Raw genomic sequence first — 57,671 nt, 5'->3', positions numbered from 1 at the left:
CACGCTCTATGACGGCAACACCCGGCTGATCCACTTGGCCTGTTCGGGGGCTCCCGGCAGCGGCGCGGAAGCCACGGTCCGCCTTCCTCGGCTTCAGGCCAAAGACACCGCAGCATGCTCCAGAGCTATGTCTGCCGCCTTCGCCCCATCGTCGCTGGTCATGTGGAAAGGACAAGCAGGCTACGCACCCCATAATCCCGTCGGGCAGGATTCGACAGTCGACGGCGAGACATTCGCCAAACCTCACCCTTGATTCTCAGCAACGTTAAAAAAAATTCACATAATGTTCGTGAGCGTAGTCTCCTGTCAGGTGGTACATTAGCCCCAATATCTGGCGTCTTAGTCGTAGAAAGGACTGTGATCCATCTTCCATTAGCATCCATACCAGCGGATTTACAGCAAATGACGAGAAGAGATCTCATGCGGATTGATGGGGATAGAAGGGCTAGCGGCTTGCTGCATCCCGTCCGGGTTGATGCCAACCAATGTTGACACTGGTAAATCGCGTAAGGACGGCAGCGCATCTTGATCGCCTTCGAATCCTGGGCCTTTGCGCGCATGCGGATCTAACCGTCGGCGAGCTGGCCGATATTACCAGTCTGCCTCGCGAGCAGGTTCGACGCCACGTCCGGCGGCTGGTCAGAGCCAACTTTCTTTGCTGCAACGAACAACGTCCGCAGTCTTCGTACCATATGCAAGCAGGAGGCAAGGATGGCGGGCTGGCTCAATTGGTGGTCGATCTCCTGCCCCACGATGATGGTCATCATAAAAGAGACCTACAACGCCTGGAAGCAATACAAGACGCGCGGTTGAAGGGACCGCCTGCTTGATCGTGAAATAGATCAGTCCAAATGGAGCGCGACTACCATGGATAACTCCGCCGGCGGCGCCATCGCGCAGCCCGACACTTACGGGCGGCCTCACTTAGCCGCCGTCGACTCCCGCGTTCGCGAACTGCTTCTAAGACAGGAGCGCCAGGAGCGGACAACTCTCAAACTGATCGCCTCCGAGAACTTTGCCTCCTCGGCGGTGTTGGAAGCGACCGGGTCGATTTTCACCAACAAGTATGCCGAGGGATACCCCGGTGCGCGCTACTACGCCGGAAACGAGATCGTCGATGAGCTTGAGACCCTCGCGATCGAGCGCCTGAAAGCGCTATTTGGCAGTGAACACGCCAACGTCCAGCCTTATTCAGGCTCGCCAGCCAACCAGGCTGTCTATCGCGCGCTTTTGAGCCCCCGTGACAAAGTGATGGGCTTGCCTTTACCCGAAGGCGGCCATCTGACTCACGGTTGGTCCGTCAATTTTTCCGGCAGCGATTATCAGCGCGTCCCGTACAGGCTGCACGAAAAGACACAGCAAATTGACTATGACCACTTGCGCGAGACCGCCAAGCGGGAACGCCCGAAGCTAATTTGGGTCGGCGGAACTGCTTATCCGCGTATTTTTGACTACGCGGCAATGGCCGAAATTGCTTCGGAGGTGAACTCGTATCTGGTGGCTGACATCGCCCACATCAGCGGCCTGGTTGTCGCAGGAGTGCATCCGAACCCCGTGCCCCATTGCGATGTGGTCACCAGCACCTCTCACAAGTCGATCCGCGGTCCCCGGGGTGGCTTCATTTTATCAAGGAATGAAGACCGTTATCAGCCCCTCCATCATCCGAAGAGCAAACACAATCTGGCCAAACGTATAGACCGCGCCGTGTTCCCTCTTCTGCAAGGCGGACCGCATATGAATACTATCGCCGCGCTTGCCGTCGCTTTGCAGGAAGCAGCGAACTCGTCCTTTCGTGTCTACGGTCAGCAGATCGTCCACAACGCCAAGGCTCTGGCCCAGGCGCTTCTGGAGCGAGGTTATGAACTCGTCACCGGGGGCACTGACAATCACATGCTGATCCTTGATCTTCGGGACCGGCCGCTGTCAGGCAAAGCCTATGCGGAGCGCTTATCGCGTGCAGGCATCATTGCGAATTTCAATATGGTCCCGGGCGACCGGCGGCATCCGGCGCTGACAAGCGGCATCCGCTTAGGGACGCCAGCGGTGACGTCCATGGGCATGCGCGAAACGGAGATGGTGCAGATCGCCGCTTTCATCGACTCGGTCTGCCGCCAGCCCGATGACCAGGAAGTTCATGCGAGCGTACGAAGAGACGTTGCCGACTTCTGCACTGCGTTCGATGTTCCCGGCATCCCCGACAGATAAGCCACCCCAATCCAGAAACTCCTCACTAACTCCAGCACTTGAAGCGAGGGCATTTTTATGACCAGGCAGTTCGTGTTCTCTTCCGAATCCGTCGGCGCGGGACACCCCGATAAGATGGCAGACAACATCTCCGATGCCATTCTCGATGCGGTCCTGCGCACCGATCCGAAGGCGCGCGTCGCCTGTGAAGTGTTGGTGAAGACGGGGATGGTCGTTGTGGCTGGCGAGATCACCAGCCATGCCCACATCGATTACAGCCAAGTCGCCCGCGATACGATACTCGATATTGGCTACGACGATGATGCGATTGGCTTTGATGGTCGACGTTGCGCCGTCGTTCTGGCCCTCACCGAGCAGTCGCCCGACATAAGCCAGGGCGTTGATGAAGGACGAGGGCAGGATCTCGGGCAGGGGGCAGGGGATCAGGGCATCATGTTTGGATTCGCATGCAACGAGACGGATACATTGATGCCCCTGCCGATCCAACTCGCTCACCATTTGACGAAAAGACAGGCCGAGGTCCGGAAAGCGGGACAGCTTGGCTGGCTGCGTCCGGACGTGAAATCTCAAGTGTCCGTACGCTACGAAGGGCTCCGCCCGGTGGCGCTGGATACCATAGTCCTGTCGACGCAGCATGACGAAGCGGTCTCACAAGCCACGGTCCGCGAAGGCGTCATTGAGGAGATCATAAAACCGGTCCTGCCGGCCCACCTGGATACTTCGGGGATCAGATTTCTGGTCAACCCAACAGGGCGGTTCGTGGTCGGTGGGCCTGCCGGCGACTGCGGCCTCACAGGACGGAAGATCATCGTCGATTCCTACGGTGGGACCGGGCGTCACGGCGGCGGTGCCTTTTCGGGCAAGGACCCATCCAAGGTTGACCGCTCGGCGGCCTATGCCGCCCGGTATGTCGCGAAGAACATCGTTGCCAGCGGCCTTGCGGAGGTCTGCGAGGTTCAGCTTGCCTACGCGATCGGCGTGGCCAGTCCGGTTTCTGTCATGGTCAATACTTTCGGAACCGCAAGGATCGAGGAAAAAAGGATCGAGCGCCTTGTTCTCGAGGTTTTCAATCTCCGACCGAAAGGCATCATCAAGATGCTTGATCTCTTACGCCCGATATACCGCAAGACGGCGACATACGGACACTTCGGGCGTGAAGAGCCTGAGTTCACCTGGGAGAAGACGGACAAAGCTGACGATTTGCTGCGTGAAGCAGGACCGGCAGCTGCGTGAGGGCGGCTGGATCAAGCGCATGCGGCAACCCATTTCAACTCGCGAGACCACGCCCGGCCGGCATGGCAAGAAGCCGGCTCGGGTTTTTGGCGGAGATTTTGATGCGGATTATGACGTGCTCTGCATCGGTAATGCCATTGTCGACATCATCGCCCAGTGCGACGAGGCATTCCTCGAGACCAACGGCATCATCAAGGGAGCGATGAACCTCATCGACACAAGGCGCGCCGAGCTGCTCTACAGCCGCATGGGTCCGGCGATCGAGGCCTCCGGCGGCAGCGCCGGCAACACGGCGGCCGGCGTCGCCAGCTTTGGCGGCCGCGCCGCCTTCTTCGGCAAGGTCTCCAACGATGCGCTGGGCGAAATCTACGCCCACGACATCCATGCGCAAGGCGTCGCCTTCGACACCACGCCGCTCAAGGGTGAACCGCCGACGGCGCGCTCGATGATCTTCGTCACGCCCGACGGCGAGCGCTCGATGAACACCTATCTCGGCGCCTGCGTCGAGCTCGGGCCTGAGGATGTCGAGGCGGACAAGGCCTCTGGCGCCAAGGTCACCTATTTCGAAGGCTATCTGTGGGATCCGCCGCGCGCCAAGGAAGCAATCCGCCAGACGGCGATGCTGGCGCACGCGGCAGGCCGCGAAGTGTCGATGACCCTGTCGGATTCGTTCTGCGTCGACCGCTACCGCGACGAGTTCCTCGAGCTGATGCGTTCGGGTACCGTCGACATCGTCTTTGCCAACAGCCACGAGATCAAATCGCTTTACCAGACGGCGTCGTTCGACGAAGCGCTGGCGCAGATTCGCAAGGATTGCCGCATCGCCGCCGTGACCCGATCGGAAAAAGGCTCGGTGATCGTGCGCGGCGACGAGACCGTGGTGATCAAGGCGACCGCCATCAAGGAGCTGATCGACACGACGGGCGCCGGCGATCTCTATGCCGCCGGCTTCCTGCATGGCTACACGCAAGGCCGTGACTTGCAGACCTGCGGCGACCTTGGCTCACTGGCAGCCGGATTGGTGATCCAGCAGATCGGCCCCAGGCCCCGTCAGAATTTGCGCCGCGAGGCCGAGCAGGCGGGGCTGACCATTCCGGACGTTCAAACGAGTTAGTGGCCTACCTTCCCGTTGTGCAGGCTATCTCGCCAGAAGCGCAATCACGGAATAGGGAAATCCTGATGTCGAACATGATGAAGGCGCTTGTGAAGGCCAAGGCCGAACCGGGCATCTGGATGGAAGAGGTGCCGGTGCCGGAAATCGGCCCCAACGACGTGCTGATCAAGATCAAGAAGACGGCGATCTGCGGCACCGACGTGCACATCTACAATTGGGACCAGTGGGCGCAGAAGACGGTGCCGGTGCCGATGGTGACGGGCCATGAATTCGTCGGCACCGTTGCCGATTTCGGCGCAGCGGTCACCGAATACAAGGTCGGCCAGCGTGTATCGGGCGAAGGCCACATCGTCTGCGGCCATTGCCGCAACTGTCGCGCCGGGCGAGGGCATCTGTGCCGCAACACACTCGGCGTCGGCGTCAACCGTCCGGGCGCGTTCGGCGAGTATCTGGCGATCCCGCAGCACAATGTCGTGCCGATCCCCGACGATGTGCCCGATGAGATTGCCGCGATCTTCGATCCCTTGGGCAATGCCGTCCACACCGCATTGTCCTTCGATCTGGTCGGCGAGGACGTGCTGGTGACTGGCGCCGGGCCGATCGGCATCATGGGCGCGCTCGTCGCCCAATGCGTCGGTGCGCGCAAAGTGGTCATCACTGACATCAACCCGGTGCGGCTGGCACTGGCGAAAAAGCTCGGCGTCCAGCATGTCGTCGACGCCTCGAAGGAAAAGCTGCGCGACGTCATGCCGGCGCTCGGCATGACCGAGGGGTTTGACGTCGGCCTCGAAATGTCGGGCGCAGCCCCCGCCTTCCGCGACATGATCGATACCATGAACAATGGCGGCAAGATCGCCATTCTGGGCATTGCGCCGACCGGCTTCGAGATCGACTGGAACAAGGTCATCTTCAAGATGCTGCATCTCAAGGGCATCTACGGCCGCGAGATGTTCGAGACCTGGTACAAGATGATCGCGCTGGTGCAGGGTCCTCTCGACGTGTCGGGCCTGATCACACACCGCATCGGGGTCGATGACTACCTCGACGGTTTCGAGGCGATGAAGAGCGGCAATTCGGGGAAGGTGGTGATGGATTGGTAGGGATTGCCTTGGCCGCTCTTCAGGAAAAGCTGACGGGACAGCACCCCTCTGGTCCGCCGGACATCTTCCAACGAGGGGAACATGGCTGGGTGGAGAGCTATGGCTCCGCTAGGTGCGCCCCCTAATCATGATACGGCGACGTATCGCGGCCCATCCGATAACGGTCGATGGTGGCAATTCGCCTCAGCCGATGACGGAAATCCGGTGAACGGATGCTCACAGGCCCCCACGCGATCGTCTATTTCCTAAGATCTGCGATTGAGGTCGAGGTGTTGCCGCCGTTTCAGCGGGTAAGATGCGTTAGACGACTTCCGGTACCTTTCCGGTCAGCGAATTAACGAAGGCAACGAGCCGCATTGGACAGGTCGTGCCATTCCGGTTCGGGGGAAGTATGGCGCGGCTCAGCATGGCGACACGGTCGGAACTGAAGCGGCGATCGTGGAGCGTTATCGCGGCGTTGACAAGCGGCGCATTCTGAATGAGTTCGGGGCGGTAATCGGCTATTATCGCAAGCGCGCGCGATCCGTCTTATGAACCGTCGTGAGCAGAGGCCGTCTGCGAGCAAGAGCCGCAGCCGCTGTTACGGCAGCGATGTCCGCGAGGCGCTCATCGTGTTGTGGGAGGCTTCGGAGCGGCTGAGGTCCGCATCGTCGCTCGCGGCGGCCAGCGCCGCCGGGCAGGAATGAGTTCGGCAGTTCGCCGCTCGGTGCAAGCCCGCACCTCGGCGATTGGAAAGATCCGCCGCCCGGCTTTGTTGAGCGCATTCGGGCACGTCTTGGTCGGGGAGCTTCGTGCAGACGATGGTGCTGACCGAAATTGCCACCGGCTGGACCGAATGCATTCCGGTCCGCACGCGCAACAGCGGCAATGTGATCATGGCGATCAAGCAGGCCCGCTCGCGGTTTCCCTGACCCTGTGCTGCTGTTTGCCGGCATCCGCCCGCACAGGAAGAGCTTGGAAAGCGGTCGATCGTCGTGGCCTGAATGCGGAAATCGAGGAGCCGTTGGTCGTCGATCTCCAGCCTGAACGCGGTCGTTTCCTGGTGCCGCAAATCGGCTGTTGCATACACATCCCTGTCAGACGTCAGTTTTCCTCGCCCATTTTGGTGTCGAGATGCGAAGTGCTCTTTTGGACCAGCAAGGCTTTTTGGAAATCTGAGAGCGGCTTTCCGCGGGGCGCTCCATTTTTGAGCATCAAGCTACCACAGCCAATGACGCGCAGGTTCCACCAGACTCGCCAGCCTTGAAGGACAGCGAAATAGCAGAGCACGACAGACACAACAATCCATCAGGAAGCCGCAGTCGTTGAAGATGCGGCGCTGCATCCATACCGTGGATGCATTCGATCCAAATAATCGATTTGTTCAATCAGTTTCTCGAAAGCTAACCCTACCCTCTGTGGGAATCGGGCTCTGGGCCGCGACGCTGCCTTGCGAGCGCAGGGGCTGCACGTAGGAGAGATGATGCAACGAGAAATCGCACGCGGGTTGCTGGCGTCGTGGGTTCGCCGACCGGCGTATTTGAGCCCGTCAGTTGGTCCTCACCCGCGCCTATTGCCACCGAGCGACTTGCATGTCCCTCCAACTCGGACCTGTTCCGAGAGATGCGACGAGTTGTGCGCCGTGTGCTCCGATCAGATGGCCGCCGGTGACGCGTCTCTCTTCGATAGGAGATGAAATGCGAACGCTGCTCGTGGATCATCATGCGGATCTTGCGCGCGCCATGCGACTTGCGCTCGGGGATGGCGGCTTCGTCGTTGATGTCGTTGGTACTCTGGAACTGGCCTCGAGTGCATTTTCTTGCGCCAGCTATGAAATTCTCCTGCTGGAATTGGCTCTGCCAGATGGCGATGGCTTGGGTTGGCTGAGGCAGTTGAGGACCCACGGGCATTCAGTTCCTGCCGTCATTATGAGCAGCCTTAACGATCTCGATAAGCGAATTGCGATCTTCAACGGTGGTGCGGACGACTTTCTGCTCAAACCCGTCTCTACCGATGAGCTTATCGCCAGAATGAGAGCCATTCTGCGCCGGGCGTCACAGATGACCGACCTGAGGCTCGTATTTGGCAATCTCAACTTCGATCCGGTCGCCCGGCAGGTTTTCGTTGCTGGGCACCCAATGATGATCGCACGTCGCGAACTCTGTATTCTAGAGCATCTGCTTAACCGGGCAGGCCGCATCGTGCCCCGTGCGCAGTTGGAAGATCACCTCTATTCGTTCAACGACGACGTGTCTGCCAACGCGCTTGAAGTCGGAATCTATCGTTTACGTGGACATCTGACCAGATCAGGTGCAACGCCACGGATCAAGACCATCCGTGGCATTGGCTACATTCTAGAATTGACTGACGCGTCATCCGCATAGTTTGTCGAATCGAAAGAAGATCTATTTTGCTGATCCTTCAACATCCTTGCCCTGCGCTCAATTGGCGGGCGATCGCCATCAAGGTTCCGAGACCTGCAGTGCCCCGTTACCTGGGCCATCTCCTCTGCGCGCTTATTGTGACTTTCCCACTTGGTGTCGCGGCGCAAAACAAGCAGGACAAAGGCGCGCCGCGTGCGGCTTCGAATAGCATCAATGCCACGCTGACCCTTTCCTCTTCGCTCGGGGAGACCGTTCATCTGCCCGCGCCAGCCACGACCATCTTTGTTGCTGACCCGACGATCGCGGATTTTCAGGCACCATCGAGCAAAACAATCTTCGTCTTTGGCAAGAAATCGGGGCGGACCAGCCTATTCGCCTTGGACGGCAACGGCGAGCCTCTCGCCGAATTGCGTATCGTTGTCACGCAACCGATCGGGGATTTACGCGCCATGTTGCGGGAGCAGGTCGGCGACTATCCCATCCGCGTCAACTATACGCCGCGCGGCGCAATCCTTAGCGGGACGGCGCCCGACGCAGAGGTCGCCGACACCGCAAAAAGAGTCACTGAGCAATATCTGGGCGACGGAGCGCAAGTCGTCAACAACATCAAGGTCGCTGGATCCCTGCAAGTTAACCTCAGCGTGCGCGTAGCCGAAGTCTCACGCAGCGCCATGAAGTCACTTGGCGTCAACCTGTCCGCCTTCGGTCAAATCGGCAATTTCAAAGTGGGCGTTCTAAGCGGAAGCGGTGCAAGCGCTGGATCTGGTTCAACCCAGGGTGGCGGTACAGCAGAAATCGGATTCGACAACGGTGTCGTCAACGTCAGCGCGGTTCTCGACGCGCTCGCCAAGGAGCATATAGCTTCCGTCCTGGCTGAGCCGAACCTCACCGCTATGTCGGGTGAAAAAGCCAGCTTTCTAGCTGGCGGCGAATTTCCCATTCCTGTCCTGCAGGAAAACAGGCAGGTATCGGTTGAATTCCGTCACTTCGGCGTCAGTCTGGAATTTGTGCCGACAGTTCTCAGCAACAATCAAATCAACATTCACGTAACGCCCGAAGTCAGTGAACTGTCGACGCAAGGTGCCGTGCAAATCAACGGAATTTCCGTGCCGGCAGTTTCCACGCGCCGAGCCGATACGGTCGTCGAACTCGCCAGTGGGCAGAGCTTCGCAATCGGCGGTCTAATCAGGCGGAACGTCAACAATGATGTCAGGGCCTTTCCCTGGCTCGGAGAAATGCCGATCCTGGGACCGCTTTTTCGCTCGTCCTCGTTTCAAAAAGAGGAGTCAGAACTGGTCATTCTAGTTACGCCTTACATTGTAAGACCAGGCTCCAACCCAAACCAGATGAGCGCACCTACGGAGCGGGCGGCACCGGCTTTGAACGGAGGGGGCGCTCCGACGAATTCCGTGGCAAGTCCCCCGCGAGACCGCGCTGCTATCCGTGCGGGCGCGCCAAGCGCCCAGGGCGGTCTCGGCTTCATCATCGAATAGTGTCGTCCAATGATGTTGCGTTTTATAGTCCTCTTTGTCGCTCTGGCACCAAGCGTAAGTGGCTGCACAAGCACTACGCCAGTTGATGTCGAACCATCGGCATCAATGCTTGTCCGAGAGGAGACCACCCTCCTGACGTTGCAAAGCCTGCGCGCTTCCGAACGGCAGCGTTTGCGTGATTTCCTAAACAAGGCCAGTCGCGGCCGATTCGATGCCCTCCACCTCCTCATCAGCGGTTCGCCCCAGCTCAGCGCAGGGGTAGCCCATCAGGCCAGGCAGTTGGCAATCGAAGCAGACAACATTCAATTGCTCGATCAACACGACGCCGGCTCAGTGCGAATTGAGGCGATTGTCTATCACGCCCGTCCGCCGGTCTGTCCCTCATATGGTGCCTTACCCAATGAAGAATCCTTCAAACAGCCGCTTGGTTGTTCGACAGGATTTAACCTGGCCGTGATGGTCAACGATCCGCGCGATCTGCTCGACAATCAGGCCGTCAAGTCCGGCGATGGCGATCGTGCTTCTGTACCAGTTGCCACTTACAGAACGTTCGGGACGGATAAAGGTGGCTGATACCGGCCCTTATCTTGGCAGCACTCCTACCGGAGATTGAAAGCTTCCAATCTCGTCCTGATCTAAAATCAAAGGAACCGCTGGATGCAATATAGGCGCGATATCGCGGGCCTTAGGGCTGTTGCTGTACTTCCGGTCGTACTCTTTCATTTCGGAATTTCGGCGATCCCGGGTGGCTTTAGCGGGGTTGATATCTTCTTCGTCATCTCCGGCTACCTTATCAGCGGAAGCCTCTTGGATGACCTTGAACGCGGCCAATTTTCGATCGTCAACTTCTACTGGCGCCGTGCCCGGCGCATTCTGCCGGCTCTCGTCTTTGTGATGCTTCTCACCTGCATTGCCGCATTGTTCATTCTTCTGCCATCGGATCTGCGCGAATTCGGTCTTAGCATCATAGCTGCCTCGACCTTCTGGTCGAACGTTTTTTTCTGGAAAACGTCAAGTTACTTCTCGATCGATGCCGCGCTTCGACCACTGTTGCACACCTGGTCGCTTTCCGTAGAGGAGCAGTACTACATCTTCGCCCCAATCCTGATGTTCCTAATCTATCGCTACATCGGGAAGCGCTGGCTGACGACACTTCTTCCGATAATTCTCTGCAGCTTCGTAATGGCGGTGATGGCGACATCGCTGGCGCCCACCGCCGGATTCTATCTGCTGCCGACCCGAATCTGGGAACTCATGTTGGGCGCCCTGCTCATGCTCAAACGCCCCCCGCCGTTGGGCAACAGATTCCTGATGGAGTCGGTGGGGTTGGCCGGATTTGGCCTTCTCGCCATCGGGTTCTTCGCGCTTTCGGAGAGCGACCCGTTCCCAGGCTACAACGCCTTGTATCCATGCATCGGAACGGCCCTTCTGATCTATGTTGGCCAAAATTCCCCCTCGACGGTCGCCAGCCGCATGCTCGAAGTCCGGCCGCTGGTCTGGATTGGGCTCATCTCGTATTCTTTGTATCTTGTTCACTGGCCGCTCAATGCGTTCGCGCATTATCTTTCGTTCCAAAAACTCGATCCTTTGATGACCGGTGCGATGTTGGTAGCAAGCCTCGCATTGGCTGCATTCTCCTGGAAGTTTGTAGAGCAGCCGTTTCGACAGAAGAGGGCCTTCACCGCCCCGGGGCCTATCTTTGCCTTTTCAGCGCTCGCGATCGTTGTTCTTTGTGCCGGCGGAGCGGCGGGGGCGCTCGGCAACGGCTTTCCGCAACGGTTTCCGGACTATGTCCAGCGGCGCATTTCCGTCGGGGACTGGAGGAATGGCATCTGTTTCAACGAGGGCACCAGCCGGATCGAAAGCTGGAATATGGAGGATTGCACGCGCACTCGCGGTTTTCCAACAACGGTTTTTTTGTGGGGCGACTCCTTCGCCGCGCACTATGTTTCCGGCCTGGGTGCTAACATAAATCGGTTGCAGGCGAACATCGTGGAATATACGTACGCCGGCTGCCCGCCGATACTCTCTTACTACTCTTACGCTCGTCTTGATTGTGTCCGGTTCAATCGCAAGGCCTTGGACATCATCTTGGAAGCGGACATCAAGACGGTTATCCTCAGCGGTAAATGGAGTGACTATGAGGTCAGAGGCTTCGACGGTCTTCAGCAAACAATCGATACGCTTCGTGCCCTGGGCGTGCGCGTGTTTGTCATCGGCCAGTCTCCGCAGTTCCCAACTGACGTCCGGAAAATTGCGTTCTTCGCCAAGCGCCAAAATCTGGACGATACGTCCTGGCCGATGGCGATGGACCCCGGCATCAACGAACGTGTGCGCTCATTTACCAAAGGCGCCACATTCATCGATCCGCTGAAATTCCTGTGCAGCGCAGGACGCTGCCCCTATTCCGACAGAGGAGAGTTTATGTATTTCGACTATGGTCATTTCTCTTCAGCCGGCGCCACACTGGCAATCTCGAAATACTGGCCGGCTTTTGGCAAAGACAATGCTCTTCCTAAGACGAAGTAGCGGGTCAGACGGCTGACAAGCACCAGTGCGGGTCCCTGTGATTGCTCCTGCTTCGGCAGCAGCCGCGACGATGGAGCTGTTCAGGTTTAAGGCCACCCGATAGCGACCTAGGATGGGTGCTGCCACGCGGATCGGACTAAGCGTGCATTATCACGTAAATGTTGAGAGAATGAATGGCGCCGCGAAGGGCAATTCCAGCCATCCACAGCGACAGGCGTGTCGCGGTCCCGACATAGCAGTGGCACTTACCTGACACGGCCTCACACTGCCCTCTAAACGGCCCCGAATTTGAACTGACCACCCCTGGCCGGTTCATTGGGCAGGTCAAGGGCTAGGCTGTATTACACAGGGCTCACCCCTTTCAGTCTCAAGTTGGTACGATGGGCCGTGGACGGTCGATGCAGACTTCAAGGATGGCGAAAGAAGCTCTCTATGCGTGCGTTGTCGAGGCAAGTGCCTTTGCCAGAGATGCTCGCGGCTGGAGAGATTTCAAAATGAGCGTTGGAAGCGGAGAATGCCGCCGACGCTGTTCGGCTTGCTCGTGCCCTTGACGGTGGTAGGGTCGGCAGGGCCGACGCCAAAGTTGCCGTAGCGGTCGTAATCGACCTCGGCTGTGACCGTGAAGCCAGGAACGACCATATAGACGACGTTTGCAGCCAAACCAGAATTCTTGAGCTGATCACTCGAGACCTGAAAGTTGAACGAAGTTTTCTCGTCAAACTCGTAGGTGGCGCCCGCCCAGAAAGCCCACTGGCCGTTCCAGATTTTGTACGAGCCGCGCACATGATTGGCGATTGCGCCGTTTGAGTCCTCGTTGAGACTGCCATTGGAACCGTAGCCGAACAGTCCAAACAGCGACAGCTGGTTTGTGACAGCGACGTCGACACGGATCTTGCCGGCCAAAGCTTCGTAGTTGCTGTCATAAGCCGCGACGCCGGTGATCGAGCCCCAGCCTTGCGTGTATTTCAAGCCGGCGACAACGTGCGGAATATAGCTGTCGATAGTACCGGCTGAGCCCGATCCTTGTTCGAGCGAAATCACGGTCGAAATGCCGTTGCCGGCGTCGAAGTAGTACTGAGCCACGTTGGTGTCGAAGCCGGCCGACCGAACGAGCATACTATCGAGAACGTTGCCAGCGTAGCTTACAAACGTATCGAAGGCCGACCCGTCCTTGCCAACTCGCAGGCCCCCCAGCTCGACCCAGGCAGAAGCCAGTGCGAGGCCGCTGTTGAAACCATAGTTCTGAGGACTGTCACGCGAGTTAGCGCTATTGCCAAAATTCACGTGGGTTTCGGTATAAGTCGTCAACGCGCCGAGCTCGGTCTGCTGGCCGCTCCAAGTTTTGAACGTGAAGCGTGTGTTGTTTCGCCAAGTGCCTTGGTCCTCGCCAGTTCTCACATCCGAGGTTCTTGCGCTGTCATACGATCGGACATCACCCAGGCCGATATCATAACGGACATAGCCGCCGATGCGCAGGCAGGTCTCGGTGTTGGGAATATAGAAATACCCCGAGCCGAGGACGTCGCAGATCTTGATGTACTCGGCCGGTTCCCGCTCGGCGCCAGCTGCTCGAACGACGGAGGCGGCGATCAGAGCAGTTAAGCCGAGAAGACGAATCTTGATGTACATGTCTAGATCTCCATGAAGGAATAAAAAGGATAGAGGCGTAAGAGCAAGCTTTACTCTAAATTTTGTGCGTGTTGTCTCCAATTTGTGGACGTAAAAGCGCTTGACATGGGAGGTTATCCAGCGTAAAAGCCACATGTACTTAGAATAGTGTTTTCTGCTAGGAGATTCATTATCGTTTATATGTGAAACACTCCGGTCAGACCGCTGCAGCCTCGGAATAGAGCAGCAAGCGACATGCCAACCTGAAGCGTAGATGCGGCCGACACCAAAATTGGGCCGACGCGCCTTCGTCTCGCTGGAATCACTTTTTTTGAGGGTCACTGCGAAAAGCAATGTGCGACACGGTTCGCCATGTTCGATATGTGACAGTCTCGTTTAACAGCGACGGCTTCCCGTCTGACCGCAACGGAGGCCGCTTCATGCGCTACCGAGAAGGATTACTGCGCGCGTGCGGTCCGCAAGGGCTGCGCCAGGAACAGAGGGCGTCCACGTCCGATGTGTCGCATGGTGGCCGAAGCACCTTTTCGCCGCTGTAAGTTCGCCGTGCAGGTACATTGCGCGGCCGATAGCGAGAAGGGATCGCACCCTGAAACGGTTGCCTAGGGCTCGCCTCGAGTAATTGGCGATGAACAGCATTCTCGAGAACTTAGTCTCGACGGAAAGAGCAACGAAAGGAAGCCGCTTGGACGAGCACGATCCGAAGGAAGAACTGATCGAGACCATTTTCCGCAACGGCACAATCACTGCCGTGGGTATCCTGCTTGCCTTTTCGCTCGGCTTCCTCACTCATTGGGCGGCGAACCCCTTGCCATGGCAACTCTACGATCTGTTCGCCGTAGTGCCGATCCTGCTCGGCATCGCACTGCAGATGAGAGCGCTGTCCATGCTGCTCGACATGAGTTCCTTGCGCCGCCCCATCTACGAACGCGCCAATCGCATTTTCATGGTCGGCCTCATCCAGACCGCGTGTGGCGTCGGGATGGCGATCTTGGTCGATCTTTTCGGGATATCGGTAGGGGGCACGCTGCCCGGCGCTTGACGACAAGCCACACCGCCGCTCATCGCTCGAAGCGACGTCAAGCTGGGGAGCCTTGTGCACCCCCTAGCGGCGCCTTCCTTTCATCAAATGAGCGGACGTCAGCTTTAGAGCGTCTCGGTGGCTAAAGCCGGTATGGTTTTTCGGCCGGCAGGGAAGGCCGCTGGCTGGACCTGGATGGCGTCTGACCGAGGCTTGACAGGTGCGTTGCGACGTTTGGCGTCGGACATGAATTTCGCATTGCAAAGTTCTTCCGCAGACGCCTCAAGCACACTGCATCGGCGTCACGTACTCAAACGTTGAATGCGGCACCGCACCATCACCTCAGGCGGACCATGGCACGCGCGCTCGGTTGATACCGTCCTGTCCAAGCGAGACTGCGACATCGCCGCCTCCGCCTTGAAAACGCGGAGAAAGCGGGACGCACTGACTTAGGTCAGAGACAGGACGAGCGCGCAACGAAACAATGATGGATCAGCGACGTGGGACGACAGCTCCTTGCACACCTCAATCCTGACAAAGTACCGGGACCCCCGGCCGCCTTGGTATACCATCTATCCGACTGTGCCAGACTTCTCTGCGGCGGTTGGTGCTGACGATTATGAGGAATGGCTGGGGGGCCTCCCGGCCGACGAATCGGTGTCGCTCTATTTCCACATTCCGTTTTGCCGATCCATGTGCTGGTATTGCGGCTTCCCTACCGCCGTCACCCGTCGCAACGGCCCGATCCTTAATTATTTGGCGTGCTGCGTCAGGAGATCAGTTTGGTGTCGGAGCAAGTTCGGCAAGGGCTGCCGGTGAGCGATGTGCATTTCGGCGGCGGAACGCCTCACCTTATCGGGCCAGCCGAGCACTTGGCGCTGATGGAATTTCTACGCCGCCACTTCGCTTTCAGCAAAACTGCTGCGATCGCCGTGGAGATCGATCCCCGAACGTTCACACCGGAAATGGCCGAACCCTTGGCAGCTACCGGTGTCAACCGCGCGAGCATCGGCGTGCAGAGCTTTGATCCCGATGTGCAAAAGGCGATCAATCGGATCCAGAGTAAGGTGCAGACGGCCGCTGCCGTCGAAAATCTCCGCCGGCATGGCGTTGGCCATATCAACTTCGATCTCATCTTCGGTCTCCCGAAACAGACTGTGCAGTCCTGCATCCAGACCGCGATGGCTGCGGTCGCCATGCGCCCCAACCGGTTTGCGGTGTTCGGCTACGCGCATATTCCTTCCGTGATAAAGAATCAGCGCCTAATCGAGCAGGCAGGTCTACCGGACGGCGATGTTCGCGCCGAACAGGCTGCAGCTGTCGCCGAGACACTGGTTGGCGCCGGCTACCGGGAGATCGGGCTCGATCATTTCGCTCTGCCGGACGACGAACTCGCGCTAGCGCAGAAGACCGGGCGCCTGCGGCGTAATTCGCTGGGATACTCGGCCGATACTTGCAAAACCGTGATCGGCTTCGGCGCGTCGGCTATTGGCCGAGTCGGCGAGGGGTACGTTCAGAACGAAGTAACACGGGATTCTTACGCCCGGCACATCGCAAGTGGACGTCTGGCGACATCAAAGGGCCACCGGCTGACCGACGATGACCGGGTGCGCGCAGCAATCATCGAGCGACTGATGTGCGATTTGGAGGCCGACGTGCCGACCATCTGTGCCGCCCACGAAATCGAACCAGCTCGTTTTCTCGATTCAGTTGAGCGTTTGGTGACGCTGGCTGAGGAGGGGATCGTGGACGTCGAAAACGGCTTCATCCGCGTGCGGCCGGAGCACCGCTTTGTTGTTCGCGCCGTTGCTGCTGCATTCGATGCTTTTCTCGCGAATCGATGAGTTGAGGCCACGACTCCGAAGGCATCAGACCTTGTTTGGCGCTCGTCGGCATGGGCTCTCGCAGAAGACTCCGCAAGCGCATGCAGGGGACTCCACTTGACGCCGCGTTCATCATCATCTCGCCTGGGTGCGCTCGATCGCACAACTCGGAGCACGCTGCTCTCGGCGTGAGGCTGTGCTCTGCAAAGCACCGGTGATCCACCCTGTCCCTGGATAGCAGCTTGATGGCGTCATCTTGGAGGACGAGAAAAGATTGTCGAGGTACGGGTACGAATTGCCTCGGTCGTTCGTTCAATCGAAAGCACTGTCTGCGGAGGCACCTCTCCTTCATGCAGTGACAGGAGATGCTGGCCGACTTCCTTATCTGCTGCGGTGAGTCGATGATTTAGGCGGAGAAAGTCCATCCAGGTGGGGGTGCGGAATGTCTCCGTCCAAAGTGACGGTGTTTGCAGATTTCGCTGGAGCGTCCAGTTTCGTGCACCGGCACGGCTCTGGACGTGTCGCCGCGTGCGCATGTAGCCCAGAAAGGCCTCGATATTTTCCTCCGATATCAAATACTCGACCTTGGCCACGATAGGGCCACTTCTGGGTTTCAGATCGAGAGCCACGTCCGGCGGATGAAAAACTGAACTTTCTTGATCCGTTTCTTCCCAGGGACGGACCGGCAACACGATCCCCGCTGCTGCAACCAGCAACAGAGCGCCCGCGGCGCCCTCCAATGCTGAGGTCAAGGAATAGTTTTGCGCGACAGAACCCCAGATCCAGCTGCCAGCAGCCATACCGCCTGCGCTCAAGGCGTAGTAAATGGAGAGCGTGCGGCCTACAACCCACCTTGGGCTTGCCAACTGCACCGACACGTCAATGCCCGTCCAGGTGATAAGCCAACCCGCTCCGCCGAGCGCCAGCGAAATGGCCGCCACAGGAACCGACGATGTCAGGGCAAGGGAGAGGCAACAGACTGCACAAGCCACAGAGGCGAAGGCCACCAGCCTGTTTTGAGACGTGACCTTCCTCAAGAAGCCGTTGCCCATGCCCGCGATGAAAGCACCCATGCCGAAGCCGGCCAATAAGATACCGTAGACAATTGGCCCACTCTTCAACTGATCCCGGACGACGAGAGGGAGCAACGCCAGAATGGAGATGCTTGCCAATCCGAAAAGAGCTGCTCGGGCGGTCGCTGCCCTGATCTCCAAAGACATCGCCGTAAAGCGCACTCCGTCATGAATTGCCGTCGTCATTCTCTCACGAGGGAGAGGCGAAGAGCGGACCTCCCATTTGGTGCGCCATATCGCGCTTATAGGCGCCAGATCACTCACCGCAGCCAAGGCGAAAGCGGCCAGCGGCCCAAAGACGGCCAGGATCACGCCCCCTAAGGCCGGACCAACGCTGCGCACAATGTTGTATCCGACGGACATAAGCGTCACTGCGGCCGGAATGTCGCGTTTGTGAAGGATATCGCCGACCGAAGCGTGCCAGGCCGGATCATTCAAGGCAAAGCCGCAGCCGGCCAGGAAACCTAACCCGAGAATCAGCCAAGGACTGACAAATCCCAGACCCACAGAAATCATCAGCGTCATCGACGCCGATGCTATCAGGCAGTGTCCCGCAAACATCACCCACCGGCGGCTGAAGTTGTCGGCAATGGCTCCGGCGAAAACTGAGAGGAAGAACACCGGCAGTGTGGATGCGGCCTGGACGAGAGCCACCATAAGGTCGGACGCTGAAATCGTTGCCATAAGCCAACTGATGGCGACCGTTTGCACTAGCCAACCGAGGCTGGAAATCTGGGTGGCCGTCCAAATTGAGCGAAACACCTTGTTTCGAAATGGGGCGAGCGTCTTTGAAACGGGCGGTTGAGGATTTTCGCTCTGCATGAGGTTTTGCTGGCCTTCGATGAGCGCTGCGATTTGAGCAAGTGGGTCGATACTTAGACATCGCGGAGCACCGCACGGAACCCAGCTCTATGGAGCTTGCCGGCGACTATTTGCGTATTGAGCCATTCTCATAGTCTCATTCATGAGCAGTCCTATGCGCAAGCGTTGCTTTGCTAAATTCCCACGACAAGCGCGCCGCCGCTGAGACCCGCACCCGCTGCCGCCAAGAGGACTTTCTCGCCAGGCCGAAACGGCTGCGCCCGATGGGCGAGCGACAACGAGAGCGGGATCGTCGCGGCGGAAGAGTTGCCATATTCGGCGATCGTCTTGACCATCGAGTGATCTGTGATGCCGAGGTTCCTGCCGACCGCGTCGAAAATGCGAGCATTGGCCTGATGCGGCACGAAACGATCGAGGTCTTGCGGCCTCAGTCGGGCAGCAGTGAGCGCATCTCTCGAGCAGGCGGTCATCATCTCCACGGCCTTGGCGAACACTTCGCGGCCATCGGTGATCGTCATCCGGGTCTGCTCGAGGTCGAGGCCGCCATGGAACGGATTGTTGCTTCCACCGGCAGGAATCTGGATCAGCCCGTAACGCGAGCCGTCCGAATCCACCGAAGCGCCGAGAATGCCTCGATCCGGGTCATCGCACGGACCGATCACCACCGCGCCGGCGGCATCGGCAAACAGCACGGCGCTGGCGCGCTCGGCCGGATTGATGCGGCGGCTGAGGATGTTGGCGGCAATGACAAGGCTCGCTTTGCCATGCAGGCGAGTGAACCCGTCGGCGAACATCAGCGCATAGATGAAGCCGGCGCAAGCGCCGGTCAGGTCGATCGCGCCGGCGCGACCTAGTCCCAGCCGATGTGCGACCAGGGGCGCGCTTGGCGGCAGAAGATGATCGGGTGTGGAGGTAGCGAGCAACAGCAGGCCGATGTCGCCGCGGTCGATACCGGCATTGGTCAGCGCCATGTCGCCGGCGTGCGCGGCAAGGGCCGACAGCGTGTCTTCGTCCGCTGCCCAGAAGCGCGACCGTATCCCGGTGCGCCGCTCGATCCAGCCGGGTTCAAGCCCGAGACGATCTTCGATTTCCGGATTCTCCACCTTGCGCGCGGGCGCATGATGGCCAAGCCCGAGAATGCGCGATGATCGGCTCATGGCTTTGAGCCGAAGCGTTCGCCGGCCTCCTCGATGGCGTCATAGAGCCCATCCAACTCGTTGCCGGTAATGCAATAGGGCGGCAGAAGGTACAGGACATTGCCGAGCGGGCGCACGAGCAGGCCGCGCTCAAGAAAAAAAGCGCGCAGTTTTGGCCCGATCTCGGCCAGATAACCGGCTGAGCCGGTGCGTAGGTCGAGTGCCGCGATGGTGCCGGTTGTCCGGCAATCGGTGAAGCGAGGGTTGTCGCGAAAGCGTCGAAGCCCGGCGGCCTGTCGCTCGCTCAAGGCCGCGATCCGATCGGCCACCGGCTCGTCGTGCCAGATCTCGACATTGGCAAGTGCCGCCGCGCATGCAATCGGATTGGCGGTGTAGGAGCTCGAATGGAAAAACGTCTTCTTGCGATCCTCGGAATAGTGAGCCTGGAAGATGGCATCGGTGGCGATCGTGGCGGCCAGCGGGATGGTACCACCGGTCAGACCTTTCGAGGTGCACAGGATGTCCGGCGAGACGGACGCCTGTTCGCAGGCGAACATGGTTCCGGTGCGCCCCCAGCCGGTCATCACTTCATCGGCGATCAGCAGCGTGCCGGCGGCCTCAGTGATCCTCTTCAATTCGGTCAGAACCCAGGCCGGATACATGAGCATGCCGCCGGCGCCGAGCACGAGCGGCTCGACGATCAGCGCGGCGGCGCGCCGGTCGCGGGAGAGTGCCTCGAACCGATCCAGCGTTTCCTGCTCGCGCCCGGCGGCCGGGAAGGGGATGGTGTCGACCTCGAACAGCAAGGGCTCGTAGGCGGCGTTGAACACGCCACGGGCGCCGACGCTCATCGCCCCGATCGTGTCACCATGATAGCTGTGCTCCATGACGACGATGCGCGAACGCGGCGCGCCGATGTTGCGGAAATAGCCGAGCGCCATCTTCAGCGCGACTTCGATTGAGGTCGAGCCACTGTCGGAATAGAACACCCGGTCAAGGCCGGCGGGTGCGAGGCCGACAAGCGCCTCGGCCAGGCGCTCGGCCGGCTCGTGGGTAAAGCCCGCGAAGATGATCTGGTCGAGGTTCGACGCGGTCGTCTCGATGGCCTTCATGATGCGGGGGTGGCGGTGGCCATGAGTGACGACCCACCAGGAAGAAATCGCATCCAGGATGCGGGAGCCGTCGGCCTTGTGGAGATAGGCGCCTTCAGTCAGCACGATTTCAGGGATCGAGGGCTCTAGCGCGTGCTGCGTGAACGGATGCCAGACTCGAGACTGCGCCATCAGTCGCCTCCGGCAATCATGGCCAGGTCGAAGCCGGAAATCATTGCATCTCTCAACGTTTCACCCGTCAGCGGACCGAGGTGCGGCAGCCTGCCGAGCTGCGGCACGCCGCCGAATTCCACGATTGTCCTTTGCGTATCGGCCACCTCTTCGCCCATGAAGGCAATGCCGATGAGCGGGATGGAGCGGGCTCTCAGGGCCTCGATCGACAACAGCGTATGATTGATGGTGCCGAGCGCGGTGCGGGCGCACAGTATTACCGGCAGCCGCCATTGTTCGAATATGTCAATGAACCTTGTCTGTCGATTGAGCGGCACCATCAGCCCGCCGGCGCCTTCGATGACGAGCGGTGTCGGCAGGACCGGAAATGAAAGATCGTCGGCCTCGATCGCGACGCCGTCGATTTCGGCTGATCGATGCGGCGACAGCGGCATCGTCAGTCGATAGACTTCGGGCAGCACGCGTCCGTCGGGCAAGCCGGAAAGCCGGGCGACGACCTCGCTGTCAGTCTCCTCGTCGAGGCCCGATTGCACCGGCTTCCAGTAGAAGCCGTCGAGCAGCCCGGCAAGTCCGGCCGAAAATACTGTCTTGCCAATTCCGGTGTCTGTTCCGGTGACGACGATGCGTTTGGTCATGCTGTGGCCAACACCTCAACGAGAGCCTCGACCATGGCGGAAATGTCGGTCTCGTCGACGTTGAGCGTCAGCGAAATGCGCAGGCGCGATGTGCCCTCGGGCACCGTCGGCGGACGTATGCCGCGTATGTCGAAGCCGCGTGCCTGCAGGGCCGCCGCCACCGCCATGGTGCGCCCAACGTCGCCGATGACAAATGGCTGGATCTGCGAGCCGCTGGGTACGACGCCGCAGCGCTCGGCCAATTGGCGGCCGGCGCAGGCAACGCGTTCCTGCAGCTGAGCGCGGCGCATGGGCTCGTCGGACAGAATAGTCAGCGCTTCGCGCGCCGCGACCGCCATCAGCGGCGAGGGCGCGGTGGCGTAGATGAACGGCCGGCACCGGTTGACGAGATAATCGCACAGTGTCCTCGGCCCGGTGACGAGTGCACCGGATGCGCCGAGCGCCTTGCCGCATGAGTGGAGCGTGACGATGTTGTCGCGGCCTTGGCACGCGGCGGCCAGTCCCCGGCCGTCCGGTCCCCAGATGCCGGTGGCATGCGCTTCATCGACGACGATGAATGCCTGGTGCCGATCGGCCATCGCGACCAGGCTCTCCATCGGCGCGCGGTCGCCATCCATGCTGTAAAGGCTTTCGACGGCGATCCACACGCGCCCCGTGCCGCCTTCGGCGCGCCAGCGGGTGATTGCGTCCTCGACAGCGTCGACGTCGTTGTGCGCGGCCAGCTTGAACTCGGCGCGCCCGGCCTGCGCGCCCTCATGCATGCTGGCATGGGCGAGTTCGTCGAGGACCAGCAGGTCGCCTTTCTGCGGCAGCGCGGTCAACAGGGCGAAGTTGGCGATGTAGCCGCTGCCAAAGAACAGCGCACGGTCGGCGCCGAAGAATGCCGCGGCGTCCGCCTCCAGTTGCTCATGTTCCGGTGCGTTGCCGCGCAACAGCCGCGACCCGGTGGCGCCAACCGGCGTGCCCCGCGCAATCGCCGCCGCAACCGCTTCGCCAAGTCTTTTGGAGGCGGCAAGTCCGAGATAGTCGTTCGACGAGAAGTCGAGACCGGCGCGCGGTGCGAGCGTCCGCAACCGGTCCTTGCGCGCCAGTCCGCGCAAGGATGCGTCATAGCGGGCAAGAATTGCCTCGTTCATTGCGTGGCGAGTTCCATCGGCTCGATGCCGAGACGCTGGAACAGAAGGCTATCCTTGTCCTCGCCGGGATTGTCCGCCGTCAGCAGCGTGTCGCCGACAAAGATCGAGTTAGCGCCGGCAAAGAAGCACAACGCCTGCGTTTCGTCGCTCATCGCCGTCCTGCCGGCGGACAGCCTTACACAGGATTTCGGCATCATCACCCGCGCGAGCGCAACGATGCGGACGAAATCGATCGGATCGATGGCGTCGGCCGCGGCAAGCGGCGTGCCTTCGATGGGAATAAGCATGTTGATCGGCACGCTTTCCGGCGGCTCGGGCAGGTTCGCGAGCGTGACCAGCATGTCGATGCGATCGGTCTTTTCTTCCCCCATCCCGACGATGCCGCCGCAGCAGACTTTCATCCCAACCGCGCGCACGTGCCCAAGCGTTTCCAGCCGGTCGGCAAAAGTCCTGGTTGAAATAACCTCGCCATAGTAGCGCTCAGAGGTATCGATGTTGTGGTTATAGTAGTCGAGACCGGCCTGCTTCAGGCGAGCAGCTTGCTCAAGATCGAGCATGCCGAGCGTCATGCAGGTCTCCATGCCGAGCGCCTTGACGCCCTCGATCATGGCGACCACAACGTCCATGTCGCGCTCCTTGGGACTTCGCCACGCTGCGCCCATGCAATAGCGCGTTGCGCCGCCATCACGCGCCTTGGCCGCTTCGTCGATGACATGCTTGACGTTCATCAGCTTCGACGCCTTCACCCCGGTTTCGTAATGCGCAGACTGGCTGCAATAGCCGCAATCTTCGGGGCAGCCGCCGGTCTTGATGCTAAGGAGCCGCGACAGCTGCACTCGGTTTCGATCGAAGTTCTGGCGGTGGATCGTCTGAGCTAGGAACAGCAGATCGTTGAATGGCATGCCGTAGATGGCCTCAGCCTCTTTGCGGTTCCATCGCGGAGGCGTTCCATCGACCGATTGCATGGTCTGGTTCACGTCGAACTCCGAGTTCATTCCAACCGTCATCGTCAAACCTTTGTTGCTAGTCCGGTACGCCTTCAGGAGTCTGTCGACCGGCAAGCTCGGTCCGACTTGGCTTTGGAGCGCACTCGCTAAAAGGCGAGCTGCGGCACGTCTTTCCACCGCCTTCCTACGCCTGCCGAGCTGATGTTGCTCCTCATGCCGTAATCCTCAGTTCAAATGCTTGCAGATGTTCTGGTGGTCCGGCATGTCCAGGCCGATGTCGAGGATCGGGGCGCTGTGCGTCAGCCATCCCATGGAGATGAGATCGACACCGGTCGCCGCAATCGCCGCCGCCGTTTTCGGCGTCACCCGACCGGAAGCCTCGGTGATCGTACGGCCACCCACTATAGAAACCGCGCGGGCAAGATCCTCGACCGACATATTGTCGAGCAGCACCGCGTCAACACCAATCGCGAGCGCTGCATCGAGCTGCTTCAGCGTGTCGACCTCAACCTCGACCTTCACCATATGCCCTGCGGCGGCGCGCGCCCGCTCTATTGCTGTGCGGATATCGCCGGCGATCGCGATGTGATTGTCCTTTATGAGCACGCCGTCATCGAGGCCGAAGCGGTGATTGGCACCGCCGCCGACGCGCACGGCGTATTTTTCCAATACCCGCAGGCCGGGCGTCGTCTTTCGCGTCGATACGATCCTCGCCTTGTGACCGCGCACGGCCTCAACCATCGCCGCTGTGGCAGTGGCAATGCCGCTCAGCCGGCATAAGAAATTGAGGGCAGTGCGTTCGGCCGTGAGCAGGCCTCGCGCGGGTCCGGACAATCTTGCAATGGTTTCCCCGGCCCCGACATCGCTGCCATCAGGGCGCCAGATCTGGATGTTGATCGCCGGTTCCACGAGCAGGAAGGCGTACGAGACCAGATCGAGCCCGGCAACGACGCCCGCCTGCCTCGATCTGAGCACCAACGTGGCAGTGCAATCATGCGGGATAACCGCATCGCTGGTCAGGTCGCCGCATCTGCCCAGGTCTTCGAGGAGCGCACCGCGCACAATCGGTTCGATCAGGGTCGCGGGGAGGGGGGAGAATGAAATCACATCAGGTGCTCCGTATGGTAGCCCGGCAATCGAGTGCGGCCGCGGCCCGCATTGCGCTGTGCAGTGTCAGCCGTGATGGGCGCGCGTCGGCATCGTGGAGCGGGAAATCGGACCGACAGTGCGCGCCTCGACTCTCTTCCCGCCCCAGGGCCGCCACGGCGATCATCAGTGAGACCAAAGCCGGACCAGAGGCAGCGACATTGTCAGCTGCGATCGGCAGCAGGGTCGCCACCGCTTCGCGCATTGCCTCGCCGTCGCGGATGATACCCAGGGCGGCGGAGACAATTGGGCGGACCGCGGAAGCGTCTGGTCGTGGAGGGACGAATGTGGAGCATCTGCGCGGTCGCCGGGTATACGACGTGCCGGCAACGCTTTCGGCAACCCAGCTCGCGGTGACCGCCGCTTCGGTGAGCGAGTTGCTGGCCAGGCGGTTGGCGCCGTGCAGGCCGGTACAGGCGACCTCACCGCAGGCCCACAATCCCTCGATGGAGCTGCGGCCGGCGCTGTCTACGGCGACGCCGCCCATGTGATAATGTGCCGCCGGGCGCACCGGGATCGGGTCGGTCGCGGGGTCGACCCCTGCGCTCCGGCACAATTCGGCGATGCCTGGAAAACGCTTGCCAAATCTCGGGCCGAGACTTTGCCGTGCATCCAGGAATACGCGGCGTCCAACGGCAAGCTGGTGCCAAATGGCGCGCGCTACGACGTCGCGAGGCGCAAGTTCACCGCCAGGTGTGTCAGCGAGGAAGCGCTCTCCTCGCTCATCGATGAGCACCGCGCCTTCGCCACGCACGGCTTCGCTCACCAGCGGCATCGGCCGGCGCGGACCGTCGAGCGCAGTTGGATGGAACTGTATGAATTCCAAGTCGGCGAGTTCCGCCCCCGCCCATGCGGCGAGCGCCAGCCCGTGACCCCATGAGCCAGCGGGGTTTGTCGTGTCGCAAAACAGCCCGCCGACGCCGCCGGTCGCCAGCACCGCGCGACGCGTGGGCAGAGCGAGCGCGCCGGCTCGTCCTGCGGCGACCACGGCGATGACCGACCCGTCCTGCACGACCAGCCGGCGGACCTCCACATTTTCGATAGTGGTGATCGAGGCTGTACGCCGAACCGCGGCGATGAGCACGCGCACCAACTCGCGACCGGTGGCGTCGCCGGCTGCATGCACAATCCGCCGTCGCGAGTGTGCCGCCTCGAGCCCAAGTCGCAACGCGCGGTCAGGGTGCTGGTCGAAGGCGACGCCGAACCTTTGGATCGTCCTAATCGCTTCGGGTGCAGCTCGGACCACTCGCCGCACCGTGGCCTCGTCGCAGAGTCCGTCGCCGGCAGCTATCGTGTCGCAAAGGTGAAAATCCGGGCCGTCGTCGCCGCCGAGACTTGCCGCAAGACCGCCCTGGGCAAGCTCACTGCAGGCTCCGGTTCCAAGCGGCGCGTTGGTCAAAAGCACGACCGGTTCCGGCGCCAGATGAAGCGCCGTCATCAGGCCGGCAATGCCGCCACCGATGACGACCGGCGCCCCGGCGATGTCGCGAACCTCCAGGCTCATAGGGAAAGCATGCGCTCGACCGCGCGGCGGGCGGGGCCGGCAATTTCGGGATCAATCCGGACCTCATGCCGGTTCTGCTCGAGCGCGGCGCGAATGTTGGCCAGGTTGATGCGCTTCATGTGCGGGCACAGGTTGCATGGGCGAACGAACTCGACGTCGGGATGCGCGACCGCGACGTTGTCGCTCATCGAACATTCGGTCAGAAGGACGACACGCGTCGGTTTCTCCCGCTCGACATAATCCGACATCGCTGCGGTCGAGCCGGAGAACTCCGCCTCCGCGACAACGTCTGGTGGGCATTCTGGATGGGCCAGCACGATGACGCCTGGATGGGCATCGCGCAGTTCCCGAATGTCTGCTGCGGTGAAGCGCTCATGCACCTCGCAATGGCCTTTCCAGGCGATGATCTCGACGTCTGTATCGGCTGCCACGTTCCTCGCCAGATATTCGTCCGGCAGCATCAGCACACGCGCCACGCCAAGCGATTCCACCACCGCCTTCGCGTTGCCGGACGTGCAGCAGATGTCGGACTCCGCTTTTACGGCGGCCGAAGTGTTGACGTAAGTAACAACGGGGACCCCCGGATACCGCAGCCGCATTAGCCGCACGTCGTCTGCCGTGATCGATTCGGCCAGCGAGCAGCCGGCGCTGAGATCCGGGATGAGCACGGTCTTGTTCGGATTGAGCAGTTTTGCCGTCTCGGCCATGAAATGAACGCCGGCAACCACGATGATGTCGGCGTCGACCGTCACCGCCTTGTGGGCCAACGCCAGGCTGTCGCCGACGATGTCTGCCACGCAATGAAAAATTTCGGGCGTCTGGTAATTGTGCGCCAGCACCACCGCATTGCGCTCACGCTTCAGCGCTAAGATGGCTTCAATATCGCCGGCGAACGCGAGCCATTCAACGGGAGGGATCACCCGCCGGACACGCTCATACAGGGACGCAGCCATAGGTAACGCCCCAGCCATTGGCGCCTCGATTATATTCGGTTTGACAATAAGGGAATATGTCTACCTTGACTATAAGTATGTCAAGCCCGCGCCAGCGGTAATTTTGTCCCGGCGATAGCCCTGTCGTCGAGAACGGCATGGCGGAAGCGATAAAGCTTCGCCGGTCGGCCGCCCGTGTCGAGGGAGGTCTCCCCAGTCTCCTCAACAAGATCCTGCTGCTCGACCAGTCTCCGGAAGTTGGGCTTGTTGATGAGCCTGCCAGCCAGAGCTTCCACGGTTCGCTGCAGTTGCAGCAGCGTGAAGGAAGGCCGCATAAGCTCGAACACGACCGGCCGGTATTTGATCTTCGAACGCAGCCGCGCAATCCCGGTTGCCAGAATACGACGGTGGTCAGCGACCATTGGTTTGCCAGCCGCGGCCGCAATCGCGTCCCTGCCGCCACCGGCCTCTTCAATCAGAGCAGCTTCATAGAGCAACTCGTAGCGTTGGAGCGTGAGTTCCTCGTTCCAATGGCGGTCGTCGAAGCCGAAGGCTATCGCAGCGCGCTGCCGGCGCTCGCGTTGAGTGGTCGGCTCGCTGGCGCCGCCGGCCCACTCAATCAGGCGGGGCCGCAATCTATCGAGCAGCACAGGCGGCGTGCCGAAGCGGTGGTCCTCCCAGGGAAAATATTCGTACCAACTTTGCCAGCCGCACGCGGCCGAGTTCGTTGCCTGTTCCTTCCTGGTCAATGCGAGATAGCTGATTGAGATGACGCGCTGGTGGCGCTCAGTGCCGATGCGATCGCGATCGGCGAAGGTGTAGAGTTGCTCGATGTATCCCAGTGCATGGCCGGTCTGCTGCTCCACCCACCCCCTCAAACCCGACTGCAGCGATCGATGCTCAAGCGCAAAAGGTCCAGAAGGGAGGGTGTCCGCATGACCGACGGTGAGGACACAGGGCTCACTGTCGTTTACGGCGACCACGACGGCAGTCAGGTCCACTTTGGCTTCGTCAGCTTTGACGGCGGCTTTGCCTTTCTTGGTTCTTCTTGTCTGAGGATCCATGTTTGCGAAAGTGGGTTGGCCCAACGGAGCGCCTTAATCGATTGAATGTAACCTTGGCAGCCAGCACGTCAACACCGTACTACTCAAGCACTGTTTTTAGCTCTTCGCAGTCGCACAAAAATATGCCAAACGCGACACCCGCTGTTGGTAACGTAAGGGAAGGGGGCGTCGGTTGAGCGCGGCTGGTGAGATAAAAGGGATTAACCCTCCAGATATTCGATTGCGAAAAGGCCAAACGCCACTTGTATGCTTGACGGCCTACACCACGCCGGTCGCGAGGCTACTCGATCGCCACTGCGACATCGTTCTTGTCGGCGACAGCGTCGGCATGGTGGGCACGGCCTGTCGTCGACGCTGGGCGTCACGCTCGACATGATGATCATGCACGGACAGGCCGTTCGCCGCGGCCTTGAACACGCGCTGATGGTCGTCGACCTGCCCTTCGGTTCCTACGAGGAAAGCCCAGAGCACGCTTTCGGCAACGCTGCGCGCGTGATGGGTGAGACCGGTTGTTCAGCGGTGAAGCTCGAGGGCGGCGAGACCATCGCGGAAACCATCCGCTTCCTTACCGCGCGCGGCGTACCTGTCATGGCCCATGTGGGGCTGACGCCGCAGGCGGTAAACACGTTCGGAGGCTATCGTGTGCAGGGCCGGGGAGCCGATGCAGAGCGGATCAGGCGCGACGCCAGGGCGGTAACCGAGGCGGGCGCCTTCTCCTTGGTGCTCGAAAAGATACCGGAGCAGCTTGCACGGCAGATAACCGCCGATATCGACATACCCACCATCGGCATCGGTGCCTCGCCAGCTTGCGACGGCCAGATTCTGGTGAGCGACGATATGCTCGGGCTCTTCACCTCATTTCGGCCGAAGTTCGTCAAACGCTATGCCGAGCTCGGTGAGCAGGCTGAGGCGGCAATCGCCGCTTACGCCACCGATGTGCGGAACCGGCACTTTCCGGCGGTCGAACATCTCTATGTCAACGCCTTGAAGGCCGGAGACTTCACATGAGCGTGCCGATCGCTCGAACTGTGAGCGAGCTGCGCGCCGTCGTTGCGCAATGGCGTCGCTCGGGTGCCACGATCGGTATTGTGCCGACCATGGGAGCCTTGCACGACGGGCATCTGAGCCTTGTGCGGAAGGCGCTTGAAAGGGCCGAGCGGGTGATCGTGACGCTGTTCGTAAACCCCAAGCAGTTCAACAGCCCCGCCGACCTGATTGCCTATCCTCGGACGGAAAGCGAAGATGCTGCCAAGCTCGCGCCGCTGGGCACGCATCTGCTCTATGTGCCGGACGCAGAGGAAATGTACCCGGCGGGCTTCGCCACGGTCGTTTCAGTGTCCGGCATCAGCGAATGCCTGTGCGGCGCATTCCGGCCCGGCCATTTCAATGGCGTGGCGACGGTCGTGGCCAAGCTCTTCCTGCAGGCCGGCGCTGACTTCGCCTTTTTTGGCGAAAAGGATTTTCAGCAACTTCAGCTTGTCAGGCGCTTGGTCCGGGACCTCGACATTCCGATCACTATTGTGCCCTGTCCGACAGTCCGCGAAGCCGATGGTCTTGCGCTATCGTCGCGTAACGTGCGGCTCTCCCCAGCCCAACGCGCCATTGCCCCAAAACTAGCATCGGTCCTGCTCGATACGGCCGAGCGGCTTGCACGCGGCTCTCCCATCCTGCCTACGCTTGATGAAGCGCGTGCAACAATTCTGGCTGCCGGCTATCGCGAGCTCGAATACCTGGAGCTTCGCGGAGAAACAGACCTGCAATCGTTAGCAAGCCTTGACCGACCGGCACGCTTGCTTGCTGCGGCTTGGCTTGGCGACACGCGGCTCATCGATAACGTCGCAATATCACCCATCGGTAGTTGGTCAGGTGCGCGGAGCTCTCTCCAATCGGAAGCAGCACAGCAATTGCGGTGATGACGGCGGCGCGTCGTACGCCCTGCAGGGACAGGCCATCATTTAGAACCACGTCTCCGCCCGGCTTCCAGCAACCTCCGCGAGGTAGGCAAAGCGCAGATGCATCGCGTATTTGAAACCTTGGTCGAGCAACTCTCTGCAAGCGTCGATGCCGTCGATCTCCATGAGGCAATGGCGTCCGCCGCAGCCGGGTTCGACTTTCCGTTCTTCGCTTATTTCACCTACCCATCCGCTTCCGGCGACACGCCGCGATTGATCTCGAATTATCCATCATCATGGACATCACATTACCTGCAACTGCGCTACCACAGCGTGGATCCCGTGATCCTGCGGGGACTGCGAGGCTGGGATACCTTCGACTGGGGTGTGGACCGCGATCACCGTTATTTGCCGACCTCGCAGCAGGAAGTCCTGGAAAAAGCAGCTGAGTTCGGCATTCGCGGCGGACTGACCATGTCGATGCATGATCATCGCGGCCGGTTCGCCGCACTGACCTTCGCCTCCAACGAGGCGCATCCGCCACTTTTGAGGTCGCTGACGCGCTACGAAAAAGCAATGCAGTTGGTTGCGATCAACGTTCATATCCATGCCCGGCGCAGGCTCGCCGAAGATTGCGTGGTAGATGGCATAACGCTCACCCCGCGGGAGTTCGAGTGCCTGAAATGGGCGGCGTGCGGCAAGTCGGCCTGGGATATCAGCCAGATTCTCGGTGTCTCGAAACGCACCGTGACCTTCCATCAGGAAAACGCCAAGGCGAAGCTTGGCGTGCGAACCATCAACCAGGCCATAGTGCGGATGGCTGCTCGGGCGAGATCCTGATCCTCTCCAAGGCTAGCTGTAAAGGTCTACAGGCTGCATTCATGACGGCTTTGCCCTTCGATTGCGTGGACACATCCCGCACGGAGACGACAATGATGCAGCTGATAACACCCGACTGCTACGCCGAGTTCGCGAGCGAACTCAGGGAAATGCACGGGCTTAGGTATCGGGTTTTCAAGAAGCGGCTCGATTGGGAAGTGCAGACCGAAGGCGAAATGGAAACGGACCCGTTTGACAGCCTGAACCCCGTCTACCTACTTCTCAAGGGGTCCGATTGGCGAACTTGCGGCTGCGTCCGCCTTTTGCCGACCACCGGACCGACTATGTTGCGCGATACGTTTCCGGCGCTGCTGGATGAGATGGTGGTCCCTGCGAGTGCCGATATCTGGGAGAGTAGTCGTTTCGCGCTCGATCTCCCTGCGACAGCGCCGAAGGCTGCTGGCGGCCTGGCACAAGCAACCTACGAGCTCTTCGCGGGCATCATCGAATTCGGCTTGGCCAACAATCTCTCCGGGATCGTAACGGTGACAGATACGCGCATCGAAAGGATCCTTCGTCTCGCGACCTGGCCGTTGTCACGTATCGGACAGCCCCAGCAGGTCGGCAACACCGAGGCAGTCGCCGGCTTCCTCGAGATTTCCTACGCCAGTCTCTTGCGCATCCGCTGGAGGGGACGCCTGAACGGGCCGGTGTTGTGGCAACCAGTTCTCGTCCAATCGGCATAGCGCCTGCGGATGGTCAGCCGTGACCTGGGTTAAGTCTGCTCACGGCCGCCACCGCCCGCCGTCAAGCTGAGCGGACCCGGCCCCACGAGCATTCGACTGTTCCGGTCGATCGACTCGCGCGGCCGGACTTCGGATTTCCGTAGGCGCAACCCGCAGTCCAGCGTGAGCACGCCAAAGTGGCGCCCGTCCGCTTGGAAAGAAGCCAATGTGGCTTCTGAGATCGCCTTGGAATATTGGACCGGCCGCCGTGAGCGATCCCAACCTCAAACCTTTGCCGGTATGCCGGTTTGGCCGGACCGTCGGCCAGTCGGAGCAGTCCCCCGATAAGGACCCGAGCTGACGCGCGATCCAACAGCGCCCAAGCCTATGCTATGTGCATTACCGTTCGGTTGGCCATATCGTCCAAGACCGCATGAAGAAGCCTTCCAACCTCCTGCGCAGCGAACTCTGGCGCAATTCCTACATCGGACAATTGAATGAGCATTTTCTTGGCAGCACAGCGCCAGAACGCACTCGCCGCCTCGCCGTTCTTGGTCTCGAGGGCCTGGGCGATACTTTCGACCAATGTGCGTCGCCGATGCAGCGGAAATACGCAAATGTTTGAGTCATGCATCAATCACCTCACAGTTTCAGTTCCACAAAGAAAACACCGGCGTCTTCAAAAGCGCCGCTTAGCGCGGTGACGGTTCGCGGCGACATGACGAGTTCCACTTCCCCTCGACAAGCCATTGGGCGATGAGCCGCCGGACCGCACATCCGGACCGCACATAAGGTGAACCACCATTGCTGATCCGGCTGCGTTTCCTGTGCCGTTCCGCGACGAGGCGTTCCAGCCCGAATTGACGTCCAATGACTTGATTTCTGAAAGGGCAGGGCGGCACGAATCACCCGACTGTTCCGCCGCTTACATTCCTGCGAGCTTGTGTATGAATGATTAAAGCGTGCCCGAGCCGTTCTTGGTGGCCGCAGAAGGGAATCATGTCATCCGCGCCTATCGTAAGGCCGCGCGACTTCTAGCATGGCTGCACTGCCCCGACAGGGCTTTGCAATCGCGCGTTTCGAAGCCTATGCTTGGCATCGGCCGTCAGTTACTTCGGATGCAGCCGACAGTAAGAGGTACGCGCTCTTGCCCGCATGAGAGAGAGCCTTGCCCGAATCCCTTTTTCGCAACCGGGTGCTGAAATCCCTTTCGCCGGAGGACTTCGCGCTGTTGCGACCATCGCTGCATCGCGTCGAACTGGACATCAAGGCTCAGTTGGAGATCGCGCATCAGCCGATCAGGAATGGATATTTTCCCGAGAGGGGCATCGCCTCGGTGGTCGCCACCATGACCGGCGGACGGCAATGTGAAGTCGGCATTATCGGATATGACGGGATGACAGGAATTGCCCTCATTCTCGGACAGGACAGCTCTTCCAACGAGACCTATATCCAGGTCGCAGGCAATGGCTGGCGCCTGCCGGTTGAAATCATTCGTCCTGCGGTTGCGGAAAGCCCGTCGCTGCGCACGTCAGTGCTGGACTATGCCCACGCGTTCCTTGTCCAGTCGTCCCGGACGGCACTGGTCAATGGCCACTCCAAAATCGAGGAACGGCTGGCCCGCTGGTTGCTGATGATCCATGACCGCTCTGACGGAGACAAGATCTACCTGACGCATGAATTTCTGGCGACCATGCTCGGCGCCCGCCGTCCCGGGGTCACCACGGCCCTGCAAATGCTTGAATATCGAGGACTTGTCCGTGCCAAGCGCGGCGAGGTCACGATTATCGACCGCGTCGGATTGATGGAACTCACGCATGGCGCTTACGGCGAGGAGGAGCAACGTTATTTCGGCCTGGCCACCGCTGCCTGATTGTCCGGTATCGGACATAGGCTTGAAGGCTGCCGAACTCCCGTCCTAGATCGTGTCAGTCAGAGTTTCAGGGAGGCGGGTGAAAAAGCCGCCGAAGCCTATGTTCTGTCCAGAGGCAAGGCCCGGTTCCTCTCCACCGCCCAGGCGATCCGCGCCATTCGAACGCTTATGCCGGCGTGCAAAGCGACCGATCGCGAGTTGAGGAATTGGTGGCGGCGACGTCCATCGTTCACGGTGTGCCCGTCGCCTTCGACGCAAAAACAGCCGAGGGAGTAGAACCACGGCTGCATTCCTAGGAGGGCATGCCGCGCCGTCCAGACTGTCAGATCGGGCATTCGTCAGATGGTTGTCCGCTAACTTAACTGGCAGAGTCTACAGGACGTGTCCAGCATTGCGAACTCACCGATCGCTTGGCGGCCAAAGCTGCCGGCAAGCGATCGCCTCATCCAGCCGTCTGCACCATCTCATCACAGACATCATCGGTGATGCTACCTGCCCAGCATATGTCCAGCATTTCGCAGGGCGGCCAGAAGGAGCCTCGCATAGCCTGTGACATCGATCTGGGCCTGCATGGACAGGGGCATGCTGGTCCAGTTCTCCAATGGTGCAATGAAAGGTGAGAAGGTGCCATTGACAAGGCAACAGCAGCTAACAAGGCCCTCTCGGTCCAATGCCACCACACCGATCTTGTCGCCTGGATATCCAATGGCTGCGACTCGCTGGACCTCCAGGTCACCGTCAACCCGCACGTCGAAAAGAAGGCTACCACGGCTCCTCGTGGCTATCTCAGCCGCCTTCTCATCAAAGCTTGAAGAGAGCAAGCGGACGCTTTCCACCGCCATCTGGAAAATCACCAAATCCAGTTCATTCACGGCCATATGGGCAATTGCGCGCAATGGGTGGTGATTGCAATGACACACACTGCTTGTTCACAGATGTCGGTCACGAACGATCATTCGTCGGGTTCCGGTTCCGACCAACGGTGTGGCCACCTGATCGTGCTGCGGTTCGAACATTCCTAACGCGAGCCGAGCGCTGTTGATGAGGATGGAGTCTAGGTCTCGGGCCCTGCCTCGCGGCTTGCTCATCCTTGGCAGACCCCTTGCAACGCCGCCGCGATGGCGCAAACGCCAGATGACGCTGATCCATCGCTTAATCGTGAACTGAGCTTCTGAACACCCTTGGTGGGACAGCAGGGTGGAAGGGCTTGACCAACGCTGCCGCCGTTTTCGAAGAGGGCCCGTCCTCGATTGAATCTTTGGAGCCCCGTGCGGCGCGCAGGAAAATGTTGACCATCTGGACGCAGGTCCCAGACCCCAAGGCAAACAGGGAACCTTCCAGCCAGCCAAGCTGCGCCGAAGCAAAGAGCGACCTTTGGAATTCCCAAGAACGGACCCTTCCATAGTTGACTGGCAACCGCAGCGCGAGTGCGGGAGAGCGAACAAGCACTGCGTGAGAGGTCCTGCGCGTTTTCCCCTCTTTGCTATTTGGCACATCGCTTGCGCCGAAGTGGGCGCAGCGTTCGACCGGAGCACTGCATGGGAGAAGGAGGAGCCCCACCCCGATCCGGTCAAGGAGAGAAACGGTGTTGGTTCCACAAGTCCCCATAGCGAACGCAGCGGCCCGCAAGCGCCATTTTGCCCGGGCCTACGTGCAGATGCTTGCCGCCATAATCCTGGGTGCTGCAATCGGCTATTTCCATTTGGAGACCGGCCAGAGCCTGAAGCCGCTCGGCGATGCCTTCGTCGATGTCGTCAAGATAATCACCGTACCTGTCATCTTCCTGGCAATAGCGACCGGCATTGCCGGCATGAGCGATCTGCAGAAGGTCGGCCGAGTTGCCGCCAAGGCGATGGTTTATTTCCTCACCTTCTCGACACTTGCACTCGTTGTCGGACTGATTGTCGCGAATATCGTTCAGCCTGGCGCCGGCCTCAACATCGATCCGGCCTCGCTCGATGTCCAAGCCGTTAAGGGCTATGTGGCCACGGCTCACGAGCAGTCCGTGACCAGCTTCCTGATGAACATCATCCCGTCAACGATTGCCAGTGCCTTCGCGGAAGGCGACATCCTGCAAGTCTTGTTCTTCTCGGTCCTGTTCGGCGCGGTCTGCCGCTACAACGGCCGCTCGATCTTCTCTCTCGTCCGATACATCAAGGACGAGCTGCTGCTCGCAACGTCCTCCTCGGAGGCCGCGCTGCCCTCGCTCATGGAGAAGATGGAAAAGGCCGGCGCCACGCATTCGGTCGTGGGTCTCATTCCATTCAATCTGGACGGCACGAATATGATGCTCGCCGCCCTCTTCATCGCCCAGACGACGAAAACTGATCTGCCGATCGGCTGCCGGATCCTCATGCTGTTCGTCGCATTGTTCCCTTCGAACGGAACAACCCGCATTACCGGTGCAGGCCTCGTCACAATGGCTGCAACGCTCTTTCTTGTTCCGGCCGCACCGGTCACCTCCGTGGGTCTTATTCTTGGCGTCGATCAGCTTATGTCCGAATGCCACGCGCTGACGATATTTCTCCGCAGCGTAGCGGCAACGCTGGCTGTCGCCCGGTCTGGGGCGAGCGGGATAAACGACGATTCGGGGAGCGCCTCACTAGCGGACCGTTCAGCGCTCTGGCGGTGGACGGTCAAGTCGCCCGGCGTGGTGAACGCAGTTCCCCGCGCGAACGACGCTCAGCTATTGGGGTGGGCCCGATGGCGCAAAGCCGTATTTGAGAAACCGCCAGATCGCACCCGCACCTGTGCGCCTGTAGCAACTGCGGGGCACGATCAAAAGCGACCCATTTTACACCGAAAAGGCGGGCCGTTGCTGCCACGCCGTCCATGGATTGGAGCCTCATGTCTAAGACAACGGCCACCACTCTCGCGGTTCTCCTTTTTCTCCTCGCCGTGCTGCTTTCCGTGCTGGCGAGCCATAATAGCGCGCACCCGCCGCGGGAAAGGCCGCCCCCGCCCATGCAGTCGTGCCAATGGACAGTCAAAAGTGGAGCGGCGCACTCGTCAACGACCCCGCTTCGCCAAATCGCCGGCAACCCGGAAGGTCCGGGGACCCTTCAGCGCTCTGCCGGGCGGACGGTCAGTCGCCCGGCGTGGTGAATGGCGGTCGCGGTTGCCCGGCCCGCGCGAACGACGCTCAGCTGGGTGGGGTGGGCCCGATGGCGCAAGGCCATCTTTCCAGAAACCGCCAGAGCGCACCGGCATCTATAGCTGTGCGCCCTCGCGACTGCGCCCTGTGGCAAGTGCGGGGCTCGATCAAAAGCATTTTACACCAAAAGGCGGGCCGTTGCTGCCACGCCGTCCATGGATTGGAGACTCATGTCTAAGCCGACTGCCATCACTGTCGCAGCTCTTCTTTTACTCCTCGCCGTGCTGGCGAGCCAATATAGCGCGAACCTGCACCGGCAGGCGTGGTCGATCGACAGGCAAAAGTGGAGCGGCGCATTCGACAACGACCCCCTTCGCCAATCGCCGGCAACCCGCAAGGCGATGCCGTTCTGGTCATATTCAATGACTACCACAACTGTCCGCATTGCAGACTGGCAGATCTCAACTACCAAAAAGCCTTCAAGAATGATCCCAATCTGAAGCTTGTGATCAGACGGTTCCCGGTCCTGGGACCGGATTCCCAATCGCACTCGCCTCGAGAAAACAGGGAAAGTTCGACGAATTCCACCGCGCCCTTATGACTTCCCCCAGTTGGATCATTGAAAGGATCACTCTCAAGATCGCAGCGCGTGTGGGCCTTGACGTGGAGCAGCTCAAGCGGGAATGCAAGATCCGGCCATCGCAGATGAACTTGCGCGCGTCCGCGCACTCGCGAAAGGTCTGCACATCGACCGTACGCCCGCGTTGGTGGTCGGCGATATAGTGATCGCCCACCTGGTCGACATGGCCAGCTTGCAACGCTTGCTCGCCGATGCGCGCTCAAAGCGTGCAGGCTCTCGTGCGGGGCAGCATCTGTAGATCGGCCACGCTGTTGTTGCCGGAGCGTGCCGTTTGTGGCAGCTGGCTTTGCTGTTGCTCCTCGGCATCTTGTTGCGGTCATCCAGCTGCCGTGGGCGCCAACAACAATCCTGAGCGCCCGCGCCTGAAGGCGCTGGCCGGGTGCTCGTGAACCGAGCCCGCTTATCTTCGCCATGCTCAGGCGGTCTTGGCCCTGCGGCTTCGCCCCCTGGCGCGGGGCAGCCTTCGGCTGCTGACGGTCGCCGGCCTGTCGGCCGGCGTCGTTTTTATCGTGGCCTTCCCCGGTGGCGCAGGGCGGGCAGCACTCCCTTCTAGGTCCGCCGCGGCGTCCCGCAACCCTTCGCTTTCGCTTCGGGTCCTCCACTCCGTTCCGGTCCTGCGGATGCAGTCCGCCTCCGACGTCGGGCCTTTCCGGTCGCTTTCGCCGCCCACCCCGCTTCCGGGGAGGGCGCGATTGAAGAGCGGAGGACATCACGATGCGTGCAAACAACAAACGTTGCGGCAGCCGACAGGCTGGCGCAGAGAGTGGCGGGCGCACCGGCGCCAGCCTTTATCAGGAAATCACCGACCGCATCATTGCCGAACTGGAGCGCGGCACCGTGCCATGGGTCAAGCCGTGGGGCAGGGCAAGGACAGGCCTCGGCCTGCCGCGGAATGCGGCCACCCAGCGCCGATATTCCGGCATCAATATCCTGATCCTGTGGGGCGGGGTCATCGATCGCGGTTTCCCCAGCCAGAACTGGCTCACCTTCCGGCAGGCGCTTTCCCTAGGTGGCAATGTCAGGAAGGGTGAGCACGGCACCACCATCGTTCACGCTGACCGCTTTGTTCCCAAGAACGAAAAGCAACGCGCCGACACCGATGGCGACGAACCGCAGGCGGTGCCCTTCCTGAAGCGCTTTACCGTCTTCAATGTCGCGCAGTGCGATAATCTGCCCGAACATCTTTATGCCGCCGGCGAGCCTCTGCCTGAGCGCGAGATGGTCCCGCAGGCCGAGGCGCTCATTCATGCAACCGGCGCTGATTTTCGCATCGGCGGCGAGCGCGCCTTCTACATGCCCGGCAGCGACACCATACAGGTGCCGCCGCAGCCGGCTTTCTTCCACCAGATCGACTATTACCGGACCTGCTTTCACGAGCTTGGCCACTGGACCGGCCACCCGACGCGACTCGCGCGCGACCTGTCCGGCTCCTTCGGGTCCAACACCTATGCGCGCGAGGAACTGGTCGCCGAAATCGCATCAGCCTTCATCTGCAGCAGTCTCGGCATCGAGCCGACCGTGCGCCATGCCGACTACATCGGCTCATGGCTGACGGTTTTGCGCGAGGACAACCGCGCCATCTTCCGCGCCGCAAGCCATGCCTCGAAAGCCGCCGATTTCCTGCTTGGCCGCAATGCCGATGTCGAAGGCGAGGCACATGCCGAAACCGCCTATGGAAGCGCGCAATCATCACACGCGGCCGCCTTGCGCCTCTGATGACGCAAAAGCCGCGCAACCAACTCGACAGTTCTTTTGAGGTTGCGCTAACATGGCCGGCGTTGGCGCCGATCGTTTATCGGATCGAGGTTCGCAAAAAAAGGGCGGCATTGCTGCCGCCCCTCGTTGCGAAAGCTGCCAGAGCTGGATTAGAAATCCATACCGCCCATGCCGCCCATGCCGCCCATGCCGCCGCCACCCATGCCGCCAGGCATGCCGCCGCCGCCAGCCGACTCCTTCTTCGGAGCCTCCGCGATCATGGCTTCGGTGGTGACCAGCAGGCCGGCCACCGAGGCCGCGTCCTGGAGAGCGGTGCGGACAACCTTGACCGGATCGACGATGCCCATGGCGATCATGTCGCCATATTCGCCGGTCTGGGCGTTGTAGCCGAAGGTCGCGCCCTTGTTCTCAAGGATCTTGCCGGCAACGATCGATGCTTCCGCACCGGCGTTGGCCGCGATCTGGCGGGCCGGAGCCTGCAGCGCACGACGAACGATGTTGATGCCGGCGGCCTGGTCGGCATTGACGCCGGTGGCCTTGATGTTGGCCGAAGCGCGCAGCAGCGCGACGCCACCACCAGCAACGATGCCTTCTTCGACGGCCGCGCGGGTCGCGTTGAGGGCGTCATCGACGCGGTCCTTCTTTTCCTTGACTTCGACTTCCGTCGCACCGCCGACGCGGATCACCGCAACGCCGCCGGCGAGCTTGGCCAGACGTTCCTGCAGCTTCTCCTTGTCGTAGTCCGAAGTGGTCTCTTCGATCTGCTGCTTGATCTGGGCAACGCGGCCCTGGATCTCGGCCTTCTTGCCGGCGCCGTCGACGATGGTGGTGTTCTCCTTGGAGATCGACACCTTCTTGGCGCGGCCGAGCATGTTGAGGCCGACATTCTCGAGCTTGATGCCGAGGTCTTCCGAGATGACCTGGCCACCGGTGAGGATGGCGATGTCTTCCAGCATGGCCTTGCGGCGATCACCGAAGCCCGGCGCCTTGACGGCGGCGATCTTCAGGCCGCCACGCAGCTTGTTGACGACCAGCGTGGCCAGAGCCTCGCCTTCGACGTCTTCCGAGATGATGAGCAGCGGCTTCGAGGTCTGCACGACGGCTTCGAGAACCGGCAGCATGGCCTGGAGGTTGGACAGCTTCTTCTCGTGCAGGAGGATGTAGACGTCCTCGAGCTCGGCAACCATCTTGTCGGCGTTGGTGACGAAGTAGGGCGAGAGGTAGCCGCGGTCGAACTGCATGCCTTCGACGACTTCGAGTTCGGTCTCGGCGGTCTTGGCTTCCTCAACCGTGATGACGCCTTCGTTGCCGACCTTCTGCATTGCTTCGGCGATCATCTTGCCGACCGAAGCATCGCCGTTGCCGGCGATGGTGCCGACCTGGGCAACCTCTTCGGAGGTCTTGATCTTCTTGGCGTTCTTGATCAGCGTCGCAACGACGTCGGTTACCGCGAGGTCGATGCCGCGCTTCAGGTCCATCGGGTTCATGCCGGCGGCAACCGCCTTGTGGCCTTCCTGGACGATCGACTGCGCCAGAACGGTCGCGGTCGTGGTGCCGTCGCCGGCGATGTCGTTGGTCTTCGAAGCAACTTCGCGGACCATCTGCGCGCCCATGTTCTCGAACTTGTCCTCAAGCTCGATTTCCTTGGCGACGGTGACGCCGTCCTTGGTGATGCGCGGGGCGCCGAACGACTTGTCGATGACGACGTTGCGGCCCTTGGGGCCGAGCGTGACCTTCACCGCGTCGGCGAGGATGTTGACGCCGCGCAGCATGCGCTCGCGGGCATCGCGGGAGAATTTTACGTCTTTGGCAGCCATTTTTAGCTCCTGGCAGGGGCTTCAATCGAGCCCGGGAATTCAGTTGACGAAAGGGCCTGATATGAGCCGATGATGCCCATGATGTCGGATTCCTTCATGATCAGAAGGTCTTCGCCATTGAGCTTGACTTCGGTGCCCGACCACTTGCCGAACAGGATGCGATCGCCGGCCTTGACGTCCAGTGGGACGAGCTTGCCGGCTTCGTCACGGGCGCCGGAACCAACGGCGATGATCTCGCCTTCCTGCGGCTTTTCCTTTGCCGTATCCGGGATGATGATCCCGCCAGCGGTCTTGGATTCGGATTCGACCCGGCGAACGACCACGCGGTCATGCAGCGGGCGGAACTTCGACTTTGCCATTTTCGGATTTTTCCCTGGTGCGGATGTTGAGGGGTTTTTGTTAGCACTCGCGATGGACGAGTGCTAACGCGATAGTGAGGTAGGCTGTAAGCGGGCACTCGTCAAGACGGACGAGGGCAGGCGAGGAGCTCTGGCCCCCTCCCCGGTGGAACCCAACGCATACGCGCATCCGCGTTGATGGCTGCGAGCCCCACATTTCCATTGAATTCGGCGTCATGACGCCAACTTGCGCGCGCCGCTTCCAAGTCGTCAGTCGTGCTGCCGTCAGCACGAACATAGGGCTGCGCTTCACTTCCCGTCGAAGCCGCGGCAAGCAGCGTCGCCGTCAGCACGCTCCTTTGCAGATGCTTGCCAAAGGTGGACAGTGAGCGCACCTGCGCCGGGCTGTTGGTGCGAACGTAAGACGTCATTGACAACTCCTTTTTGCAAGTCGAGCCCTTCTCCACCTTCGGCCGCCGTCGACGCGAAGAAGTCCGCATCGCGTTGATGACGAGCTGCGAAAAAGAGAAAGATGTGTTTGATGGCTGCGGCCCCAACGGTGCCTTCAGATTTGAGATCACTTCCGCCGCGAGCGGCTGAAGCTCCTCGCAACGTCACAATCGAATCTGCTGCCAAGCCTCCAGGAAAGGAGAGCATTGCTCATCTCGCGCTTGTGCATGCAGTCAACCTTCGATCCGTGTTGCCACATCTCAAGTGCAAATGCCGTGCCAAAGCTCACTGGGTAGTGAACGCATGGCTCTCCCTGAAAACCTCACAAATCCAGCATGGTCAATTGTGCGGAACCCGACATGCGTCTTCTGCCACTGTCAGCTTTCGGACAGGCATGACGCGTTTCGCGCCGACCACCGGTCGATCGGTTTTGGGGCCGGTCTGTTCGCCTCATAAGAGCGCGTCACGTTGCGTAGCGGTTTCCCGAGCGCCGCCACATGACACTGGACCTGCAGGTAGCACCGGCTTCTCATCCAGCCTTGCTTTGGCCCCTTCGCGTATCAAATTCCCGCTGGCGAGCCCTGCTTTCATAGATCGCACCATGCCGGATGTCTGCTCTGGCGCCCGACCCGCTGGCACGATCTCGATCCGGCATAAGGGCGCAGCATCTTTGCAGGCCGTTTCATCCCGGCGTCCTGCTTGGCTGAAAGACCGCACTTGGCGAGCGGTCTCCATGCTCTCTCCAAGGACCATCCCTGCGGCTGGCTTGTCGACCTATGGGCGGGTCCGGCCGCCCGAAACCCTCGCCATCAGCTTTTTTCCCCGCCGCCTGCGGCGGCTTCCTCGCGCCGCTTCGCTCACAAAAAAGCTGCCCGCTCGGATCCTTCGCTGTCGCTGCGGCCCTGTCGGATTCAGGCGGTCCTGACGCGCCCATTACGGTGCGCCATCGCAGGGGATGGTCCCCGGCGAAACCACAAAAGGAGACTTCGAAATGACCGCGATCGGTTACGTCAACAAGCAGGAAAACGGCGCCTACAAGGGCCAGCTCAAGACGCTCAGCGTCCGCGCCGACATCGATATCGTCCCCAACCAGGCCAAGAGCGCCGACAACCATCCCGACTTCCGGGTGCTTACGCAAGGAGTCGAAGTTGGCGCCGGCTGGATCCGCACCGGCGAGACTTCCGGCAAGGATTATGTGAGCCTGTCGATTGCAGCGCCGGAGTTCGGACCGCGCAAGCTCTACGCCAATCTCGGCCGCGCCGCCGGCCAGGACGATCACGACACCTACGCCATCATCTGGAACCCGGCCGACTGACCGGCCGAGATAGAGCCTCGCGCCGCAGCCCCGGCGCGGGGCTCATTCCCAGGAGTTCCACCCAAACCCCGTCCGCCCTAAAGGGCGGCGAAAACTCTCCCCCGACTCTTCGCCCGTCCCCGAGACGATCTCCCTCGCCCATCCTCGCCCTCGCTTGTCCGAAGCGAAACGAGGATCATCATGGACGACGAAAACGAACGCGCGGCCCGCGCGAAAAAGGGCAGCCCGTTTCTCAGCACAGCCCAAGCCGCCTTCTATATCGGGCTCTCCCAGCGCACGCTCGAAAAGATGCGGCTCAAGGGCGGCGGCCCGAAATTCCGCAAGCACGGCCGCTATGTCCGCTATCACATCGACGAACTCGACCATTGGTCGAAAGGACACCCGCAGCACTCCACCGCCGGCGATGGCAAGGCCGGTTCCGGCCAGGGCGGCACGGGAGGCCGTTCATGAGGCGGCGCCCTTCCATCCATCTGATCGGCAGCCGCCTGAGGCGTGTTCGAGCCCGTAAGACGGTCGCCTTGGCCGCGGCCGGTCTCGGTCTTTTGGGCTTCACGGCGCTGGGAAAGCCCACCCCTTGGCTGGTCTGGAACGCCTCGGCCAGCGCGCCGATCGGCCTTTACCGCATCGCTGCGGGAGCGCTGGCGCGTGGCGATCTCGTGCTCGTGCGCCCGCCTGAATACGCGGCGTATCTCGCCGCCGAGCGCAGCTATCTGCCTCGCAATGTGCCGCTGGCAAAACGTCTTGCAGCGCTGCCGGACGATAATGTCTGCGCCTTCAATGACGCCATCATCATCGGCGGCGACATCGTCGCGCGCCGGCTCAAAATCGACGCCGAAGGCCGACCTTTGCCATGGTGGAACGGCTGCCGAGCGCTCGGGGATAACGAGGTTTTCCTGCTCGGCAGCGACAAAAACCGCTCCTTCGACAGCCGCTATTTCGGGCCTGTTCCCACTCAAAATGTCATCGGGAGGCTCGTACCGCTATGGACCGAGTGACCCTCCTCTTGTTGGGCATGATCGCCATTGCGCCATGCGCCTGTTCCGCCTCGACCGGCGCTGAGCCGGTCGCCATCTCCCAAAGTCCGCAGCTGCGAAAGTGGCAGACGTTGGTATCGGAAGCAAGCCGGCGCTTCCATATTCCCCAAGCCTGGATCTATGCCGTCATGGCTGCCGAAAGCGGCGGCAAGACAATGCGCGGCGGCCGCCCCATCACCTCCCCCGCTGGCGCCATGGGCCTCATGCAGGTGATGCCCGGCACCTATGAGGAGATGCGGGTCGAACACGGCCTTGGGCCTAACCCCCACGATCCGCGCGACAATATCCTGGCCGGCACGGCCTATCTCAGCGCCATGTATGACCGCTTCGGATTTCCTGGCCTGTTTGGCGCCTACAATGCCGGTCCCGAGCGCTACGACGAGCATTTGAAGCGTGGCAAACCGCTGCCAGAAGAGACCGTCGAGTACCTCGACCAACTCAAGGCGGCCGGAGTTTCGGCGGCCGACATCGAGGCGTTCGAAAGCCAATCTGTCGCTCCAAAGGCGCAAATCGCTCCTCTCGGACGGTCGCTGTTCTTCATTCATGACGGTGTTCACTCAGGCGTGCGAAACGGCGATCTCTTCGTGCCGCTCGGCAAGGACGGCGCGCAGCCGAAGGAGCCGGTGCGTTAGCCATGGGCGGACGGGGGCGCGTCTGGCGGGGCTGGGCGCGTAAGGCAAGATAAAGGTACCGCCTCCAGGAGGCGGTTAAATCTTTGTCTGCACATCGTTTTTCCAGGAGGCTGCCGCCGGTGCCAAGAGGGTTGGACGTGTAAGTGTCTGATTTTGCTTGATATGTCTGGGAGGCTCGCATGAAGGATGACGAGTTCAGGCCGAAGCTCGGCAAAATCGGGTCGCGCGGCTCGAAGGCAGGCAAACGCTATGCCGGTCAAGTCCGGGCAGCCGTCCACCGAGCCGGCGGCCAGCCCCAGCCCGGCGGTCGCTTCACGGGCAGCCGGACAGGGCGCGGCGGGGCGGCTGCGGCGCTGCTGAAATCGCGCGACCGGTATGCCGCCTTCCGCCAGCGCCGGGTGATCGTCAAGGCGCGGATCGTCAAGCTCGCCGGCAAGGGCGCGGACGGGGCGCGTGCCCATCTACGCTATCTTCAGCGTGACGGCGTCACCCGAGAAGGTGCGCCTGGCGAGCTCTACGGCGCCGACAGCGACCGCGTCGACGGCAAGGCGTTCATCGATCGCGCGGACGGCGACCGCCACCAATTCCGCTTCATCGTCGCTGCCGAAGACGGCATCGAGTATGAAGACCTGAAGGCGCTGACGCGGCGGCTCATGGCGCAGATGCAGGAAGACCTCGGCACGAAGCTCGACTGGGTCGCGGTTGATCATTTCAACACCGGCCACCCGCACAGCCACATCATCGTCCGAGGCAGGGACGACCGTGGCGAGAACCTGGTCATCGCGCGCGAATATATCTCATCTGGCATCCGCGAGCGGGCGGCCGAGCTGGTCAGCCTCGATCTCGGTCCGCGAACCGACCGCGAGATTGAGCTTCGCCTGCGCCGGGAAATGGAGCAGGAACGCTTCACCAGCATCGACCGTCGGCTGCTCAGCATGCGTGATGATGACGGGCTGGTCTCGCCGGGCGGTCCCGACGCCATTCGCCAGACGCTGCACCAGGGACGGCTGCGCAAGCTCGAGCGGATGGGTCTGGCCGCGGAGGTCGGCGCTGGCTCCTGGCGCCTCGACGATGAGCTCGAAGCCACGCTGCGCCGCACCGGCGAACGCGGCGACATCATCAAGACCATGCACCGCGAACTGGCCGGCAAGGGGCTTGCACGCAGTGCCGCCGACTGGGTGATCCACGATCGAGCCGGCGAGCCCGCCCAGTCTCTCGTCGGTCGCGTTGTCGCGCGTGGACTGGCCGACGAGATCAATGACCGCCACTACATGATCGTCGACGCCGTCGACGGTAAGAGCCATTGGATCGACATCGGTAGAGGCGAGGCGATGGAAACGATGCCTAATGGCTGCATCGTGCGTGTCGCGCCAAGGAACACCGAGCCGAGGCGGGTCGATCGTACCATCGCCGAAATCGCCGCCGCGAATGGCGGCCGTTACGACGTCGATATCCACCTGAAGCATGACCCATCCGCCACCGAGAGCTTTGCGCGAACGCATGTGCGGCGGCTGGAGGCGATCCGCCGCGCGACCGGCGGCGTTGAGCGAGAGCCGAACGGCACCTGGCTCATCGCGCCGGACCATCTCGATCGCGTCGCGAATTATGAGGGCCAGCGGGCCAGGGCCGAGCCTGTCGTTGTCGACAAGCTCTCCTCAATGGCGCTGGAGCGACAGGTCAGCTTCAACGGCACCACCTGGCTCGACCGGGAGCTGGTTGCCGATAGACCCGAGCCTTTGCACGGATCCGGCTTCGGCTGCGACGTGAGAGAGGCGCAAGCTCGCCGGCGGGAGTGGCTGATCGCGCAAGGCCTCGCGCATGAAGAACAGGATCGGATCGTCTATCGAGCCAACATGCTTTCGATCCTGCGCCAGCGAGAACTGAACCGTGTTGCTGGCCAACTGTCGGAGGAACTTGGCCTGCCCTATGCCGAAGCGCGATCCGGAGGACGAGTAGAGGGTACGCTCCGCCGCTCCGTCGAGCTTGCCAGCGGAAAATATGCCGTCGTTGAGAAGTCGCGCGAGTTCACGCTGGTGCCATGGCGGCCGGTGCTTGAGCGCCATGTGGGCAAGGAGGTCTCCGGTGTCGTGAGTGGGGAGGGGATTTCATGGACCGTCGGCCGGCAAAGGAGCGGACCTGGTGTTTCGTGAGATGGTGTACAGCTTTTTTAGCCAGCGGCGCGGGCAGCCATGCGAGCCCGCGTAGACCTTATGGCCGCACGCCCGCAATCGGTCGCATGGACCTGCCAGGCGGGGCGGCTTTGGAGCGTTCGGACCCGACACGCTGCGTGAGTGGCCAGACTTCGAGCGCTCGAAGATGCGGACTGTTGTCTGCTGGCCGGCGTTATTCCGGCTGGCCTATGACCGCGGCGCAACAGTTCACCGCTGAAGTTGCCACGGGCGAACATCGACAAGAGAAAAAACACCATTGCGCGATACAAATCGCCGTTGAAAGCGTTTAGGTTGCATGCGCTTCGCCAAGTAAACGGATACCCCAGAAGAGAGCCATGACCACGGCCCGCCATATCGTGACGCTGCTTAAAAGCCACATTGCCGGCGACGAGGATCGTTTCCTCTCTATCGCGATGCAGCTTGCTGCGCATGAGGCACGTCAAGGCCATGGAAGCTTGCTCAGGAGCTCAAGGATCTGGTCGACGCAGCCAAGAGCAGGGACGCCCGGATTGCCAAGAGCAGTCGGCCGGTTCCCCTTTTTCAGCCAAAGGGCGAGCTCGCAGGGCTCCTGCATGTGCGCTATCCGGACCTGCGACTGACCGACATGATTTTGCCGGACAGTCTGCGCTCGCGCCTGCACCGCGTGCTGGGAGAGCAGCGCCAACAAGCAAGCTTGCGCGAGCACGGGCTTGTTCCCCGTCGCAAACTGCTTCTGGTCGGCCCGCCAGGATCAGGCAAGACGATGACCGCATCGGCATTGGCCGGGGAGCTTCATCTGCCCCTTTTCACGATCGTCCTCGATGGTTTGATCACCAAGTTCATGGGAGAGACTGCCGGAAAGCTGCGGCTTGTTTTTGATGCAATGCAGGCGACGCGGGGCGTCTACTTCTTTGACGAATTCGATGCCATCGGCGCGCGTCGAGGCGAACGCCAGGATGTTGGCGAGATTCGGCGCGTGCTGAATTCGTTTCTGCAGTTTCTCGAGCAAGACGACAGCCACAGCCTGATTATTGCGGCAACAAATCATCCCGAGCTGCTCGACAGAGCTTTGTTCCGCCGTTTCGACGATGTCATCGAATACGCCGTGCCCGATCGGCCGATTATCGAGGCGCTGCTTCGGGCTCGACTCGACCGCTTCGACACCAGAGGGCTTGCCTGGAACGAGGCGATCTCTCAGGCAGAGAGACTGTCGCAGGCCGAGATCACCCGCGCGGCCGACGACGCTGCAAAAACCATCATATTGCGGGGGGGGGCGGATCACCTCGGAAGCGCTCATCGACGCTCTGAAGGAACGCCGGCAGGCTTCGCTGTCTGAGTAGCGACAGCACAGATCATAATGGCAGACGATTTTCCGCGCGACCGCGCCCATATCCACCTTCGCAACAACGGCATTCGGGAAGCCTATCGGCGGCCCAACCAACTTATACATGCACCGCCGCTGCCGGCGCGTGATCGGGCGTCGCATGCTGCGGCCTTGACGCAATCCATCGAACAAGCGGTCGAAAGTGCACGCCAGCAGATTGCGGCGCGTGACCCCCAGCTGTCGGTCGGCACGCCTGGCTTTTATCTCGAGATCGATCTGCCCATGTCCGGACGGGCGGCCCTCGACCAGTTGGCCGATCGTCGCCAGCACATGGAGCTGGTCGCCGTCCATGAGCCAACTCAACCCGGTGCTCCCATCACAGCGTCGGTGTTCCTGCCGCAAAGCGCGCAAGCCTATTATTTGCGGAAAGTCGAGGCGTATCGAGACGTTGACACTGACCGCGGCAGACCGCGCAACGAGCCGCTCGTCTCCCGCATGGAGACAGTCAGGCTGGCGACTGCACGATCGTTGTTTACCGACCACGACGACCTCTTCCCCCAGGCCGCTGACGAGCAGGTGTGGTGGGAAGTCTGGCTGCGCGACGGTCGCCGCGAGAACTTCGAGCACATTGCCGAAGCCCTGAACATCACTTTGCGCACGCATGCGGTCAGGTTTCCGGAGCGGGTGGTCATGCTGGCACTCGCCAGCACGGCAATGCTCGACCGCATGATTGCGCACAGCGATGTCGTCGCCGAGCTGCGGCGCGCGAAGGATACGCCGTCCTTCTTCATGGGCCTTGGCGGCGCGGAGCAAAGGGACTGGAGCGACGAGCTTCTCGGGCGCGTCAGACCGCCTCAACCGATATTGCGGTCTGCATTCTCGACAGCGGCGTGCGTCGCACCCACCCGTTGATCGAACCCGCACTTGCCGTTGAAGACTGGCACACCGTCAAACCGGCATGGGGCAGCGACGACACACCTGCGTGGAGCGGCCACGGGACGCGAATGGCAGGTGTCGGCCTGTACGGTGATCTGGTCCCGCTCCTGGTCGGAGGCGATCCAGTTCCATTGCCCTTTCGGCTGGAGAGTGTTCGTATCCTTCCGCCAGAAGACGAGGCAAACGATCCAGAACTCTATGGCGCGATCACCGCGGAAGCGATCGCCCGCGCCGAGGTGCAGGCGCCGGAGCGCCGCCGCGCGATCGCAATGGCTGTGACAAGCGCCAGTCCGGCGCGTGGAAGGCCCACATCGTGGTCTGCCGCTATCGACCAACTCTGTTTCGAAGAGGAACAGCGACGCTTGATCGTTCTCTCTGCCGGCAACATCGGCGATGACCTCATGCCGGCCGAGCATTTGACGCGCAACGATCTGGAAGCAGTCGATGATCCTTCTCAGGCCTGGAATGCGCTGACGGTCGGCGCTTTCACAGAAAAGGTCGATATCATTGACACCGACTTTGCGGGCTACGCTCCGATCGCGCCGGTCGGCGAGCTCTCGCCGCGCAGTCGCACTTCGGTCGTTTGGGACAGGCAGTGGCCGGTGAAGCCCGAGGTCGTCTTCGAAGGCGGCAATCTCGCCCATGACGGTGTGTTGCCTGGCGAGCCGATCGACGATCTGCAGATATTGACCACTTTCTATCGACCCGAACTGCGCCACTTCACCACCCTCGGAGATACGAGCGCGGCAACGGCCCATGCCGCACGGATGGCGGGACTAATTCTATCAGCGCGCCCCGAGCTGTGGCCTGAAACGGTTCGCGCCCTGATCGTCCACTCGGCCGAATGGACTCCGGCGATGCGCGCACGCATCGATGCGTGCAACGGAGCGAAGGGCGAGATCCAGGCGCTCGTGCGGCGCTATGGTTATGGCGTGCCAGATCTTGGGCGCGCGCTTCTGTCAACGGTGAACGACCTCACGCTTATCGTTGAAGATGAGCTTCAGCCTTTCCAGCGCGAGGGCGGCGCGGCTGCCAAAACGCGTGACATGAAGCTGCATCGCCTGCCTTGGCCGAAGGAGCAGCTCGCGGCGCTCGGCGCTGCCCAGGTCGAGCTCCGCGTCACGCTGTCCTATTTCATCGAACCCAACCCCGGTGAACGCGGATGGACCCGCCGGCATCGTTACGCGTCCCATGGTCTTCGGTTCAGAGTAAAGTCAGCGACCGAGACAGTCGACGAATTCCGAGCCCGCATCAATCAGGCCGCTCGGGACGAGGAGGAAGGGGCGCCTGCTGGAGGCGGAGAAGAGTGGCTGCTCGGCACCTTCCGCGATCGCGGCTCGTTGCACGCCGATTTCTGGTCGGGCAGCGCCGCCGATCTCGCCGAGCGTGACGCGATCGGCGTGTTCCCGGTCGGGGGCTGGTGGAAGGAGAAGCCTTACCTGGAACGCGTCGACGCTCTGGCTCGGTACGCCCTGATTGTGACGATTCGGGCGCCTGGGGTCGATGTTGACATCTTCACACCCGTCGAAGCAGCCCTGACTGTCGAGACGTCGGTCGAGACCTGATGCAGCACTGTCCAAACCGGCCAACAACGGAGGTTTGACCAGCCTCTGGTGCCATGGCGGCTGGTGCTGGATCATCACGTCGGCAAGGAGGTGTCAGGGATCATGCGCGGAGGACGATAGGCGGGCAAAGGAGCGGGCCAAGCGTGTCATAATGGCGCCCATGGTCACGCCCACAAGCCGCGCCCCCTGCGTCCACGGAGAGGTGCGCGTCTGCTTAGGCGGCCGAGACATCGCTTACCTGATCAACGGGCTCGCCGTATTTGCGCCTGTAAGCGGCAATGAAATCGTCGTCGCTACAGATGCAGCGGCCGCTGGAGTCCTTGGCCTTCGGATCGTGCAAGTGAGAGCCAAGGGGGCGCAGAAGATTCACCCGAGTGCTCGTCGTCGGGCTCATGGGAAACCCCGCACTATGTTTGACCAAATCCGCGGCAAGCATAATCCCGGCAAGCACCGACTGAAAGGCCATCGGAACGACAGTTCGAACGCGGCGACTTCCTTCGCTAAGCTGGAACACCAGACCGCCGCAGATAGCCTGCTGATAAAAGGAGCGCAGGGGCTGGCCGACAAACGGGGCTAGCGGTTCAAACGGCACAGCCATCGCTGTAGCCACGCGAACTACAAAGTCGTTGGGAACTCCGGCATTGGTCTGCAGGAGCGTTTTCACCTGCTCGTGTGCTTCCGGTATTCCGAGTTCCTCGGCAATCAGCTGGTGCTCGTCCTTGGATTTTCCGGATGGCAGGTACATGCAACAAAGGCAAGCCTGGCCGTCATCGAAACCATGCCGGGAGATACCGAGATCGTGCTCCTGCGTCCAAGCGTTTGCGATCCATCGCGGCAGTGCACCTTGGACAGCCAGACGGTCGGCGGCGGTGTCAAGCGCCACACCCACTTGGTCGAAGACCCAATTGCCCCGGCGCGCAACATATTCTGCCCACGTCAGAGGGTGCGCCTCGACCTCAAGGGCAGTCGATCTAAGGGCGGTGGCTGCAAGAACCGCCTTGGACATACCAATCTCCGCCTGGCCGGCCAATGCGTAGCGCTGCAGGTTTGAGAGTTCGATCGCTTCGTGATCGATTACATGCAGACGACCCTTGAGATCGGGTTGTCTCGCTAGCGCCCAAAGCGAGCCATGGCCTATCGCACCGAGCCCAACGAGGTGGGTTTCGCCAAGGTCGACTGGAAAGTCGATCGGGCCAGCCTCCCCGGCTTTGGTCTTGTCGTAGCTGCATAGCGAGAGGTCGATGGTTTCGTCCAACTCGGCGCCGGTCAACTGGGCGGCGAAGATAGTTCGAAAGACGTTGGCGGCGCCGAAGCAACTGGCGGCGCCAGCTCCATAAGGCAGCAGACTTGGGCCAGAGCCCACCGGGTCCGTACGCGACAGCTTTGCCGCCCAACCGTCCGATCCCACGAAAAAGATCGGGCACCGGAGTGATGGGCGCGTTACCCCTGCAACGACGCAGACGGTGGCAGACTTGCCGGAACGCCGGATGCCGACTTTTGGATTGATCGACTTTGCCAAGCGCTCCAGCGCTTGGGCTTGAGAGCTCGCCGCGCTGTCCAGCGGGAGTATCGCCAGAACCGGGTAGAGCCTAGCGAGCAATCTCACCGCAAGATCTAATGTCGCCTGGCCTTCGGCGCAGGAAGCGGCCTGATGGTCGAAGGCGACTGCCACGACCTGCTTTTCAAGAGCTGCTTTGAAGTCTCCCAGATGAAAATCGGCCAGGACCTGAGATGCCGCCGTGGCGGCGCGATCGATGAAGTTAGCGAATGCCATTGTTCAACTCGATATCATGATCATTCGCGACAGTGCCGCGGGAGGGAGCGCATTCCATTTGGCCTTTTCGTCAAGCCGATAGGCGGCGACCCGAGCAAAATCGAAAGGCTCGCGGGCGAAATTCGGCACCACCAGCGACAGACACCCAACCGTGGTAGCAACCGCATAAGCGTCGTCCGTCGTCGAATGGTAGGCGCGGCCCGGATGGCTGTGAATCTGGGCCAAGAGTTTCAGGCCGCTTTTGTAGAGCCAGACATTGAGCCGGTGCAGTTCTTCGGCCGCAACGATCACGCAAACGCCATCGTTTGTTCGAATGTGACGCTGCGCCGGGATAACCGTCTCTGTTACGGCAAAGTGCCGGTCTTCCTGAACGCCGACCCAAAGTGCCATCCCCTCATTGCCCTCGCGACCAACTGAGCGCAGATGCCCATGCGTGGTCGAGATGCAGCCGCGCGGGAGAGTCACGATCGTTACATCTCTCAAACCAGTCATTCTTGTATCGCCTGAGGGGATACCACCATTCCTACGATTGTCGGTTGGAGTTGAATCTGCAACTGCTCTATAGGAACGATTCCGTACTTGATGATCTTGTCCAGGATGAAGGCCAAACAGCCTTCGCCAGAACCCCGATGAAGTAGCCATGGATCACCTGAATGGGCTGGATTGTCGTGGTATTCCCGGACGCCCGCCATGCACAGGAATGGTTCGTCCTCGGGACTGTTGGCCTGGATGAAGTCCGTCAGCGGCACGGCGTTCTGCTGGATGAGAGCTCCTATCATCTCCGGCGGCGTTCCGGGCAGCGGCGGACGTCTAAGCATTTTCAGGTATAGATCTTTCCGGGCAATCGGATCACGCGTAAACGGATCGACGAAGACCACGGACGGTGGTCTTAAGTCGTAGTCGGTGAAGTCGACCTCGCTCGCTGCGCTGACCACCCGTGGCTTTAACTTGGGGCTGGCGAAAATGAAGAAAGCGCGCGGAAAAGTCGCCTCGATCAAGAAGCAGCCCTGAGCCCGATAGACATCAGCATATGGCCGGAACCGGCCGATCTCCCGATCAAACTTCGCTCGGGAGACCTCCGGATCCACACTTTGGGGTTTAGGCACCTGCGACGCCCGCCTTCAGGCTGAGGAACAGGGTCACAGTATTCGGGAAACCGAAATCGCCAAGCTTCTTGTCGACGTCGAGCAAGTTGCCGGCCTCATCCTTGAATTCCCAATTCTCGGCTGGTTGGGCGACATTCTGCGTGTTCTCAAGGGCTTTGGTACGAATGACGTGAAGCGGCTGGTTGGGATTGGCTTCGACCTGCGTGGGCTGGCCGTTCACCACCACCGTGATCTCGATCTTGCCCGGTCCGCCGCCGTGATTATCGCCCTTACCCGAATCCTTCGACATTGTCCTACTCCTGTGGCTTGCCAACCGCCCCACGCCCTGGCACCCACCTGCGAGTGAGACCGGCGGTCTTCAATCGTTCACCCGGCGCCACGGCCGCGAGTACGCGAAAGACAGGGGATAAGCTACCGAATCGGTGCTTGCCTTCTTTTATGGGTGACTTGAGCCGCAAGTAAATGGTCTCAAATTGCTCCTCACAACTATAATCGATTAGAGCAATGCGAAAATATTGGCGACACGCCTATTCATCTGCTCTCTCACTCGCCTGCTCCGTGCTCGGCAAGGGGAGCTTTGATCTGCGTCACGCGTCCCCAAGCAGCTGATTGCGCCGGCAGCGCCATAGGAACCGTCGTTCAGAGTCTTCACCACTCAAGCACCCGCATGGATGCATGCCGACGCTCGTCTCCACAAAACAGCGCAAGTGGTGCCTTGTTGGATAAGGTCGCCTCGTACCTGGTGCAGCATCTCTCGGAACGCATGCCGCTGCGAGACCAGGCCTCATCATCGCGTCACATAGGAGCTGAAGCTTTCCGGATCGGGTATCCAATCGGCATCCAGTTGCTCGGCGATATGGTTGAATTCTGCCCTCAGGACAAGAGTGAGTAGAGCAGCCCCGCTACGAAAATCCCATCCTGGTTCGTTTGACGCATCGACTATTCAGATTGATTGGCGTGATACCCGGCGCGGCCGCAACACGCGAGGCCGTCAACCGCTGAGCAGAAAACCAGCCTTCGCCTTCCGCGGCGGCGGACCTCGTCAGCCTCTCGAAAGCTTGCCTGAGTAGGTTGCTCATGTGATCTGTGGAAGTGAGGATAGCGTGCACCCGTACAAACTAGACATTCATCGTGGCAGCTTGGCTGCAGGTGCAGCACGCCGTACCGCACGAGCAAGCGGACAGGCCGGCCAAGCCGGTTTTGAGCAGCACTTGGGCGAACTGCAGGCGGCGGACGAGTTGATGGGTGCGCCAGGCGAGGAGGTCCTCGTCAATGGCTCGCATGGTAAAGGTGAGTTGAGACCAACGAAGAGGCAGAGGATCCAAAGCAATCTGCAGCATGCTGTCACTGAGCGGCAACCAGGTGAGGTTGGCAACTCAGGCGCTCGCGTGATGATGCAACTCCCCACCCATCAGGTGGGTACATCGGAACGGGAGGCGCAACTTGTGATGCAGGGGGACGAGCACGAATACACCCCAGCACCGCATCTCGACGGGTCGATGCCCTCGACAGTGCAGCCGGATCGTCCAATTGTGGTCCCCGACGGTGCCGACAAGCGTCCTGTTTATTCCAACGATGCCACCGCCATCGAAGGGCTGAAGTCAGCACTCCTTGCGGGTAAAGCCAGGCCGGACACGGTCACTCGCAGCACAAATTCTCTTTTCGGCTTTAGTCGTTGGCTCTTTCAAAACAACAAGCCAGGGCTTGCTGCTCGGCTTTACCATCCGTCGCTGAGCCAGGATCTCGAGGAGTACGAGAGTAGGGGTGGTTCCTCCACCGTGGCTGGCGCACTGCGTCAATTGATGAAGTCGATGGGCGGAGCCGGCCCGATTGTGGGTCGCGCTGTCCTGAACCCCCATCCTGACGACGCCGCGCTCACCAGACATTTCAGATCCGCGAGCGGCTACGCAACTGCTCTTAACCATTTCAGTCATTACCTACGTCAAAATGACAAGCTCGGAATTGCGGGTCGCATTTACGATAAATCGCTGGATAAAGATGTTGAGAGCTACAAGGCCGCCTCCTCTAATGGTGGAGCTCCGATCGAATCTGCGCTGGTTTATCTCCGCAAGAACCCGCCGCGCGTTATACTCGGGAATCATCTGGAAAACGCGGTCAGCATGGAGGCTCGTCCCCGTGGCGACGCTGCTCAGCATACCGCACCACAGCAGGGATTCGATTGGCCAGAGGAGCTCCTGCCGGTAGGTTATAAGGAGGGCACCGATCTACCATTGTCTCTCGCCCCAACCGCGCACCAACACCAAGCGCCCGACTTTGGAGAGGCCGTCCCTCACTTGAACTGGCGCCACGGCGACCAGGGCGCCCCGGAGGAGCTGGTAGCTGCACGGGACAGGAGCAGCCCGCTGCCAAGCGAGGCGGTGCCACATAAATCTGGACGGGGACTCGCTACGCAGCCCAGATTGTGGGCGGAGAAATCCGCCTCGCCAGAGCTCTTTCGACGGCGGGCGGAGCAGGCTCTGCCGGCGTCCGCCAGAGGTGTGGAGACATCCTCCGCGGTTGATGAAGCCGCGCAGGCCGCTCGCCAAGCTTTGGCTTGGTTGCAGCAGGAGATGGAGGGGATCGAACCGATGCAGGATCCTCATAAGGTGGCTACACCGGAATGTGAGGCGCAGCTCGTCAGGCAGAGGGATGAGCACGAATCCACCCCAGCACCGCATCCCGGAGGTGGTGGGTCGATGCCCTCGACAGTGCAGCCGGATCGTCCAATTGTAGTCCCCGACGGTGCCGACAAGCGTCCTGTCTATTCCAACGATGCGACCGCTATCGAAGGGCTGAGGGCAGCATTCCACGCGGGTAAGGCCAAAGCGAACACGGTCACTTACAATGTAAATTCTCTTTTCGGCTTTAGTCGGTGGCTCCTTCAAAACAACAAGCCAGGGTTTGCTGCTCGGCTTTACCATTCGTCGCTGGATCAGGATCTCAAGGAGTACGAGAGTACGGGTGGTTCCTCCACCGTGGCTGGCGCACTGCGTTACCTCAAGAAGTCGACAGGCGGAGCCCAGATTATGGCTCGCCCTGTCGTGATCCCCTATCCTGACGATGCCGAGCTCATTAGAAATTACAGAGCCGCTTCGACCAAGGAGTACCTGGCAGCGCCTGCGACCGGACGGAATCCAGATACCGTGGGCGGCTATACAAATTTTCTTAGACATTTTAGTCAGTACCTGCGTCAAAATAACAAGCTTGGGATTGCGGCTCGGATTCACGACAAATCGCTGGATAAAGATGTTGAGAGCTTCAAGGCTGTCTCCTATGGTAATAGGCTAAGTATCAGTTCTGCATTGGCTCACCTCCGGGATATCCTGCCGCGCATTGTGCTCGGGCGCGAAACTGTCCTTTCTGCTCATCCGGCAGACGCAGTCACCAGGCGCGTTGGGGCCGCTGCTGAAGCTGGGCCAGCGGCACCGGCAAGAGCTCCCCAACCCGCCTCGCCAGCAACCGCTAGGCTGCCAGGCACCTACCGCGGCCTTCCACTGGTTGATGTGACCACACTGACTACCAGTTCCTCTGGGGCTCAGATCGGGGCGCTCGATCCGACAGCCCCGTCCAACGTTGCAACGGGGCGGGTGCTCGGCGCCGCCGAATGGCTGAGCGACGCCCATATCCAGAGAGATTACAATTTGCTGGAGGGGCAACTGCAGGGGATCAATCCGGCGCTCGCTGCCCGGACTCGGCTGGTGGATCCTTCCGTATCCCATCTACTGCGACACACGTCGCCGCAAGACGCTCGAGGCATATTGCAGTCCATCTATAATCAAAACAACGCCACAGCCGACTTCCTGTTCTTGCCAGTGAATAATGGCACGGCTACTAGCCCCGGCACCCATTGGTCGCTGCTGCTCGTTGATCGCCGCGACCCGGAAAGGCGGTTCGCCTATCACTACGACTCCCTCCAGCGAGAGGGATATAACGACGTGCCTGCAAAACAGCTCGCAGGACTGCTGAATGCCACCTTGGCGCCAGCCCCCATGGCCAGACAGACGAACCATTATGATTGCGGCGTATTTGTCCTGGAGGGCACGTGGGCGCTGGTTGAACGATTGGTGAAAGGGCAGCGGCCAGACCACGAGCCGCTGCCCCTCGACAACCTCGTTGCCGATCGGCAGGCGCTGCAAGACCGGCTAAGGAGGCGCTTGCCGCACGAGGAAGAGCCGCGGCAGCTGCTGGAGGATGAACCCGCCTCCCCACCGATGATGGCATTCGAGCCAGGGGAACTGCGGCAACTGTTGGAAGACGAGCCTGCCTCCCCACCAATGATGGCGTTC

The 57,671-nt window shown here is 60.8% G+C and carries 42 protein-coding genes and 6 pseudogenes; 27 read left to right on the top strand and 21 right to left on the bottom strand.

Annotated elements, in window-relative coordinates; genetic code table 11:
- Window positions 1-485: 485 nt before the first annotated feature.
- The 5 genes from BLT09_RS35680 to tdh all read left to right on the top strand — a co-directional run bounded on the left by BLT09_RS35680 (window position 486) and on the right by tdh (window position 5,652).
- Complete coding sequence (locus tag BLT09_RS35680; RefSeq protein WP_091595831.1) at window positions 486-830, top strand: helix-turn-helix domain-containing protein; 345 nt, start codon at window positions 486-488, stop codon at window positions 828-830.
- Window positions 831-867: 37 nt separating this feature from the next.
- The gene (locus tag BLT09_RS19755; protein ID WP_091595829.1) at window positions 868-2,205 is read left to right on the top strand and encodes a serine hydroxymethyltransferase; all 1,338 of its coding nucleotides are present in this window, start codon (window positions 868-870) and stop codon (window positions 2,203-2,205) included.
- Between the two features lie 57 nt (window positions 2,206-2,262).
- Window positions 2,263-3,438 carry a methionine adenosyltransferase gene (gene metK / locus BLT09_RS19750; protein WP_063169265.1) on the top strand — a complete coding sequence of 392 codons (1,176 nt, stop codon included), beginning with the start codon at window positions 2,263-2,265 and terminating at the stop codon, window positions 3,436-3,438.
- On the top strand, window positions 3,413-4,552 hold the full coding sequence (locus BLT09_RS19745; RefSeq protein ID WP_236370636.1) for an adenosine kinase: 1,140 nt from the start codon (window positions 3,413-3,415) through the stop codon (window positions 4,550-4,552). The genes metK and BLT09_RS19745 overlap by 26 nt, the downstream gene beginning before the upstream one ends.
- A 65-nt stretch (window positions 4,553-4,617) precedes the next feature.
- A complete protein-coding gene (tdh, locus tag BLT09_RS19740; protein WP_091595827.1) occupies window positions 4,618-5,652 on the top strand; it encodes an L-threonine 3-dehydrogenase in 1,035 nt (344 codons plus the stop codon).
- Between the two features lie 580 nt (window positions 5,653-6,232).
- Here the strand turns inward: tdh and BLT09_RS34335 are convergent.
- A complete protein-coding gene (locus tag BLT09_RS34335) occupies window positions 6,233-6,721 on the bottom strand; it encodes a hypothetical protein (protein WP_164747350.1) in 489 nt (162 codons plus the stop codon).
- Between the two features lie 607 nt (window positions 6,722-7,328).
- On the opposite strand from BLT09_RS34335, the gene BLT09_RS19730 reads away from it, so the two are divergent.
- The 4 genes from BLT09_RS19730 (at window position 7,329) to BLT09_RS19715 (ending at window position 12,037) form a co-directional block, all read left to right on the top strand.
- Window positions 7,329-8,015 carry a response regulator gene (locus tag BLT09_RS19730; protein WP_029354874.1) on the top strand — a complete coding sequence of 229 codons (687 nt, stop codon included), beginning with the start codon at window positions 7,329-7,331 and terminating at the stop codon, window positions 8,013-8,015.
- A 71-nt stretch (window positions 8,016-8,086) separates the two neighbouring features.
- A complete protein-coding gene (locus tag BLT09_RS19725) occupies window positions 8,087-9,508 on the top strand; it encodes a type II and III secretion system protein family protein (protein ID WP_051695798.1) in 1,422 nt (473 codons plus the stop codon).
- Between the two features lie 9 nt (window positions 9,509-9,517).
- Complete coding sequence (locus BLT09_RS19720) at window positions 9,518-10,081, top strand: CpaD family pilus assembly lipoprotein (RefSeq protein WP_029354878.1); 564 nt, start codon at window positions 9,518-9,520, stop codon at window positions 10,079-10,081.
- A gap of 84 nt (window positions 10,082-10,165) precedes the next feature.
- Window positions 10,166-12,037 (top strand): acyltransferase family protein, encoded by a 1,872-nt coding sequence (locus BLT09_RS19715; protein ID WP_091595825.1) that lies wholly within the window; start codon window positions 10,166-10,168, stop codon window positions 12,035-12,037.
- A 489-nt stretch (window positions 12,038-12,526) separates the two neighbouring features.
- Here the strand turns inward: BLT09_RS19715 and BLT09_RS19710 are convergent, their stop codons facing one another.
- Window positions 12,527-13,666, bottom strand: a complete 1,140-nt coding sequence (locus BLT09_RS19710) for a porin (protein WP_091595823.1) — start codon at window positions 13,664-13,666, stop codon at window positions 12,527-12,529.
- A gap of 682 nt (window positions 13,667-14,348) precedes the next feature.
- On the opposite strand from BLT09_RS19710, the gene BLT09_RS19705 reads away from it, so the two are divergent.
- Window positions 14,349-14,705 carry a hypothetical protein gene (locus BLT09_RS19705; RefSeq protein WP_091595902.1) on the top strand — a complete coding sequence of 119 codons (357 nt, stop codon included), beginning with the start codon at window positions 14,349-14,351 and terminating at the stop codon, window positions 14,703-14,705.
- A gap of 495 nt (window positions 14,706-15,200) precedes the next feature.
- A pseudogene (gene hemN, locus BLT09_RS19700) lies at window positions 15,201-16,528 on the top strand (oxygen-independent coproporphyrinogen III oxidase).
- Window positions 16,529-16,758: 230 nt separating this feature from the next.
- On the opposite strand, the gene BLT09_RS19695 reads toward hemN, so the two are convergent.
- The 10 genes from BLT09_RS19695 to BLT09_RS19650 all read right to left on the bottom strand — a co-directional run bounded on the left by BLT09_RS19695 (window position 16,759) and on the right by BLT09_RS19650 (window position 28,185).
- Window positions 16,759-18,402 carry an MFS transporter gene (locus BLT09_RS19695; protein ID WP_029354881.1) on the bottom strand — a complete coding sequence of 548 codons (1,644 nt, stop codon included), beginning with the start codon at window positions 18,400-18,402 and terminating at the stop codon, window positions 16,759-16,761.
- 173 nt (window positions 18,403-18,575) lie between these two features.
- A complete protein-coding gene (locus BLT09_RS19690; RefSeq protein WP_091595821.1) occupies window positions 18,576-19,559 on the bottom strand; it encodes a beta-ketoacyl-ACP synthase III in 984 nt (327 codons plus the stop codon).
- Window positions 19,556-20,821 carry an adenosylmethionine--8-amino-7-oxononanoate transaminase gene (locus BLT09_RS19685; protein ID WP_091595819.1) on the bottom strand — a complete coding sequence of 422 codons (1,266 nt, stop codon included), beginning with the start codon at window positions 20,819-20,821 and terminating at the stop codon, window positions 19,556-19,558. The genes BLT09_RS19690 and BLT09_RS19685 overlap by 4 nt, the downstream gene beginning before the upstream one ends.
- Entirely contained in the window at window positions 20,821-21,456 is a 636-nt protein-coding gene (gene bioD, locus BLT09_RS19680) for a dethiobiotin synthase (protein WP_029354884.1), read from the bottom strand. The genes BLT09_RS19685 and bioD overlap by 1 nt, the downstream gene beginning before the upstream one ends.
- The gene (locus BLT09_RS19675; RefSeq protein WP_091595817.1) at window positions 21,453-22,592 is read right to left on the bottom strand and encodes an 8-amino-7-oxononanoate synthase; all 1,140 of its coding nucleotides are present in this window, start codon (window positions 22,590-22,592) and stop codon (window positions 21,453-21,455) included. The genes bioD and BLT09_RS19675 overlap by 4 nt, the downstream gene beginning before the upstream one ends.
- Window positions 22,589-23,557 (bottom strand): biotin synthase BioB, encoded by a 969-nt coding sequence (gene bioB / locus BLT09_RS19670; RefSeq protein WP_236370746.1) that lies wholly within the window; start codon window positions 23,555-23,557, stop codon window positions 22,589-22,591. The genes BLT09_RS19675 and bioB overlap by 4 nt, the downstream gene beginning before the upstream one ends.
- 207 nt (window positions 23,558-23,764) lie before the next feature.
- Entirely contained in the window at window positions 23,765-24,643 is an 879-nt protein-coding gene (nadC, locus tag BLT09_RS19665; protein ID WP_091595900.1) for a carboxylating nicotinate-nucleotide diphosphorylase, read from the bottom strand.
- Window positions 24,644-24,647: 4 nt separating this feature from the next.
- On the bottom strand, window positions 24,648-26,189 hold the full coding sequence (locus BLT09_RS19660) for an L-aspartate oxidase (RefSeq protein WP_029354892.1): 1,542 nt from the start codon (window positions 26,187-26,189) through the stop codon (window positions 24,648-24,650).
- Window positions 26,186-27,160 carry a quinolinate synthase NadA gene (gene nadA, locus BLT09_RS19655; RefSeq protein WP_029354894.1) on the bottom strand — a complete coding sequence of 325 codons (975 nt, stop codon included), beginning with the start codon at window positions 27,158-27,160 and terminating at the stop codon, window positions 26,186-26,188. Before nadA ends, BLT09_RS19660 begins: the two co-directional genes overlap by 4 nt.
- A 62-nt stretch (window positions 27,161-27,222) precedes the next feature.
- Entirely contained in the window at window positions 27,223-28,185 is a 963-nt protein-coding gene (locus BLT09_RS19650; RefSeq protein WP_091595813.1) for an NUDIX hydrolase, read from the bottom strand.
- Window positions 28,186-28,357: 172 nt separating this feature from the next.
- Between BLT09_RS19650 and panB the strand changes: the two are divergent.
- The 4 genes and pseudogenes from panB (at window position 28,358) to BLT09_RS19630 (ending at window position 31,642) form a co-directional block, all read left to right on the top strand.
- Window positions 28,358-29,193 (top strand): annotated as a pseudogene (gene panB, locus BLT09_RS19645) (3-methyl-2-oxobutanoate hydroxymethyltransferase).
- Window positions 29,190-30,098, top strand: coding sequence for a pantoate--beta-alanine ligase (gene panC / locus BLT09_RS19640; protein WP_091595811.1), 909 nt, complete (start codon window positions 29,190-29,192; stop codon window positions 30,096-30,098). The pseudogene panB and the gene panC overlap by 4 nt, the downstream one beginning before the upstream one ends.
- A gap of 99 nt (window positions 30,099-30,197) precedes the next feature.
- On the top strand, window positions 30,198-30,917 hold the full coding sequence (locus BLT09_RS19635) for a LuxR family transcriptional regulator (RefSeq protein WP_029354898.1): 720 nt from the start codon (window positions 30,198-30,200) through the stop codon (window positions 30,915-30,917).
- A gap of 92 nt (window positions 30,918-31,009) precedes the next feature.
- Entirely contained in the window at window positions 31,010-31,642 is a 633-nt protein-coding gene (locus BLT09_RS19630; RefSeq protein ID WP_029354900.1) for an acyl-homoserine-lactone synthase, read from the top strand.
- A gap of 364 nt (window positions 31,643-32,006) precedes the next feature.
- Here BLT09_RS19630 and BLT09_RS34980 read toward each other — a convergent pair whose 3' ends face one another.
- Complete coding sequence (locus BLT09_RS34980) at window positions 32,007-32,255, bottom strand: DUF6074 family protein (protein ID WP_029354901.1); 249 nt, start codon at window positions 32,253-32,255, stop codon at window positions 32,007-32,009.
- A 534-nt stretch (window positions 32,256-32,789) separates the two neighbouring features.
- On the opposite strand from BLT09_RS34980, the gene BLT09_RS19620 reads away from it, so the two are divergent.
- Window positions 32,790-33,494 carry a Crp/Fnr family transcriptional regulator gene (locus BLT09_RS19620; protein WP_029354903.1) on the top strand — a complete coding sequence of 235 codons (705 nt, stop codon included), beginning with the start codon at window positions 32,790-32,792 and terminating at the stop codon, window positions 33,492-33,494.
- Between the two features lie 488 nt (window positions 33,495-33,982).
- On the opposite strand, the gene BLT09_RS19610 is transcribed toward BLT09_RS19620, so the two are convergent.
- Window positions 33,983-34,372 carry a hypothetical protein gene (locus BLT09_RS19610; RefSeq protein WP_029354905.1) on the bottom strand — a complete coding sequence of 130 codons (390 nt, stop codon included), beginning with the start codon at window positions 34,370-34,372 and terminating at the stop codon, window positions 33,983-33,985.
- Window positions 34,373-35,079: 707 nt separating this feature from the next.
- On the opposite strand from BLT09_RS19610, the pseudogene BLT09_RS34975 reads away from it, so the two are divergent.
- The 3 genes and pseudogenes from BLT09_RS34975 to BLT09_RS19595 form a co-directional block, all read left to right on the top strand.
- Window positions 35,080-36,054 (top strand): annotated as a pseudogene (locus BLT09_RS34975) (cation:dicarboxylate symporter family transporter); the annotation flags it as partial.
- Window positions 36,055-37,271: 1,217 nt separating this feature from the next.
- Window positions 37,272-37,466, top strand: a complete 195-nt coding sequence (locus BLT09_RS34965) for a thioredoxin domain-containing protein (protein WP_051695369.1) — start codon at window positions 37,272-37,274, stop codon at window positions 37,464-37,466.
- A gap of 476 nt (window positions 37,467-37,942) precedes the next feature.
- Window positions 37,943-38,944: an ArdC family protein gene (locus tag BLT09_RS19595; RefSeq protein ID WP_051695374.1), complete on the top strand. Its 1,002-nt coding sequence runs from the start codon at window positions 37,943-37,945 to the stop codon at window positions 38,942-38,944.
- Between the two features lie 149 nt (window positions 38,945-39,093).
- Here BLT09_RS19595 and groL read toward each other — a convergent pair whose 3' ends face one another.
- The 3 genes and pseudogenes from groL to BLT09_RS33770 form a co-directional block, all read right to left on the bottom strand.
- Window positions 39,094-40,761, bottom strand: a complete 1,668-nt coding sequence (gene groL / locus BLT09_RS19590; RefSeq protein ID WP_091595807.1) for a chaperonin GroEL — start codon at window positions 40,759-40,761, stop codon at window positions 39,094-39,096.
- A gap of 65 nt (window positions 40,762-40,826) precedes the next feature.
- Window positions 40,827-41,120 (bottom strand): annotated as a pseudogene (gene groES, locus BLT09_RS19585) (co-chaperone GroES); the annotation flags it as partial.
- A 101-nt stretch (window positions 41,121-41,221) separates the two neighbouring features.
- The gene (locus BLT09_RS33770) at window positions 41,222-41,530 is read right to left on the bottom strand and encodes a hypothetical protein (RefSeq protein WP_126089903.1); all 309 of its coding nucleotides are present in this window, start codon (window positions 41,528-41,530) and stop codon (window positions 41,222-41,224) included.
- 1,010 nt (window positions 41,531-42,540) lie between these two features.
- On the opposite strand from BLT09_RS33770, the gene BLT09_RS19580 reads away from it, so the two are divergent.
- From BLT09_RS19580 to BLT09_RS19550, 7 genes and pseudogenes are all read left to right on the top strand, one after another.
- Complete coding sequence (locus BLT09_RS19580) at window positions 42,541-42,864, top strand: DUF736 domain-containing protein (RefSeq protein WP_029354915.1); 324 nt, start codon at window positions 42,541-42,543, stop codon at window positions 42,862-42,864.
- A gap of 180 nt (window positions 42,865-43,044) precedes the next feature.
- On the top strand, window positions 43,045-43,314 hold the full coding sequence (locus BLT09_RS19575; protein ID WP_029354917.1) for a helix-turn-helix transcriptional regulator: 270 nt from the start codon (window positions 43,045-43,047) through the stop codon (window positions 43,312-43,314).
- On the top strand, window positions 43,311-43,859 hold the full coding sequence (locus BLT09_RS19570) for a S26 family signal peptidase (protein WP_029354919.1): 549 nt from the start codon (window positions 43,311-43,313) through the stop codon (window positions 43,857-43,859). The genes BLT09_RS19575 and BLT09_RS19570 overlap by 4 nt, the downstream gene beginning before the upstream one ends.
- Entirely contained in the window at window positions 43,847-44,530 is a 684-nt protein-coding gene (locus tag BLT09_RS19565; RefSeq protein ID WP_024505647.1) for a lytic transglycosylase domain-containing protein, read from the top strand. Before BLT09_RS19570 ends, BLT09_RS19565 begins: the two co-directional genes overlap by 13 nt.
- Before the next feature lie 179 nt (window positions 44,531-44,709).
- Window positions 44,710-46,680, top strand: coding sequence for a relaxase/mobilization nuclease RlxS (gene rlxS / locus BLT09_RS19560; RefSeq protein ID WP_091595805.1), 1,971 nt, complete (start codon window positions 44,710-44,712; stop codon window positions 46,678-46,680).
- 356 nt (window positions 46,681-47,036) lie between these two features.
- A pseudogene (locus BLT09_RS19555) lies at window positions 47,037-48,020 on the top strand (AAA family ATPase).
- Between the two features lie 17 nt (window positions 48,021-48,037).
- A pseudogene (locus tag BLT09_RS19550) lies at window positions 48,038-50,505 on the top strand (S8 family peptidase).
- A gap of 214 nt (window positions 50,506-50,719) precedes the next feature.
- Here the strand turns inward: BLT09_RS19550 and BLT09_RS19545 are convergent.
- The 4 genes from BLT09_RS19545 to BLT09_RS19530 are packed head-to-tail and all read right to left on the bottom strand — an operon-like array spanning window position 50,720 to window position 53,674.
- On the bottom strand, window positions 50,720-52,279 hold the full coding sequence (locus tag BLT09_RS19545; protein WP_091595803.1) for an E2 ligase fold family C protein: 1,560 nt from the start codon (window positions 52,277-52,279) through the stop codon (window positions 50,720-50,722).
- A gap of 3 nt (window positions 52,280-52,282) precedes the next feature.
- Window positions 52,283-52,771: a Mov34/MPN/PAD-1 family protein gene (locus BLT09_RS19540; protein ID WP_091595801.1), complete on the bottom strand. Its 489-nt coding sequence runs from the start codon at window positions 52,769-52,771 to the stop codon at window positions 52,283-52,285.
- A complete protein-coding gene (locus BLT09_RS19535) occupies window positions 52,768-53,367 on the bottom strand; it encodes a putative metal-binding protein (RefSeq protein ID WP_370453329.1) in 600 nt (199 codons plus the stop codon). The genes BLT09_RS19540 and BLT09_RS19535 overlap by 4 nt, the downstream gene beginning before the upstream one ends.
- Before the next feature lie 10 nt (window positions 53,368-53,377).
- Window positions 53,378-53,674 carry a DUF2604 domain-containing protein gene (locus BLT09_RS19530; protein ID WP_024505654.1) on the bottom strand — a complete coding sequence of 99 codons (297 nt, stop codon included), beginning with the start codon at window positions 53,672-53,674 and terminating at the stop codon, window positions 53,378-53,380.
- A gap of 922 nt (window positions 53,675-54,596) precedes the next feature.
- On the opposite strand from BLT09_RS19530, the gene BLT09_RS19525 reads away from it, so the two are divergent.
- Window positions 54,597-57,671, top strand: a 3,075-nt coding sequence (locus BLT09_RS19525) for a Ulp1 family isopeptidase (RefSeq protein ID WP_244529103.1), incomplete at its 3' end; no start/stop codon positions are given.

Source organism: Mesorhizobium muleiense (assembly GCF_900099905.1).
Lineage (GTDB): Bacteria > Pseudomonadota > Alphaproteobacteria > Rhizobiales > Rhizobiaceae > Mesorhizobium > Mesorhizobium muleiense.
This window is presented reverse-complemented; position numbering and strand designations above follow the sequence as displayed.

Excerpts from the sequence above, each read along its gene's own strand:
- BLT09_RS19685 (WP_091595819.1), bottom strand. The coding sequence starts at position 20,821 with ATGGCGCAGTCTCGAGTCTGGCATCCGTTCACGCAGCACGCGCTAGAG.
- BLT09_RS19545 (WP_091595803.1), bottom strand. The coding sequence starts at position 52,279 with ATGGCATTCGCTAACTTCATCGATCGCGCCGCCACGGCGGCATCTCAG.
- BLT09_RS19610 (WP_029354905.1), bottom strand. The coding sequence starts at position 34,372 with ATGGCCGTGAATGAACTGGATTTGGTGATTTTCCAGATGGCGGTGGAA.
- nadA (WP_029354894.1), bottom strand. The coding sequence starts at position 27,160 with ATGGCTGGGGCGTTACCTATGGCTGCGTCCCTGTATGAGCGTGTCCGG.
- BLT09_RS33770 (WP_126089903.1), bottom strand. The coding sequence starts at position 41,530 with ATGACGTCTTACGTTCGCACCAACAGCCCGGCGCAGGTGCGCTCACTG.
- bioB (WP_236370746.1), bottom strand. The coding sequence starts at position 23,557 with ATGCAATCGGTCGATGGAACGCCTCCGCGATGGAACCGCAAAGAGGCT.
- BLT09_RS19580 (WP_029354915.1), top strand. The coding sequence starts at position 42,541 with ATGACCGCGATCGGTTACGTCAACAAGCAGGAAAACGGCGCCTACAAG.
- BLT09_RS19710 (WP_091595823.1), bottom strand. The coding sequence starts at position 13,666 with ATGTACATCAAGATTCGTCTTCTCGGCTTAACTGCTCTGATCGCCGCC.
- BLT09_RS34980 (WP_029354901.1), bottom strand. The coding sequence starts at position 32,255 with ATGCATGACTCAAACATTTGCGTATTTCCGCTGCATCGGCGACGCACA.
- BLT09_RS19660 (WP_029354892.1), bottom strand. The coding sequence starts at position 26,189 with ATGAGCCTGGAGGTTCGCGACATCGCCGGGGCGCCGGTCGTCATCGGT.
- BLT09_RS19565 (WP_024505647.1), top strand. The coding sequence starts at position 43,847 with ATGGACCGAGTGACCCTCCTCTTGTTGGGCATGATCGCCATTGCGCCA.
- BLT09_RS19530 (WP_024505654.1), bottom strand. The coding sequence starts at position 53,674 with ATGTCGAAGGATTCGGGTAAGGGCGATAATCACGGCGGCGGACCGGGC.
- BLT09_RS34965 (WP_051695369.1), top strand. The coding sequence starts at position 37,272 with ATGCAAGATCCGGCCATCGCAGATGAACTTGCGCGCGTCCGCGCACTC.
- BLT09_RS19720 (WP_029354878.1), top strand. The coding sequence starts at position 9,518 with ATGATGTTGCGTTTTATAGTCCTCTTTGTCGCTCTGGCACCAAGCGTA.
- panC (WP_091595811.1), top strand. The coding sequence starts at position 29,190 with ATGAGCGTGCCGATCGCTCGAACTGTGAGCGAGCTGCGCGCCGTCGTT.
- BLT09_RS19630 (WP_029354900.1), top strand. The coding sequence starts at position 31,010 with ATGATGCAGCTGATAACACCCGACTGCTACGCCGAGTTCGCGAGCGAA.
- BLT09_RS19675 (WP_091595817.1), bottom strand. The coding sequence starts at position 22,592 with ATGAACGAGGCAATTCTTGCCCGCTATGACGCATCCTTGCGCGGACTG.
- BLT09_RS19650 (WP_091595813.1), bottom strand. The coding sequence starts at position 28,185 with ATGGATCCTCAGACAAGAAGAACCAAGAAAGGCAAAGCCGCCGTCAAA.
- tdh (WP_091595827.1), top strand. The coding sequence starts at position 4,618 with ATGTCGAACATGATGAAGGCGCTTGTGAAGGCCAAGGCCGAACCGGGC.
- BLT09_RS19540 (WP_091595801.1), bottom strand. The coding sequence starts at position 52,771 with ATGACTGGTTTGAGAGATGTAACGATCGTGACTCTCCCGCGCGGCTGC.
- bioD (WP_029354884.1), bottom strand. The coding sequence starts at position 21,456 with ATGACCAAACGCATCGTCGTCACCGGAACAGACACCGGAATTGGCAAG.
- BLT09_RS19575 (WP_029354917.1), top strand. The coding sequence starts at position 43,045 with ATGGACGACGAAAACGAACGCGCGGCCCGCGCGAAAAAGGGCAGCCCG.
- metK (WP_063169265.1), top strand. The coding sequence starts at position 2,263 with ATGACCAGGCAGTTCGTGTTCTCTTCCGAATCCGTCGGCGCGGGACAC.
- BLT09_RS19755 (WP_091595829.1), top strand. The coding sequence starts at position 868 with ATGGATAACTCCGCCGGCGGCGCCATCGCGCAGCCCGACACTTACGGG.
- BLT09_RS19690 (WP_091595821.1), bottom strand. The coding sequence starts at position 19,559 with ATGAGCCGATCATCGCGCATTCTCGGGCTTGGCCATCATGCGCCCGCG.
- BLT09_RS19715 (WP_091595825.1), top strand. The coding sequence starts at position 10,166 with ATGCAATATAGGCGCGATATCGCGGGCCTTAGGGCTGTTGCTGTACTT.
- BLT09_RS19570 (WP_029354919.1), top strand. The coding sequence starts at position 43,311 with ATGAGGCGGCGCCCTTCCATCCATCTGATCGGCAGCCGCCTGAGGCGT.
- groL (WP_091595807.1), bottom strand. The coding sequence starts at position 40,761 with ATGGCTGCCAAAGACGTAAAATTCTCCCGCGATGCCCGCGAGCGCATG.
- BLT09_RS19695 (WP_029354881.1), bottom strand. The coding sequence starts at position 18,402 with ATGCAGAGCGAAAATCCTCAACCGCCCGTTTCAAAGACGCTCGCCCCA.
- BLT09_RS19595 (WP_051695374.1), top strand. The coding sequence starts at position 37,943 with ATGCGTGCAAACAACAAACGTTGCGGCAGCCGACAGGCTGGCGCAGAG.
- BLT09_RS35680 (WP_091595831.1), top strand. The coding sequence starts at position 486 with ATGTTGACACTGGTAAATCGCGTAAGGACGGCAGCGCATCTTGATCGC.
- BLT09_RS19730 (WP_029354874.1), top strand. The coding sequence starts at position 7,329 with ATGCGAACGCTGCTCGTGGATCATCATGCGGATCTTGCGCGCGCCATG.
- BLT09_RS19635 (WP_029354898.1), top strand. The coding sequence starts at position 30,198 with ATGCATCGCGTATTTGAAACCTTGGTCGAGCAACTCTCTGCAAGCGTC.
- rlxS (WP_091595805.1), top strand. The coding sequence starts at position 44,710 with ATGAAGGATGACGAGTTCAGGCCGAAGCTCGGCAAAATCGGGTCGCGC.